The 44,603-nt window shown below is 73.5% G+C and carries 31 protein-coding genes, 1 pseudogene and 1 riboswitch; of the genes and pseudogenes, 6 read left to right on the top strand and 26 right to left on the bottom strand.

The features are described from left to right. On the top strand, window positions 1-587 hold a 587-nt coding region (locus DEF28_RS16030; protein WP_114446168.1), incomplete at its 5' end, for a DUF3152 domain-containing protein. Window positions 588-770: 183 nt separating this feature from the next. Here the strand turns inward: DEF28_RS16030 and cimA are convergent. Continuing rightward, complete coding sequence (gene cimA, locus DEF28_RS16025; protein ID WP_114398623.1) at window positions 771-2,513, bottom strand: citramalate synthase; 1,743 nt, start codon at window positions 2,511-2,513, stop codon at window positions 771-773. A 156-nt stretch (window positions 2,514-2,669) separates the two neighbouring features. Here cimA and DEF28_RS16020 point away from each other — a divergent pair, with 156 nt between their 5' ends. Further along, window positions 2,670-2,852, top strand: coding sequence for a hypothetical protein (locus DEF28_RS16020; protein WP_114398624.1), 183 nt, complete (start codon window positions 2,670-2,672; stop codon window positions 2,850-2,852). Between the two features lie 142 nt (window positions 2,853-2,994). On the opposite strand, the gene DEF28_RS16015 is transcribed toward DEF28_RS16020, so the two are convergent. Next, the gene (locus DEF28_RS16015) at window positions 2,995-3,735 is read right to left on the bottom strand and encodes a TetR/AcrR family transcriptional regulator (RefSeq protein WP_114398625.1); all 741 of its coding nucleotides are present in this window, start codon (window positions 3,733-3,735) and stop codon (window positions 2,995-2,997) included. A 109-nt stretch (window positions 3,736-3,844) separates the two neighbouring features. Here DEF28_RS16015 and DEF28_RS16010 point away from each other — a divergent pair, with 109 nt between their 5' ends. Beyond that, window positions 3,845-4,798 carry an NAD-dependent epimerase/dehydratase family protein gene (locus DEF28_RS16010; protein WP_114398626.1) on the top strand — a complete coding sequence of 318 codons (954 nt, stop codon included), beginning with the start codon at window positions 3,845-3,847 and terminating at the stop codon, window positions 4,796-4,798. A 59-nt stretch (window positions 4,799-4,857) separates the two neighbouring features. On the opposite strand, the gene DEF28_RS16005 is transcribed toward DEF28_RS16010, so the two are convergent. From DEF28_RS16005 to gatB, 8 genes are all read right to left on the bottom strand, one after another. After that, window positions 4,858-5,973: a branched-chain amino acid aminotransferase gene (locus tag DEF28_RS16005; protein ID WP_114398627.1), complete on the bottom strand. Its 1,116-nt coding sequence runs from the start codon at window positions 5,971-5,973 to the stop codon at window positions 4,858-4,860. 207 nt (window positions 5,974-6,180) lie between these two features. Continuing rightward, complete coding sequence (locus DEF28_RS16000) at window positions 6,181-7,245, bottom strand: 3-isopropylmalate dehydrogenase (protein ID WP_114398628.1); 1,065 nt, start codon at window positions 7,243-7,245, stop codon at window positions 6,181-6,183. Between the two features lie 514 nt (window positions 7,246-7,759). After that, entirely contained in the window at window positions 7,760-9,346 is a 1,587-nt protein-coding gene (serA, locus tag DEF28_RS15995) for a phosphoglycerate dehydrogenase (RefSeq protein ID WP_114398629.1), read from the bottom strand. Window positions 9,347-9,584: 238 nt separating this feature from the next. Beyond that, the gene (gene ilvC / locus DEF28_RS15990) at window positions 9,585-10,580 is read right to left on the bottom strand and encodes a ketol-acid reductoisomerase (protein WP_181874344.1); all 996 of its coding nucleotides are present in this window, start codon (window positions 10,578-10,580) and stop codon (window positions 9,585-9,587) included. Window positions 10,581-10,693: 113 nt separating this feature from the next. Next, window positions 10,694-11,218 carry an acetolactate synthase small subunit gene (ilvN, locus tag DEF28_RS15985; RefSeq protein ID WP_114398631.1) on the bottom strand — a complete coding sequence of 175 codons (525 nt, stop codon included), beginning with the start codon at window positions 11,216-11,218 and terminating at the stop codon, window positions 10,694-10,696. Then, a complete protein-coding gene (locus DEF28_RS15980) occupies window positions 11,215-13,071 on the bottom strand; it encodes an acetolactate synthase large subunit (protein WP_258862225.1) in 1,857 nt (618 codons plus the stop codon). The genes ilvN and DEF28_RS15980 overlap by 4 nt, the downstream gene beginning before the upstream one ends. 305 nt (window positions 13,072-13,376) lie before the next feature. Further along, window positions 13,377-16,085 (bottom strand): putative bifunctional diguanylate cyclase/phosphodiesterase, encoded by a 2,709-nt coding sequence (locus DEF28_RS15975; RefSeq protein ID WP_114398633.1) that lies wholly within the window; start codon window positions 16,083-16,085, stop codon window positions 13,377-13,379. A 651-nt stretch (window positions 16,086-16,736) separates the two neighbouring features. After that, window positions 16,737-18,287 carry an Asp-tRNA(Asn)/Glu-tRNA(Gln) amidotransferase subunit GatB gene (gene gatB, locus DEF28_RS15970; protein WP_181874345.1) on the bottom strand — a complete coding sequence of 517 codons (1,551 nt, stop codon included), beginning with the start codon at window positions 18,285-18,287 and terminating at the stop codon, window positions 16,737-16,739. 416 nt (window positions 18,288-18,703) lie between these two features. Between gatB and DEF28_RS15965 the strand changes: the two genes are divergently transcribed. Both DEF28_RS15965 and DEF28_RS15960 read left to right on the top strand, forming a co-directional pair. Continuing rightward, complete coding sequence (locus tag DEF28_RS15965; RefSeq protein WP_147280152.1) at window positions 18,704-19,939, top strand: thioester domain-containing protein; 1,236 nt, start codon at window positions 18,704-18,706, stop codon at window positions 19,937-19,939. A 515-nt stretch (window positions 19,940-20,454) separates the two neighbouring features. After that, window positions 20,455-21,576, top strand: coding sequence for a thioester domain-containing protein (locus DEF28_RS15960; protein WP_114446167.1), 1,122 nt, complete (start codon window positions 20,455-20,457; stop codon window positions 21,574-21,576). A gap of 198 nt (window positions 21,577-21,774) precedes the next feature. On the opposite strand, the gene gatA is transcribed toward DEF28_RS15960, so the two are convergent. The 7 genes and pseudogenes from gatA to mnmA form a co-directional block, all read right to left on the bottom strand. Beyond that, the gene (gatA, locus tag DEF28_RS15955; protein WP_114398562.1) at window positions 21,775-23,274 is read right to left on the bottom strand and encodes an Asp-tRNA(Asn)/Glu-tRNA(Gln) amidotransferase subunit GatA; all 1,500 of its coding nucleotides are present in this window, start codon (window positions 23,272-23,274) and stop codon (window positions 21,775-21,777) included. Between the two features lie 31 nt (window positions 23,275-23,305). Further along, window positions 23,306-23,605, bottom strand: coding sequence for an Asp-tRNA(Asn)/Glu-tRNA(Gln) amidotransferase subunit GatC (gene gatC, locus DEF28_RS15950; protein ID WP_114398561.1), 300 nt, complete (start codon window positions 23,603-23,605; stop codon window positions 23,306-23,308). A gap of 304 nt (window positions 23,606-23,909) precedes the next feature. Then, window positions 23,910-25,674: pseudogene (locus DEF28_RS15945) on the bottom strand (putative bifunctional diguanylate cyclase/phosphodiesterase). A gap of 351 nt (window positions 25,675-26,025) precedes the next feature. Further along, window positions 26,026-28,218, bottom strand: coding sequence for an NAD-dependent DNA ligase LigA (ligA, locus tag DEF28_RS15940; RefSeq protein WP_114398559.1), 2,193 nt, complete (start codon window positions 28,216-28,218; stop codon window positions 26,026-26,028). Window positions 28,219-28,238: 20 nt separating this feature from the next. Then, window positions 28,239-29,261: a methionine synthase gene (locus DEF28_RS15935; RefSeq protein ID WP_114398568.1), complete on the bottom strand. Its 1,023-nt coding sequence runs from the start codon at window positions 29,259-29,261 to the stop codon at window positions 28,239-28,241. 69 nt (window positions 29,262-29,330) lie between these two features. Continuing rightward, window positions 29,331-29,852, bottom strand: coding sequence for a DedA family protein (locus tag DEF28_RS15930; RefSeq protein WP_114398558.1), 522 nt, complete (start codon window positions 29,850-29,852; stop codon window positions 29,331-29,333). A 143-nt stretch (window positions 29,853-29,995) separates the two neighbouring features. Continuing rightward, entirely contained in the window at window positions 29,996-31,081 is a 1,086-nt protein-coding gene (mnmA, locus tag DEF28_RS15925) for a tRNA 2-thiouridine(34) synthase MnmA (RefSeq protein WP_114398557.1), read from the bottom strand. 96 nt (window positions 31,082-31,177) lie between these two features. Here mnmA and DEF28_RS15920 point away from each other — a divergent pair, with 96 nt between their 5' ends. Beyond that, entirely contained in the window at window positions 31,178-32,350 is a 1,173-nt protein-coding gene (locus DEF28_RS15920; RefSeq protein WP_114398556.1) for a DUF695 domain-containing protein, read from the top strand. Window positions 32,351-32,382: 32 nt separating this feature from the next. Here the strand turns inward: DEF28_RS15920 and DEF28_RS15915 are convergent, their stop codons facing one another. The 9 genes from DEF28_RS15915 to DEF28_RS15875 form a co-directional block, all read right to left on the bottom strand. Next, on the bottom strand, window positions 32,383-33,552 hold the full coding sequence (locus DEF28_RS15915) for a cysteine desulfurase family protein (protein WP_114398555.1): 1,170 nt from the start codon (window positions 33,550-33,552) through the stop codon (window positions 32,383-32,385). Between the two features lie 136 nt (window positions 33,553-33,688). Then, window positions 33,689-34,639, bottom strand: coding sequence for an electron transfer flavoprotein subunit alpha/FixB family protein (locus DEF28_RS15910; RefSeq protein WP_114398554.1), 951 nt, complete (start codon window positions 34,637-34,639; stop codon window positions 33,689-33,691). Window positions 34,640-34,673: 34 nt separating this feature from the next. Beyond that, window positions 34,674-35,453, bottom strand: coding sequence for an electron transfer flavoprotein subunit beta/FixA family protein (locus DEF28_RS15905; protein ID WP_181874335.1), 780 nt, complete (start codon window positions 35,451-35,453; stop codon window positions 34,674-34,676). A gap of 252 nt (window positions 35,454-35,705) precedes the next feature. Then, window positions 35,706-37,769, bottom strand: a complete 2,064-nt coding sequence (locus DEF28_RS15900; protein WP_309485820.1) for a serine/threonine-protein kinase — start codon at window positions 37,767-37,769, stop codon at window positions 35,706-35,708. Window positions 37,770-38,396: 627 nt separating this feature from the next. Next, on the bottom strand, window positions 38,397-38,939 hold the full coding sequence (locus DEF28_RS15895) for a YbaK/EbsC family protein (RefSeq protein ID WP_114398551.1): 543 nt from the start codon (window positions 38,937-38,939) through the stop codon (window positions 38,397-38,399). Window positions 38,940-39,067: 128 nt separating this feature from the next. Next, window positions 39,068-39,856, bottom strand: a complete 789-nt coding sequence (locus tag DEF28_RS15890) for an enoyl-CoA hydratase/isomerase family protein (protein WP_114398550.1) — start codon at window positions 39,854-39,856, stop codon at window positions 39,068-39,070. A gap of 133 nt (window positions 39,857-39,989) precedes the next feature. After that, window positions 39,990-40,763, bottom strand: coding sequence for an energy-coupling factor transporter transmembrane component T family protein (locus tag DEF28_RS15885; RefSeq protein ID WP_114398549.1), 774 nt, complete (start codon window positions 40,761-40,763; stop codon window positions 39,990-39,992). Continuing rightward, window positions 40,760-42,310, bottom strand: coding sequence for an ABC transporter ATP-binding protein (locus tag DEF28_RS15880; RefSeq protein WP_181874334.1), 1,551 nt, complete (start codon window positions 42,308-42,310; stop codon window positions 40,760-40,762). The genes DEF28_RS15885 and DEF28_RS15880 overlap by 4 nt, the downstream gene beginning before the upstream one ends. Window positions 42,311-42,314: 4 nt before the next feature. Beyond that, window positions 42,315-42,920 carry an ECF transporter S component gene (locus DEF28_RS15875; RefSeq protein WP_114433297.1) on the bottom strand — a complete coding sequence of 202 codons (606 nt, stop codon included), beginning with the start codon at window positions 42,918-42,920 and terminating at the stop codon, window positions 42,315-42,317. A 73-nt stretch (window positions 42,921-42,993) separates the two neighbouring features. Further along, window positions 42,994-43,099, bottom strand: a riboswitch (TPP riboswitch). Window positions 43,100-44,603: the final 1,504 nt, after the last annotated feature.

Raw genomic sequence — 44,603 nt, 5'->3', positions numbered from 1 at the left:
CCTCACGGCCGCCCTCGCCCTCCCCGTCGGCGGAGCCGCCCGTACTGCTCCGCTCGGTGGTGGAGGAGGTGGCCACCGCCGACGGTGAGCTGGCGGTGGTCGAGGGCGAGAGCCCCGTACGGGGCTCCGGCCCGCTGCGCCGCTACCTCGTGGAGGTCGAGGAGGGGCTGCCCGGCGACGCCGGCGACTTCGCGGCGGCGGTCGACGAGGTGCTCGGCGACCCGCGCGGCTGGGTCGGCGAGGGGATGTCGGTGCAGCGGGTGGACTCCGGCCCGGTCGACTTCCGGGTGGCGCTGGCCGCCCCGGAGACGGTGGACACCATGTGCTACCCGCTGCGGACCGACGGCGAGGTCTCGTGCACCCAGGGCGAGCGCGCCATCATCAACCAGAACCGCTGGGTGAGCGGGGTCAGGCACTTCGACGGCGACCTGGAGACCTACCGCGTGTACGTGGTCAACCACGAGGTCGGCCACGCACTCGGCCACGGCCATGTGGACTGCCCCGGCGACGGCAAGCCCGCCCCCGTCATGCAGCAGCAGACCCTCAGCCTCCAGGGCTGCCAGCCCAACGGCTGGCCGCACCCCTGACAGCGCACCGCTGTCCTCCCCGTCCGAAGAGAGCGCCGGCGGCGGGCAGCGGAAGGCAGCCGGCCCCGGCCTCGTCGAGAATCGGTGGGCCTGGGGGCCGGGCGCCCGTCCCCCGGCCCCCAGGCCCCCGGTGCGGCGGCCGTTCTCACCGGGGAGCGGGGCCCCGGACGGGCCGGACTCGGCTCAGACGCGGCTCGGGTACCCCTGACGCAGCAGGCCGTACGTCACAGCCTGCTCCAGGGCGGTCCAGGAGGCGTCGATGACGTTCTCCCCCACCCCCACCGTGGTCCACTCCCCGCGGCCGTCGCTGAACGTGAGCAGGATCCGCGTGACGGCGTCGGTACCGGAGGTGCCCTCCAGGATGCGCACCTTGTAGTCGGTCAGTTCGAGGCTGGCCAGCGCGGTGTACACACCCTCCATGGCGGTGCGCAGTGCGCGGTCCAGTGCGTTGACCGGGCCGTTGCCCTCGGCGGTGGCGATCACCCGCTCGCCCTTGACGTGCAGTTTCACGGTGGCCTCACTGAGCGCGGCGGCCGGAGCACCGAGGAACGGGGAGACGTCCGCGCTCCCGCGAGGGGACTCGGATCCGGCTCGCCGCACACCGCCACCAGCCGCACTCCCCACCGCACTCCCCTCCACCGCCGACACCAATCGGCCTCCGGCAACCGGTGCCGACGCTTCCGGACGTGCGGCGGCTCGTCGCTCCGCGATCACGCGCCAGGATTCCGCTTCGAAGTACCGCACCGGGCGGCCCAGTTCCTCCCGGAGCAGCAGCTCCAGTGAGGCGTCGGCCGCCTCGAAGCTGTATCCCCGCAGCTCCAGTGCCTTGACGCGGTCGACCACCCGGCCGAGCAGCGCCCGGTCGCCGGAGAGGTCGATGCCGAGCTCCTTCGCCTTGAGTTCGATCGAGGCACGGCCCGCCATGTCCGAGACCAGCATGCGCATGTCGTTGCCGACCAGCGCCGGATCGGTGTGCTGGTACAGGTCCGGGTCCACCTTGATGGCGGAGGCGTGCAGTCCCGCCTTGTGGGCGAAGGCCGACACCCCCACGTAGGGCTGGTGGGTCGCCGGGGCGATGTTGACGATCTCCGCGACCGCCTGCGAGACGCGGGTCATCTCCCGCAGGCCGCCCTCGGGGAGCACCCGGCGGTCGTACTTGAGCTCCAGCGCGCCGACCACCGAGAACAGGTTGGCGTTGCCGACGCGCTCGCCGTAGCCGTTGGCGGTGCACTGCACGTGCGTCACGCCGGCGTCCACCGCGGCCAGCGTGTTGGCGACCGCGCACCCGGTGTCGTCCTGCGCGTGGATGCCCAGCCGGGCGCCGGTGCGCTCCCGGACCGCGGCGACCACCGCGGTCACGTCGGCCGGGAGCATCCCGCCGTTGGTGTCGCACAGCACGACGACGTCGGCGCCCGCCTCCGCAGCGGCCCGCACCACGCTCAGCGCGTACTCGGGGTCGTACCGGTAGCCGTCGAAGAAGTGCTCGCAGTCCACGAAGATCCGCTGACCGTGCTCCCGCAGGTACGCCACGGTGTCGGCGACCATGGCCAGGTTCTCCGCGAGCGTGGTGCGCAGCGCCCGTTCCACGTGCCGGGCGTCGCTCTTGGCCACCAGGGTGACGACCGGAGCCCCCGACTCGCGCAGCGCCGCCACCTGCGGGTCGTCCGCGGCCCGGGTGCCGGCGCGCCGGGTGGAGCCGAACGCGGTGAGCCGGGCATTGCGCAGTGGGAGTTCGGTCCGGGCCCGCCGGAAGAACTCGGTGTCCTTGGGGTTGGCGCCGGGCCACCCGCCCTCGATGAAGCCCACACCGAACTCGTCCAGCAGCCGCGCGATCGCCAGCTTGTCGGCGACGGTCAGGTTGACCCCCTCCCGCTGGGCGCCGTCGCGCAGGGTCGTGTCGAAGACGTGGAAACTGTCGTCCAACATGGGTGGAACTCCCCGAAACAGGTGGTGGTCGCCCCGCCGGCCCAATAAAAAAGACCCCTCGTGGACACGAGAGGTCAGCGCGCTGGCGAGGTCCGTGGTCAGCCAGCGCGCCGCTCGATAATGATCAGCCGCGACGGCACGGGACCAGTCTGCCACATGGGATCGTCGCAGGTGGCGGGAGTGTGCGGAATCCGCCGGGGGCGGCTCACCCACACCGGCTTCCGCGTGTACCTCCGGTCCAACTTCCGCGACACCAAGGACAAGGACACCAAGCTGGACGTGGCGTTCGCCCAGGCGCACAACTGGTTCATCAACTGGCAGGGCGTCCAGCAGTGGTGACCAGCGTTGCCACCGAGATGTGAGGACATGGGGAAGCCGTCAGTCCCTCGCCTGACATTTCGCAAGCCCCGCACTACGTCCTCGGTGCGGGGCATCTCGCATACCGGGACGGCGCGCGGCGTCCGGCGAGGTGGAGCGTGGGTCAGTCGAGCCGGAAGGCGTCGGCGAGGGTGTCGATCTCGGCCGCCAGCAACCCCGCCGGGTCGTGCCCCATGCCGGCGAAGTGCCCCGCGACCTCCAGGCTGACGACGCCGTGCGTGCGCGTCCAGGACATGAGCGCGCCGGCTAGGCAGATTCCGGTCGCGGCGGAGGCGCCGGTGTCCGCGCGTGGTGCTTCCCCTGATGTCCCCGCCACGGCCGCGGCGACCCACTCGGCGACCGCCGGCTCCTGCTCTGCCCACGCGGTCAGCCGCCGCGCCACGGGGAGAACCGCGGGGACCGGTTCCGCTCCGGCGAAGAGCGGGAGGAAGTGGCCGAGTGCGGACCGCGCGCGGTCGACGGTATCGGCGGGGGCGGTGTACCCGGGCTGCGGCGAACCGGCGATCAGCAGGTAACGGTGCGGATGGGTCGCCGCCCACGTCCGGTACGCGGCGGACAGGCGGTGCAGCCGTTCCCGCGCCGGTTCTCCCGCCGCTCGGGGCTCGGCGTCGGCGATGGCCGCGGCCGCGTCGTCGTAGGCGTCCCGGATCAGCGCGGTCAGCAGGTCGTCGCGGTTGGCGAAGTAGCGGTAGAGCGCCGGGCCGGACAGCCCGAGTTCCTTGGCGATGCGGGTGAGCGCGACGGCCGCGATTCCCCCCTCCGCCAGTTGCCGCAACGCGATCGCCTTGATCTCGGCGCGCGTCTGCTCCCGGTAGCGGGACCGCGGCCCTCCGGTCGGTGCCACACCCGTCTCCTCTCGACCCGACACGTGAGAGAGCCTAGCGCACGTTACATTCCATAACGTATGTTAGACAGCGTAACCACACGGTCGCGCAGCCCCCTAGGGAGTCCCCATGCCCAGCACCGCCCCTGCCGCCCAGCACGTCGTCCTGGGCTCCGGCCCGGCCGGAACCGCCCTCGCCGCCGAACTCGCCCGCCGCGGCCACCGGGTCCGCCTGGTCAACCGCCGCGGCGACGGCCCGCCCGTCCCGGGTGCCGCGCGGTACGCGGCCGACGCCGCCGACCCCGCCCAGGTCCGCGCCGCTGTGGCGGGCGCCGCCGCCGTCTACCACTGCGTCAACGTCGCCTACCACCGCCAGGTGGACCTGCTGCCGGGGATCCAGGAGGCGGTCCTGGCCGCCGCCGAGGTCGAGGGCGTCCGGCTCGTCGTGCTGGACACGCTCTACCCCTACGGCAGCACCGGCGGGGCCGCCATGGCCGAGGACACCCCGTGGCGGGCGACCGGCCGCAAGGGGCGCATGCGGGCCCGGTTGGACGAGGTCTACCTCGCCGCGCACGAGTCCGGACGGGTACGGGTCGCACTGGGCCGGGCCGCCGACTTCGTCGGCCCCGGGGTCGTCAACTCCACCCTGGGCGGCGCCGTCTTCCCCGGCGCCCTGACCGGTGGCGAGGTTCTGGCACTCGGCGACATCGACCTGCCGCACAGCTACGGCTACATCGGCGACGTCGCCTCCGGGCTGGCCACGCTGGGCGAGCGCCCCGAGGGCGACGGCCGGGTATGGCACCTGCCCACCGCCCCGGCCGTGTCCACCCGCGAGGTGCACGCGATGATCGAGGAGCGGGTCGGCCGGCCGCTCAAGGTCGTGGTGCTCGACGAGCCGCGCGCGTTCGGCCCATTCGATGAGCGCTTCATGCGGGAGTACGCCGAGCTCTTCTACCAGCACACTGAGCCGCAGATCGTGGACTCGACCGCCTTCGAACGGGCCTTCGCCGTACGCCCGACCCCGCTCGGCGCGGCGCTGGACGCCACCCTCGCCTGGTACCGCGAGGCACTCGCCGCCCGTTGACGCCGTCGCGGCCCCGCACGGTGCGTGCGGGGCCGCGACGGCGTGTGTGTCCCGGCGGGCTAGCCGACCCGGCGGACCCAGCCGTGGCTGTCGGGACGCTCGCCGTACTGGATGCCGACCAGCTCCTCGCGCAGCCGCATCGTCACCGGTCCGGGCGTTCCGTCGCCGATCCGGAAGTCGCCCTGGGTGCTGCGGACGTGCCCGACCGGCGTGATGACGGCGGCCGTCCCGCAGGCGAACACCTCGGTCAGCTCACCGCTCAGCGCCGCCGCCCGCCACTCGTCGGTGGAGAGCCGGCCCTCCTCGGCGGGGATGCCGAGCTCCGGGCCGAGCTTGAGCAGCGAGTCGCGGGTGATCCCCGGGAGGAGGGTCCCGGTGAGGGCCGGGGTGAGCAGCCGGGCGTTCTCCCCGGATCCGAACACGAAGAACAGGTTCATGCCCCCCATCTCCTCGACCCACCGGTGCTCCACCGCGTCGAGCCAGACGACCTGGTCGCACCCCTGCTCGACCGCCTGGGCCTGGGCGAGGAAGCTCGCGGCGTAGTTGCCGGCGAACTTCGCGGCGCCCGTGCCGCCCGGCGCGGCGCGGGTGTAGTCCTCACTCAGCCAGACGGTGACCGGCTTGATCCCGCCCGAGAAGTACGAGGCCGCCGGGGAGGCGATCACGAGGAACAGGTAGCTGCGGGACGGGTTGTTGACCCCCAGGCCGACGTCGGTGGCGAACATGAACGGACGCAGGTACAGGCTGTGCCCCTCCTGCGTGGGGACCCACTCGCGGTCGTGCTCCAGCAGCGTCTCGATGGCGCGGAGGAACAGGTCCTCGGGCAGTTCCGGCATGGCGAGGCGGCGGGCACTGGCGTTCAGCCGCGCCGCGTTGACCTCGGGGCGGAACGCGGCGATCGAGCCGTCGGGGTGCCGGTAGGCCTTGAGACCCTCGAAGATCTCCTGCGCGTAGTGCAGGGCGGCGGTCGCCGGGTCGAGCGGCAGCGGGCCGTAGGGCTCCAGGCGGGCGTCGTGCCAGCCCCGGCCCTCCGTGTAGCGGATGGTGACCATGTGGTCGGTGAACACGTTGCCGAACCCCGGGCTCTCCAGCAGCGCGGCTCGTTCCTGCGGGGTCCTCCGCTGGGACGACGGCCGGATCTCGAACGTCAGACCGCTTGTGGTGGTGGTGTTCATAGCGCGTAGGTTCCTCTCGGGTACTGCGGGTCGGCGGCGCTGCCGACCCGGCTTCCAGTCTGCCGAATCGCCGCGTCCCGGGCCATATCCCCCACCGAACTGGGCGAACATGGCGAACGGGCGCGCCGTGGGCGCGCCCGTAGCACCATGGAGGTGTCCAGATGCCTCAGCCGCGCCGGGTGCCGGCAGGGCTGAGACGGGTTCGACTCAGCCCTGCTCGGCTACTCGCCGGACGATGTCGTCGCCGATCTGGGCGGTGGAGCGGACCAGGCCCTCCTTCGCACGGGCCTGGAGGTCGTCGCCGACCGCGCGCTCGATGCGGCGCGCGGCGTCGGCGTAACCGAGGTGGTCGAGCATGATGGCGGCGGACAGGATGGTCGCGGTCGGGTCGGCCTTGCCCTGGCCCGCGATGTCCGGCGCGGAGCCGTGCACCGGCTCGAACATGCTCGGGAAGTCCCCCTCGGGGTTGATGTTGCCGCTCGCGGCCAGTCCGATGCCGCCGGCGACCGCCGCGCCGAGGTCGGTGATGATGTCGCCGAACAGGTTGTCGGTGACCACGACGTCGAAGCGGGCCGGCTGGGTGACGAAGAACATGGTGGCCGCGTCGACGTGCAGGTAGTCGACGGAGACCTGCGGGTACTCGGCGCCGACCTCGCGCACCACGCGCTGCCACAGCTCGCCGGCGAAGGTCAGGACGTTGTCCTTGTGCACGAGGGTGAGCCTGCGGCGCGGGCGCGCCGCCGCCTTCTCGAAGGCGTAGCGCACGACGCGCTCCACCCCGAAGCGGGTGTTGACGCTGTCCTGCGTGGCGATCTCGCCGGGCGTGCCCTTGCGCAGCACGCCGCCCATGCCGGCGTAGGGGCCTTCGGTGCCCTCGCGCACGACGAGCATGTCGACGTCCTCGGGCCCGACGTCGGCGAGCGGCGTGTGCACGCCGGGGTACAGCCGGACCGGCCGCAGGTTGACGTAGTGCGAGAAGCTGAACCGCAGCCGCAGGAGCAGCCCGCGCTCCAGGACGCCGCTGGGCACCGTCGGGTCGCCGACCGCGCCGAGGAAGATCGCCTGGTGCTCGCGGAGCTCCTGCTCCACCGAGTCGGGCAGGGTCTCGCCCGTGGCGTGCCACCGCTTGGCCCCGAGCTCGTACTCGGTGGTGTCGAGCGCCAAATCGTGCGCGGGGGCCACGGTGGCGAGCACCTTCAGCCCCTCGGCGACGACCTCGGGGCCGATGCCGTCACCGGGGATGACGGCCAACTTCACGGTGCGAGCAGCCATGCGATTGCCTCAACTTCGTAGAACTCGTCGGGACGGGGCACTGGTCCGGGGCGGCGCGTGCGGCGCCGACCCGCCTCCCGCTCGCCGCCGCGTCAGGCGGCTTCTCACATGCTGAGACCAGCGGAAACGGGAATGAGACAAGCCTAGCGACCCGCGGGCCCGCCGTTGTCCCGGCGGTCCAGAGCGGTCTGGACGGCCCGGGTGGCCTCGTCGGCGTCGGCGGTGGACGTGGTGTCGTACATGGCGATCCTCTCCCCACGGGGCTCGGTGGAACAGTCGGCCGCGCCGCGGTGGAACCGCGGCGCCGGAGGGGCGCGTGAGCCGGTGGGATCGCCAGACCGGAAGCCGTCGCCGCCGGATGGATGCGGCGGGCGGCGTCGCGCGGGAACTACGAGGACGTCAGACTATCGGACGTCCGAACAACCGGGCCGGGCGGCCCCCGTCTACCGGACGGGGATGCCCGCCGCCCGGGGCGGGTCCGCCGTGCCGCCCGGGCGGCACGGCGGACCGCACGTCAGACCAGGTCGACCTGGCGGGTGCTCTCGGCGCGGATCTCGGTGGAGATCGCCTCCAGCGTCTCCGCCGGGATCGCGGAGTCCACGGTGAGCGTGATGAGCGCCTTGCCGCCCTCGGCGTCCCGGCTCACCTGCATGCCGGCGATGTTCACGCCCGCGTCGCCGAGCAGCGCGCCGACGATCCCGACGATGCCCGGCCGGTCCTCGTAGGACAGGAACGCCATGTGCTCGCTCAGCGCGATCTCCATGCCGTAGCCGTTCAGCTCGACCAGCTTCTCGCTCTGCCGCGGACCGGTGAGCGTACCGGAGACCGAGACCCGCTGACCGTCGGCCAGGATGCCGCGCACCGCGATGACGTTGCGCCAGTCGGAGCTGTCGTCGCTGGTCACCAGGTTCACCTCGACACCGCGCTCCTTGGCGAGCAGCGGCGCGTTGACGTAGGTGACGGCCTCCTCGACCACACCGCCGAAGACCCCCTTGAGCGCGGCGAGCTCCACCACCTTGACGTCGTGTGCGGCGATCTCGCCGCGCACCTCGACGTCGATCCGGCTGGCGATCCCGCCGGCGACCGCGGTGAAGATCCGGCCGAGCTTCTCGGCCAGCGGCAGCCCCGGCTTGACGTCCTCGGCCACCGCGCCGCCCTGCACGTTCACCGCGTCGGGGACGAACTCGCCCGAGAGCGCGAGCTTCACGGACCGGGCGACCTGGGTGCCCGCCTTCTCCTGCGCCTCGTGGGTGCTGGCGCCCAGGTGCGGGGCCACGACCACGTTCTCGAACTCGAACAGCGGACTGTCGGTGCACGGCTCCTTGGCGAACACGTCGATTCCCGCGCCGGCGACCCGGCCCTCCTTGAGGGCCCGGTACAGCGCGGCCTCGTCCACGATCCCGCCGCGGGCGGCGTTGATGACGCGGACGGTGGGCTTGACCCGCCGCAGCGCCTCCTCGCCGATCAGGCCGAGGGTGTCCTTGTTCTTCGGGAGGTGCACGGTGATGAAGTCGCTGCGCTCCAGGAGCTCGTCCAGTCCGACCACCTCGACACCCATCTGCGCGGCACGGGCCGGCTGCACGAACGGGTCGTAGGCGATCAGCCGGGCGCCGAACGCCGACAGCCGCTGGGCCACGAGCACGCCGATGCGCCCCAGGCCCACGATGCCGACCGTCTTGTCGTACAGCTCGACACCGGTGTACTTCGAGCGCTTCCACTCGCCGTTCACCAGCGCCTGGTGCGCGGGGGCGGTGTTGCGCGCGCTGGCCAGCAGGAGGTTGATGGCCTGCTCGGCGGCGCTGATGATGTTGGAGGTCGGCGCGTTCACGACGAGCACGCCGGCCTTGGTGGCGGCCTCCACGTCGACGTTGTCCAACCCCACGCCGGCGCGCGCCACCACCTTGAGCTTCGGCGCCGCGGCCAGCGCCTCGGCGTCGACCCGGGTCGCGCTGCGCACGATCAGGGCGTCGACGTCGGCGAGGGCCGGAAGCAGCCGCGATCGGTCGGCGCCGTCGGTGGAGCGGACCTCGAAGTCCTCCTCCAGCAGCGCGATACCAGCGGGCGAGAGTTCTTCCGCGACAAGAACGGCGGGCTTGGGCACAGCTAGATCCTTATGTGGGTTGCGGCGGCGGCGCGCGGGGCTGCGTCCGGGGTCTCGGCGCGCTCCACGCCTCCGGCAGTTCCGGCAGGCGGAATGGCCAGCAGAAGTCTAGTGCGCAGGTCGGGATCACACACGGCACGGGGCCCGGGACGCGCGCGGCGGCCCGATCCGGCCGGTGCGGGCGCGGCCGGACCCCGTCCGAGGAGACGGAGCCCGGCCGCACCGGCGGAGGGGCGGCTCAGCCCTTCAGCCAGCTCATGAGCGGGCGCAGCTCCGCGCCCACCTTCTCGATCTGCTCGCTCTGCTCGGCCTCGCGGCGCTTGAGGAAGTTCGGCCGTCCGGCGTCGAACTCCGCCACGAGCTCGCGGGCGTAGGTGCCGTCGCGCACCTCGGCGAGGATCCGGCGCATCTCCTCACGGGTCTGCTCGGTGATGACGCGCGGGCCGCGGGTGTAGCCGCCGAACTCCGCGTTGTCCGAGACGGACCAGTACATCTTGGAGATGCCGCCCTCGTACATGAGGTCGACGATCAGCTTCATCTCGTGCAGGCACTCGAAGTAGGCGACCTCGGGCTGGTAGCCGGCCTCGACGAGGGTGGAGAACCCGGCCTTGATCAGCTCGGAGACGCCGCCGCACAGCACGGCCTGCTCGCCGAACAGGTCGGTCTCGGTCTCCTCGGTGAAGGTGGTCTTCAGCGCGCCGGCGCGGGTGCCGCCGATGCCCTTGGCGTAGGACAGCGCCAGCTCCCAGGCGGAGCCGGAGGCGTCCTTCTCCACCGCGACCAGCACCGGGACGCCGCGCCCCTCCTCGAACTGGCGGCGGACCAGGTGGCCCGGCCCCTTGGGGGCGACCATGGCGACGTCCACGCCGGCCGGCGGCTCGATCAGACCGTAGCGGATGCTGAAACCGTGGCCGAAGAACAGCGCGTCGCCCTCCTGGAGGTGCGGGGCGATCTCGTCGGCGTACAGGTCCCGGTGGATGTGGTCGGGGACCAGGATCATGATGAGGTCGGCCTCCTGAGCCGCCTGCGCGGGCGTGACGACCCGCAGCCCCTCCTCCTCGGCCTTCGCGCGGCTCTTGGAGCCCTCGGCGAGGCCCACCCGGACGTCGACGCCGGAATCCCGCAGCGACAGCGCGTGCGCGTGCCCCTGGCTGCCGTAACCGATGACGGCGACCTTGCGCCCCTGGATGACGCTCAGGTCGGCGGCGTCGTCGTAGTACATCTCTGCTGCCACTTCGGCTTACTCCTTGTTGGTTGCGGACGCGGGCCCGGGGCCGCCGGCCGGGGGCGCGGCGGCCGGGTACGGGCCGGCGGGTACGGTGCGCCGGCCGCGCTGGCGCGCGGCGGTCACGCGCTGCGTTCGACGGCGCGCAGGGAGCGGTCGGTGATGGACCGCGGTCCGCGGCCGAGGGCGACCAGCCCTGACTTCACCAGCTCCTTGATCCCGAACGGCTCCAGGTTGCGGATCAGCGCTTCGAGCTTCTCGGGCTTGCCGGTCGCCTCGATGACGACCACGTCCGGGCTGACGTCGACGACGTTGGCCCGGAACAGCTCGGCCGTCTCCAGCACGTGGGAGCGGCTGGCGGCGTCGGCCTTGACCTTGATCAGCAGCAGCTCCCGGCGCACGGAGGCGTCGGTGTCCATCTCGACGATCTTGATGACGTTCACCAGCTTGTTGAGCTGCTTGGTCACCTGCTCCAGGGGGTGGCGGTCGCAGTTGACCACGATCGTCATGCGGGACAGCCCCTCGTACTCGGTGGGGCCCACCGTGAGGGAGTGGATGTTGAATCCACGGCGGGAGAACAGGCCGGACGCGCGGGCCAGCACGCCCGGTGTGTCCTCCACGAGGACGGAAAGCGTGTGCAGACTCATCGGAAGGTGGCCCTCTCCTCGTCCTCGTCGTCCCAGTCCGGCGCCATGTCGCGCGCGTACTGGATGTTGTCGTTGCTGACGCCCGGTCCGACCATCGGCCACACCATCGCGTCGTGGTTGACGGTGAAGTCCACGACGACCGGCGCGTCGTCGATGGCCATGGCCTTCTCGATGGTGGCGTCGACGTCCTCGGCGCGCTCGCATCGCAGCCCGACACAACCGTACGCCTCGGCGAGCCGCACGAAGTCCGGGATCCGGACCTTGCCGCCGCCGGCCGGCGGCGCGGTCTGCAGGTTGGTGTTGGAGTAGCGGCCCTCGTAGAAGAGGGTCTGCCACTGCCGGACCATGCCGAGGTTGCCGTTGTTGACCACCGCGACCTTGATCGGGATGCCTTCGACCGCGCAGGTGGCGAGCTCCTGGTTGGTCATCTGGAAGCAGCCGTCGCCGTCGATCGACCACACCGCCTGGTCCGGCCGCCCGACCTTGGCGCCGAGCGCGGCCGGGACCGAGAAGCCCATCGTCCCGGCACCGCCGGAGTTGATGAAGCTGCCGGGCTTCTCGTAGTCGATGAACTGGGCGGCCCACATCTGGTGCTGGCCGACGCCGGGCACGTAGGCGGCGTCCGGCCCGACGATCTCACCGAGCCGCTTGATGACGTGCTGCGGGGCCAGGGAGCCGTCGGCGGGCTGCTCGTAGCCGAGCGGGTAGTCGGTGCGCAGCCGGTCCAGCTGCGCCCACCACGCCTCGTAGTCGCCCTGCCGGCCGGCCGCCTGGTCGGCGCGGACCGCCACGACCAGGTCGGCGAGGACCTCGCGGCAGTCGCCGACGATCGGGACGTCGGCGTGCCGGTTCTTGGAGATCTCGGCGGGGTCGATGTCGGCGTGCACGATCTTGGCGTCGGGCGCGAAGCTGTCCAGCTTGCCGGTGACCCGGTCGTCGAAGCGCGCGCCGAGCGCGACGATGAGGTCGGCGCGCTGCAGGGCGCCCACGGCGGCGACCGTACCGTGCATACCCGGCATGCCGAGGTGCTGGCGGTGGCTGTCGGGGAACGCGCCGCGGGCCATCAGGGTGGTGACGACCGGGAGTCCGGTCAGCTCGGCGAGCACCCGCAGCTCCTGCGCGGCACCGGCCTTGAGCACCCCGCCGCCGACGTAGAGCACCGGGCGGCGCGCTTCGGCGATCAGACGGGCGGCCTCGCGGACCTGCTTGCCGTGCGGCTTGGTGACCGGGCGGTATCCGGGGAGGTCGAGGCGCTGCGGCCACTGGAACTCGGTGCCGGCCTGCAGCGCGGTCTTGGCGATGTCGACGAGCACGGGGCCGGGCCGGCCGGTCGAGGCGATGTGGAACGCCTCGGCGACGATGCGGGGGATGTCGGCCGCCTCGCGCACCAGGAAGTTGTGCTTGGTGATCGGCATGCTGATGCCGCAGATGTCCGCCTCCTGGAAGGCGTCCGTGCCGATCAGGGGAGCGGCGACCTGGCCGGTGATCGCGACCATCGGCACGGAGTCCATGTAGGCGTCGGCGAGCGGGGTGACGAGGTTGGTGGCCCCCGGCCCGCTGGTGGCCATGCACACGCCCGGGCGGCCGGTGGCGTAGGCGTAGCCCTCCGCGGCGTGACCGGCGCCCTGCTCGTGCCGCATGAGGATGTGGCGCACCTTGGCCGAGTCGTAGAGCGGGTCGTAGGCGGGCAGGATGGCGCCACCGGGAATCCCGAACACGACGTCGACGCCGACATGCTCCAGCGACCTGATGAGCGATTGGGCTCCGGTCATCTGCTCGGTCATCACTAGATCCTTCGGAGAGGGCTCTGAGGTTTGGCGTGCTCTGGCAACAAAAAACCCCTCACCGGCCACAGGCGGTTGAGGGGAGCGCGCAGCGTCAGCTCGGTCAGCTCGCGGCGCGCCGACCAAGTACGAGAATCAGGGAGTTGCTCTGCACGCTCCCAACGATGGCCGAGCCGACGCTTCCGCGTCAACTGGAACGCGATTTTGTCTCGACATGCGAGATACTAGGATCACCATGCGGTTGCTCCGCAGGTCGTGACATCACAGACAAAATGGGCCGCGGTCCGGCGCCTGCCCGCCGAGGGGCGGCGGTAGGCGGACCCGGTCGGCCGGATCCGCACCGCCCCGGTCCCCGCCGCGGCCGCCGCGACGGCTCACCCGGCCGGCGTCCGGACATCGTCGCCCACCAGCGCCTCGACGCCGGCGGCGGCCATCGGCTTGGCCACCAGGAAGCCCTGACCGTAGCCGCACCCCATGGCGCGCAGGCGCTCCAGCTGCTCGGGCCGCTCGATCCCCTCGGCGACGACCTGCACGCCGAGGTCCTGGCCGAGCCGGATGATGGTGTGGGTGAGCAGGGTCACCGTCCCGTCCGTGCCGAGGTCGCGGATGAAGGACGGGTCGATCTTGATCTCGTCCACCCGCAGCTGCCGCAGGTGCGCCAGCGACGCGTAGCCCATGCCGAAGTCGTCGATCGCCAGCCGGACGCCGAGTCCACGCAGCTCCGAGAGCCGCGCCACGGCCTCGCCCGGGTTCTCCAGCAGCACCTCCTCGTCGACCTCCATGGTCAGCACGTGGGCGGGCAGCCCGCTCTCGGCGAGGACGGTGGCCACGGTCTCGACGAACCGCGGGGACAGCACCTGCCGCACCGAGAGGTTCACGGCCAGGCCGATGTCCCACTCGGCGGCGCGCCACTGCGCGACCCGCCCGCAGGCCTCCCGCAGGATCCACTCGCCCAGCGGCACGATGAGCCCGGACTCCTCCGCGGCGCCGATGAAGTCCTCGGGCGGGATCACCGTGTCGCCGCTGCGCCGGCGTACCAGGGCCTCGACGGCGGTCACCTGGGAGCTCTCCAGGTCCACGACCGGCTGGTACTCCAGCACGAAGTCGCCGTCGGCGAGCGCCTGGCGCAGCTCCGTCTGCAGCTCCAGGCGGCGCACCACCGCGGCGTGCATGTGCGCGGCGTACACCTCCAGCCGGCCGCCGCCGCCCTCCTCCTTGGCGCGGGCCATGGCCATGTCGGCGTTGCGCAGCAGCTCGCCGCTCTCGATGCCGCGCTCGGCGAAGGCCACCCCGACGCTCGCGGTCAGCACGACCTCGCGCTCGGCGACCTGGAACGGCTCGCTGCCGATCACCCGTGACAGCCGCTCGGCGAGGTCGACCACCTGCTGCGCCTGGACGTTCTCCTCGATCAGCACCGCGAACTCGTCGCCGCCCCAGCGGGCGAGCGTGTGCCCGGGGTCGGTGGTGGCGCGCAGCCGGCGGGCCGCCTGCGCCAGCAGGTAGTCGCCGAAGGTGTGGCCGGCGGAGTCGTTCACCGCGGTGAAGCCGTCGAGGTCCAGGAAGATCGCCGCGACGTCCGTCCACGGCCCCTCGCCCGCGCCGTGCCGGGACAGCACCTCGCGGGTGCGCTCCTCCAGGTAGGCCCGGTTCGGCAGCCCGGTGATGCCGTCGTGGAAGGTCAGGTGGTCGACCTGCTGCTCCAGCGCCACCTGGGCGCTGATGTCGCGGGTGGTCACCAGCAGCCGGTCCGGCTCCCCGGGGCGCTCGTAGCGGGAGACCGTGGACTCGGTGTGCCGCCAGGTGCCGTCGCCGGAGCGCACCCGCAGCCGCAGGCTGAAGCTCGGGGAGGCGTCGCGCCGGAACGCCGACATCGCGGCGGCCACCCGGGGCAGGTCCTCGGGGTGCACGATGGCGGTGACCGGCTCGGCGAGCAGGTCGTCCAGCCGGTACCCGAACGCCTCGGCGGCGCCCGGGCTGACGTAGAAGATGGCGCCGTCCTCGTCGAGGATCAGGATGACGTCGCCGCTGTTGCGCGCCAGCTCGTGGAAGTGCCGCTCCCGGGTGAGGACCATGCGCGCCAGGGTGGCGTTCTCCTCCAGCAGCCCCACCAGCCGCACCAGGAGCACGAGGACCGCCGAGCCGGCGACCAGCGGGAGCACCGGCGCCACGCCGTCCATGCGCAGTGCGGCCACCGTCAGCACGACGCTCGCGACCGCGAGCGCCACAGCCGCCGCGATCTCCGGCGCGAACCGGTACAGCCCACGGCCGGTGATCCGGCGCGGCGCCGCGGCGGCGGTGTCCCGGATCAGCCAGGGCAGCCCGGCCAGCAGCGCGAACCCGAGCAGCCGTACCGGGTGCTCGATACCGCCGGCCAGCGGCTCGCCGGTGAGCCGCGTGATCGTGCTGATGAGGTCGGCGCCGCAGATGATGACGAACGCCCCCATGGCGAGTAGCACGGCCCGCCGGGTGCTGTGCGGCGACGTGAGCACCAGGGGTGCCAGCAGGCAGAGCACCACGATGTCGGCGACCGGGTAGACCAGGGCGAAGCCCACGAAATCGGCGTTGACCCCCATTTCGCTGTACAGCGGCGCGAACAGCACCAGCCACACCACGGTGAACACCGCGGCGGCGCACACGTAGCTGTCGGTGAAGTGGCGGACCGCGGGGCGCACCCCCCGGGGCAGCGGCGCGAACCGGGTGAACCCGACGGCGAACAGCGGCAGCGCGACCAGCGAGAGCAGGTCGCCGAACGTGAGGGAGAGTGCGGCACTGGTGCTGAACAGGCCGGTCACCCCGTAGGTGACCGCTCCGGCGCACCACGCCAGCGCGGCGAGGCCCAGGTAGCGCAGCGCGGCGGCGCCGTCGGCCCCGTCGGCGTTCGCCTCGGTGTCGGCGCCGCTGGCCGCCCGGCGCCGCGCCGAGTACAGCAGGGAAACCGCGGCCACGCCGGCCGCCGCCGCCATGGGCCAGGTACCCATACGGGCGGTGAGGGACAGGCCACCGGAGTCCACCAGGGTGCCCAGCGTGTAGGCGAGGGTGAGCGCCAGGATGCCACCCAGCCAGAGCCGGGAGTCGCTCCTCATCGACGCGTCCGGGGTGGGACGGGGGCGGCGGGTTCCGCCGCATCGGCCGTGAACATGGGCACCCTTCCAATCAATGGCGCTCCGGCGCTACGGGCTCCTCGGGTCGGCCGGGGAATCGTCTCGGTCGAGCGCTCTCGGTGGGCTCCGGGGTTCGCGCATCGCCTCCTGCGGCCCGGGCCGGACACCCGCCGGCGCGGACCGCGGTCGGGGCCGGTGCCGGGCTTCCTCGCCCGGCCGGGCGTCCCTCCTCGCCGCCGCGGCCGGCCGCACCGACCGGGATCACTCTCGGTACCGTCCGGCCCGCTGCCGTGGCCGGCCGCCACGCGGATCCGGCGGACGGCCGCTCCCCCGTCCAGTCGCCACGGGAGCTTGTTCTCCGGTCACGCACCACGGCAGGCACCAGTGCTCTCTCTGGCGGACCAGGCTATTTCTTCAAGGTCACGGCGAGATTGAGGAGAAGCGGAGACCCGGCGACAACATGGTCACGCATCGTGACACCCCCTCTGGGGAGCCTGAACGGGGGGGGAGCCTCCCGTGGCGAATGAACGGAGAACAGGCCTCCCATCGCGAATGAACGGCGAACGCACCTCCCGTGGCGGATGACCGGCCACGGCCCCCCGGTTGCCGGTCCGGGCGGCCGCCGGCGGCGGCTCAGCCTCCGGCGCCGAGGCGCTCCAGGATCAGCTGCCGGGCGCGGCCGGCGTCGGCCTGCCCCCGGGTGGCCTTCATCACGGCGCCGACGAGCGCGCCGGCCGCGGCCACCTTGCCGCCCCGGATCTTCTCGGCGACGTCGGGGTTGGCGGCGATGGCCTCGTCCACGGCGGTGCCGAGCGCGGAGTCGTCGCTGACCACCGCGAGGCCGCGGGCCTCGACCACCTGGTCGGGGTCGCCCTCGCCGGCGAGGACCCCCTCGACCACCTGGCGGGCCAGCTTGTTGGTGAGCGCCCCCTCGGCCACCAGCGCGATGACCCTGGCCACCTGCGCCGGCGTGATCGGCAGTGCGGCGAGCTCGACCTCGTTCTCGGTCGCGCGGCGGGACAGCTCGTTCAGCCACCACTTGCGGGCGTCGCCGGACGGCGCACCCGCCTCGACGGTCGCGGCGACCAGGTCGATGGCATCGGCGTTGACGAGGTCGCGCAGCTCCTCGTCCGAGAGCCCCCACTCGGCCTTCACCCGGCGGCGCTTGGCCGCGGGCAGCTCAGGCAGCGCGGCGCGCAGCTCCTCGACCCACTCGGCGCTCGGGGCGACCGGCACGAGGTCGGGGTCGGGGAAGTAGCGGTAGTCCTGCGCCTCCTCCTTGCTGCGGCCGGAGACGGTGCTGCCGCTGTGCTCCTGGAAGTGCCGGGTCTCCTGGACCACCCGGCCGCCGGCGTCCAGGACACCGGCGTGCCGCTGGATCTCGTACCGCACGGCGCGCTCCACGGAGCGCAGCGAGTTGACGTTCTTGGTCTCGCTGCGGATGCCCCACTCGGTGCCGCCGCGCGGCATCAGCGAGACGTTGACGTCGCAGCGCAGGGAGCCCTCCTCCATGCGCACGTCGGAGATGCCCAGGGCGCGCACGAGGTCGCGCAGCTCACTGACGTAGGCGCGCGCCACCAGCGGCGCGAGGTCGCCGGTGTGCTCGATGGGCTTGGTGACGATCTCCAGCAGCGGGATGCCGGCGCGGTTGTAGTCCACGATGGAGTACTCGGCGCCGTGGATCCGGCCGGTGGCCCCGCCCACGTGCGAGGTCTTGCCGGTGTCCTCCTCCATGTGGACCCGCTCGATCTCGATCCGGAACTCGCGCGGGCCCTCGGGCGTGTCGACGGTCACGTCGAGGTGGCCGTTGGTGCACAGCGGCTCGTCGTACTGCGAGATCTGGTAGTTCTTCGGCATGTCCGGATAGAAGTAGTTCTTCCGGGCGAACCGGCACCACGACGCGATGGAGCAGTTCAGCGCGAGCCCGAGCCGGACGGCGCTCTCGACCGCGGTGCCGTTGACCACGGGCAGCGAGCCCGGCAGTGCGAGGCACACCGGGCAGACCTGGGTGTTGGGCTCGGCGCCGAACGCGGTGGCGCAGGAGCAGAACATCTTGGACCGGGTCCCCAGCTCGACGTGCGTCTCCAGGCCCAGCACGGGCTCGTACCTCGCCAAGGCGTCGTCGTAATCCACCAGCACCGAACCGCCGCCCGTGGCGGGGCCACTCGTCACCGCGCTACCCATCGCCGCACTACCCGTTTCCGTCTCCACGGCGTCCCCGCCCGCGCTGCCCGGCCGGAGGGGACGACCTCCCAGTTTCCGCGCCGCCCACCGTTCGGCAGCCAGACTGAGGCGGGCCCGCAGACCTGAGCCTACCGATGATGCGAGGGGATCGAGGACGACTCCGCGCCAGGTGAGCGCGGTGCGCCGGCGGCGCTCCGCCGCGCGCCGGTCCCGCCGGCCGGGTCCGCGGCGGTCCGCGGCGAGTCGGGGGCGCGACCGCCAGGTCACAGGACGCACACGATTGCGCGCCCGGCGTCCGCGTTCGCCTGGCCCGCCCCGGGGCCGCGGATACGCTGTGCTCGCGTTCACCTCCGTCCCGTGCACGACCGCCCGCGACCTTCCGGGCGCCGCCCTCGCTCACCTCCCTGGGGGCCGCTTTGAGCAGCATCTCCGCCCGCGTGCGGCGCGGTCGCGCCCTGCTCGCGGCCGTCCTCCTCCTCGGGTGGTGCGGCCTCGGCTGGTACGGCGCCGCCCCGGCGCGGGCCGAAGCCGACACCATCGCCCGCGTCGACCGCAACGGCGTGGCCGGCGAGACGGTGCACTTCGCTGGCGAGGGCGCGCCGGCGGCCGCCACGGCGCTGTTCAACCTCCGGGTGGGTGACGCGGCGGGGCTGCCCGCCTACTGCGTGGACCTCGGCACCGACGTGGACCAGCGGGCGCCCTACGTCGAGGCGGACTGGGCGGACCTCCCCGCCGGGCGCGCCGTCGCCGCGCGCCCGGACCCCGTGCTGTGGATCGTGACGCACTCCTACCCCCACGTGGGGCTCGCGGACCTGCGCGCGGCGGCCGGCATCGGGTCGCTGGACGAGGCGCAGGCCATCGCCGGAACCCAGGCCGCCATCTGGCACTTCAGCAACGGGGTGGACCTGCGGACGGAGGGCCTGACCCACCGCAACTCCGCCGAGGTCGAGGCGCTGTACCGGTACCTGGTCGCCAACGCGGCGGCCGCCGGGCCGGTCCCGGAGCCGCCGCCCTCGCTCGCGCTGGAGCCCGGTGTGGTGCGCGGGGACTCCGCCGAGCCCCTGGGCCCCTTCACCGTCCGCACCACCTCCGAGGGGCCGGTGCGGCTCACCGTGAACGGGGTGCGCGCGGCGTCGCTGGTGGACGGTGCGGGCGACCCGGTGACCAGCGCGGTGGACGGCGCGCAGGTGCTGCTCCGGCTGGAGCCGGGCACACCGGAGGGCAGCGCGAAGGTCTACGCGGATTCGGATGCCGTCGTGGTCTCGGCCGGCCGGCTGTTCGTGGGGCGCGACGGGGTCAAGACCCAGCCGCTGGTGGCCGCCGACTCCGCCACCGTCTCGGCCACGGTGTCGGCGACGGCGAACTGGACCGCCGATCCGCCCTCCGCCGCCCCGGCGGGCCCCGAGCCCTCACCGCCGACCGCTCCGGGCGCGTCGGCCGGAGCACCGCCGCCGGCCGCCACGGCACCGCGGCCGACTCCGGCACCCCGGCCCGAGCCCGATCCGAGCCCGCTCGTCATCGCGGAGGACAAGCGGCCGGACGCGGACCTGCCCTTCACCGGGACCTGGCTCGGCACGGTCCTGCTCGCCGGGTCGGCGTCGCTCGTCGCCGGCGCGGTGGTGATGGTGCTCGGGTACCGGCGGCGGCGCTAGCACGCCGCAGTGGCCGGTTTCGGCCGCCCGACACCTGGTGACGCTGCGTCCGGAGCGCCTCTGGCCCGGTCCCGCCGGGCGGACGCGGGCTCCGCGGCCGTTGTGGACGAGAAAAACGACGTCGCGCCGGTAATCCGCGGCGTGGGTTCGGGCGTCTAACTTTCGGCGGTCTGTCGACCGAATCATCGCCGTCACCGACGGTGCCCAATTACGGGCGTCACACCACGGATTCGTGCGATTTTCGCGAATCATGTTGGAAGCCCGGAATCCGGTCGCTAGTATCTGGCGGTGCGGTGGTCGGCACCTCGCCGGCGCGGAGAGACGCGCCTCGTATGACCGGCTTCTGAGCTCACCTGAGCCTCGCTCGATCCCCATGGTCGACCACCGCGTCATGATTCCGGCAGTCGGCCAGGTCATTCAACGTTCGGCCCTATCCCGCTCGTCGGTCGTTCGTGACCGCTCCGGTGGACGATGAATCCACCGGGTTCCCCTAACTCTTACCGGGACACAACTTGATCCACGAAACTCTCCCCCAATCCCCCCGTCGCGGTCGCCGGACCGTCACCGGCCTGGCGGCGGTCGCCACCGCCACCTTCCTGGCATTCGGCGCGTCCGCCGGCCCGGCCTTCGCCGACACCCCGCTGAACGGCGGTGCCAAGGGCACCTACATCGGCAACGGCCAGGGCGGCGCGCAGATCACCACGAGCGAGGGCCGCTTCCGCACCAACCTGTTCAGGCTGGAGCTGGAGGACGGCACCGTCCTGCTCACCTACTGCATCGACGTCAAGACCGGCATCCGGAGCGGCGCGGACTACGTCGAGGACTCCTGGGAGACCTACCCGGGCCAGGGCGCCTTCGCCGAGCCGGCCAAGGTGCACTGGATCCTGCAGAACTCCTACCCGACGGTCGAGGTGGCCGCGCTGGCCGAGGCCGCCGGCATCGAGGGGCTCACCGAGGAGCAGGCCGTCGCCGGCACCCAGGCCGCCATCTGGCACTTCAGCAACGGCATCGACCTGTCCGGCCGCAACGACGGCAACGTCCAGGCGCTCTACGACTACCTGGTCGAGAACGCCCAGGACCTCCCGCAGACCGCGGAGCCCGACGCCTCGCTGAGCATCACGCCGGCGACCGCCGAGGGCCGGGCCGGCGAGACCATCGGCGAGTTCACGGTCAGCACCAGCGCCGCGTCGCTGCCGCTGACCCTGGAGGGCCCCGAGGGCGTGCAGCTCGTCGACCTGGAGAGCGGCGAGCCGGTCGAGACGGTCGGCAACGGCGACACCTTCGGCGTCAGCGTCCCGGCCGACGCCGCGCCCGGCGAGGCCAGCGTGTCCGGCTCGGTGACCGCCGAGGTGCACACCGGTCGGCTGTTCCGGGGTGCCCCCGGCGAGGACCCGACCCAGACGCTGATCACCGCTGAGGGCGGCGAGGCCGAGATCAGCGCCGGCGTCCAGGTCACCTGGACCGAGGGCGTTCCGGAGGAGAGCCCCAGCCCGAGCCCGGGCGGCGGTCTCCCCGTGACCGGTGCCGCGCTCGGCGGTCTGGTCGCGGTGGCCGCGGTCGCCATCGGCGGCGGCGGTGCGGCGATGTACCTCGCCCGCAAGCGCAAGAGCGGCCAGCCGGACGACAGCGCGCAGTAGCATCCGCGCCTGACCTGACGCAGGTCCGGTGAGCGCCCGCCGCCGTGGCACCCACGGCGGCGGGCGCTCCGCCATGTACGGGCCGGACTCGGGCCAGCGCCGCGGACGGACATGGGAACGGCGCGGGCCGGACGGGAGGTCTCCCGTCCGGCCCGCGCCGTTCCGCTGTCCCGCGTCACCGGATCCGGCGACGCCGCCTCACACCGCGTAGGGGCTGCGGGCCAGCAGGTCGCCGCCCCACCGGTCGCGCAGCGCGGTCTCCAGGGCCGCGCCGACCCGGTAGGTGCGGTCGTCGGCGAGCACCGGGGCCATGATCTGCAGGCCCACCGGCAGGCCGTCCTCGGGCGCCAGCCCGCACGGCACCGACAGGGCGGCGTTGCCCGCCAGGTTGGCCGGGATGGTGCACAGGTCGGCCAGGTACATCGCCATGGGGTCGTCCACGCGCTCGCCGAGCGGGAACGCGGTGGTCGGCGTGGTCGGGGAGACCAGCACGTCGACGTGCTCGAACGCGGCGTCGAAGTCGCGCTTGATCAGGGTGCGTACCTGCTGGGCCGAACCGTAGTAGGCGTCGTAGTACCCGCTGGACAGCGCGTAGGTGCCGAGGATGATCCGCCGCTTGACCTCGGGACCGAAGCCCTCGGCCCGGGTCAGCGCCATGACCTCCTCGGCGCTGCGGGTGCCGTCGTCGCCGGAGCGCAGCCCGTAGCGCATGGCGTCGAACCGCGCCAGGTTGGACGAGCACTCGCTCGGCGCGATCAGGTAGTAGGCCGCCAGCGCGCTGCGGAAGCTCGGGCAGGAGACCTCGACCACCTTGGCGCCCAGCGACTCCAGCACCTCCACCGCCTCGGTGAACCGCTGGAGCACGCCGGTCTGGTAGCCCTCGCCGGCGAACTCCCGGACGATGCCCACCCGCAGGCCGTCGACGTCGCCGCGCCGGGCCGCCTCGACCACCGGCGGCACCGGAGCGTCGATGGAGGTGGAGTCGCGCGGGTCGTGGCCGGAGAACGCCTCGTGCAGCAGCGCGGCGTCCAGGACGTTGCGCGCGAACGGGCCCGGGGTGTCCAGGGAGGAGGCGAACGCGATGAGACCGTAGCGCGAGGAGCCGCCGTACGTCGGTTTGGCGCCCACCAGTCCGCACACGGCCGCGGGCTGGCGGATCGAACCGCCGGTGTCGGTGCCGGTGGCCAGTGGCGCCTCGAACGCGGCGACCGCGGCGGACGAGCCGCCCGAGGAGCCGCCGGGGATGCGCGAGACGTCCCACGGGTTGGCCGTCGGGCCGAAGGCGGAGTTCTCCGTGGAGGAGCCCATGGCGAACTCGTCCATGTTGGTCTTGCCGAGGATGACCAGCCCCGCGGCGCGCAGCCGCTCGGTGACGGTGGCGTCGTAGGGCGGCCGCCAGCCCTCCAGGATCCGCGACGCCGCCGTGGTGGGCATGTCGCGGGTGGTGAACACGTCCTTGTGGGCGATCGGCACGCCCGCCAGCGGGCCGAGCTCGGCGCCCTCGGCGCGCCGGGCGTCGACCGCGCGGGCCTGTTCGAGGGCGGCGTCGGCGTCCACGTGCAGGAACGCGTGGATGTCGCCGTCGACCGCGGCGACGCGGTCCAGGTAGCTCTGGGTGGCCTCGACCGCGGACGTCTCGCCGTCGCGGATGGCGGCACCGAGTTCGGCCGCGGTCAGCCGGATGAGATCGCCGCTCAACACCGGCTCCCCTCTGCTCGCACGCGTGAGCTCACTCTTCCTCCCCCAGGATCTGCGGGACGCGGAACCGGCCGTCCTCCACCGCCGGCGCGCCGGCCAGCGCCTGGTCCGGGGCGAGCCCTGGTCGGGCCTCGTCGGAGCGGTACACGTTCGTCAGCGGCAGGGCGTGCGAGGTCGGCGGGATGTCACCCTTGGCGACCTCCTGCACCTCGGCCACAGCGGAGATGATGACATCCAGCTGGGCGGCGAGCCGGTCGAGCTCGTCCTCGTGCAGCGCCAGCCGCGACAGCCGGGCGAGGTGTGCGACCTCATCGCGGGTGATGGCGGACATGAATGGAAACCGTTTCTTCGGCGGATTCGGACAGGTCAATCCTATGGCCGCCGCGGACAGCGCTCACCGGTGATCGGGTGTACCAAGGGTGAGCCGCCGAGCGCCTGGAGCCGTCGGCGTCTCCCGCCGAAGGCCCCACCACGCCGACGGCGCAAGGAAGCGAGACGGCGAACCCGACCAACAGCACCAAGGGTGAGCCGCCGAGCACCTGGAGCCGCCGTTCGTCACCCCCCGAAGACCCCACCACGCCGACGGCGGAAGCGGCCGGGGGCCGATGCGGCGCACCGGCCCCTGGCGCGCGGCGCTAACCGTGCGATCCGGTGCGCTCCTGCGACGGCAGCGCGAGCTTGCCGTGCTCCAGCAGCCAGTTCGTGGCCGCTGCCGCCTCCAGCGGCGGGGCGAAGTGGCGCCCCTGCGCCGCGTAGCAGCCCAGGGCGTGCATGGTGGTGGCGACGTGCTCCGACTCCACCCCCTCGGCGACCGCACGCATGCCGAGCGTGCCGACCAGGTCGATGGCGGAGCCGACGATGAGTCGGCCGTCGGGGGTGTCGGCGACCTGGCGGACGAAGGACTCGTCGATCTTGATCTCCTCGACCGGCAGCCCGTTCAGCCGGGCGAGCGTGTAGTAGCCGGTGCCGAAGTCGTCCAGGGTCAGCGGCACGCCGAGGTCGGCCAGCGCGAGGATGGTCGGCGTGATGGCCTCGGCCTCGGCCACCATGACCCGCTCGCTGATCTCCAGCCGCAGGGCCTCGGGCCGGACGCCGTGCCGGCGCAGGCCGGCGGCGACGATGTCCGGAAGGGTCGGGTCCAGCAGCTCGCGCGCGGAGAGGTTGACGGCCACCGGCAGCCGGATCCCCTCGGCCCACCAGCGGGCGATCTGCGGCAGGGTCTGCTCGATGACCTCGTGGGTGAAGCTGCGCATCAGGTAGGACTGCTCCACCATCGGCACGAACTCCTCGGGGGGCAGCACACCGCGCTGCGGATGCCGCCAGCGCACCAGCGCCTCCAGGCCCACCGCGCTGCGGTCGGCGAGGTTGACCTTGGGCTGGTAGAACATCTCCAGCTCGTTCTCCACCAGGGCGCGGCGCAGCTCGCTGAACAGGCTGAGCCGGGCGGTGGAGTTGCGGTCCTTGTGCGGGGCGTAGAGCTCCACGCCGGTGCGGTGCTCCTTGGCCACGTACATGGCGACGTCGGCACGCTGCAGCAGGAGCTCGAAGTCGGGCGCGTGGTTGGGGAACAGCGCGATGCCGACGCTGGCCTCCAGGTCGAAGTCCATGCCGTCCAGCCGCATGGGCTCGGCGAGCGCCACCCGCAGCCGCGCCGCCACCTCGCGCGCGGACGCGGCGTCGCGGATCTGCGGCAGCAGCACCGCGAACTCGTCGCCGCCGAGCCGGGCCACCAGGTCGCCCGGGCGCACGCTGTGGGTCAGCCGGTGCGCGACGGTCTGCAGCAGCCGGTCGCCGGTGGGGTGGCCGAGGGTGTCGTTGACCTCCTTGAAGCGGTCGAGGTCGAGCAGCAGCCCGACGCGCTGCTTGCGCTGCTGCGCCTCGCTCAGCGCCTCCTGGGTGCGCAGGATGAGCAGCTTGCGGTTGGCCAGGCCGGTGAGTTCGTCGTGGTTGGCCTGGTACTCGCGCTTCATCGACAGCGTGGCGCTGCTGTACAGGGCGGCCAGCGGGAAGAAGAAGAGCCTGCGCGACGTTGAAGGCGGTGCGGTGCGGTGCGTGGCCGCGCGCGACCCCCGCGATGATCGTGGCGAGGGCCTGCGTGACGCCGGCGAGCGGCAGGCCGTAGGCGATCACCAGGGCGAACGAGAAGGGCAGCGACGTCGGTGTGCCGTCGTCGCCGGGGCTGTTGCGGGTCCCGATGGGACGCAGCTCGCCGATGATCACCATGCACAGGACCACCCACACCAGCGGCTGCGCGGCCATGTGGTGCAGGCCGGGCAGGTCGACCCAGAACAGCGACACGCCGAGGAGAACGCAGCCGGCCACGGTGGTACTGGCGAGGTACAGCCACAGTGGCGTCCCGACCCGGGGGCCGACGTCCCGGGTGTTGTTGGGATCTTTCATAACGTCCTCGGGGTCTTCCATGGAGCGTCGGCGGCGAGCCGGGAGAACTGTGCGGCTGTCGGCGCTCCTCACGAAATCTGTCTCAACCGTCGCGGTCACCCCCATGACCGGCTCGGGCCTCGTATGGGATTCGGATACAGCCGTTCAGGCACAGCTTACGTCGCTTCGTCACCAGCTGTCGCCAAATGGAGACTTTAGGTAAACCATGGTTCCCCTGCCACAATCGCCCGATTCGCTCCAGAATACTGCGGGAGGTAGCCTGATGACTGCGTATCGTAGATCCCACCGTGTCACCGGCTACTCAATGAGTACCCGAACCCACCGGGCACTCACGCCAGGCCCACGATTCGATCACTCTTCGTGATGTCCCGCCTCGACCGCCACCGGCTTGGCCGCATCCGGACCCTGGTCGAGCAGCACGCGGAAGCCCTCCTCGTCGAGGACCGGCACGCCGAGCTGGACCGCCTTGTCGTACTTGGAGCCCGGGCTGTCGCCGACGACCACGAAGTCGGTCTTCTTCGACACCGACCCGGTGACCTTGCCGCCCCGTTCGGCGACCGCCTCCTTGGCGCCGTCCCGGCTGAACTCCACGAGCGAGCCGGTGACCACCACCGTGACGCCCTCCAGCAGCCGCGGGCCGGTGTCGGCGCCCTCCTCCTCCATGCGGACGCCGGCCGCCCGCCACTTCTCGACGATCTCGCGGTGCCAGTCGACCGAGAACCACTCCACGATGGAGCCGGCGATGGTGGGGCCGATCCCCTCCACCGAGGCCAGCTCCTCCTCGTCGGCGGCGGCGATGGCGTCGATCGAGCGGAAGTGCCGCGCGAGGTCCTCGGCCGCCCGCGGGCCGACGTGCCGGATCGACAGCGCCACCAGCACCCGCGCCAGCGGCCGCCGCTTGGCCTGCTCCAGCTGCTCGAACAGCTTCTCGACGGTCTTCTTCGGCTCGCCCTTCTGGTTGGCGAAGAAGGTGACCACCTTGGGCTCGCCGGTCTTCGGATCGGGCTTGGGCTCGGTGGTGTCCGGGTCGAGGACGAGTGTCTTGATGGGCAGCAGGCGCTCCACGGTGAGGTCGAACAGGTCGCCCTCGTCGCGCAGCGGGGGCTCCGCCGGCTCCAGCGGCTGGGTCAGCGCGGTCGCCGCGACGTAGCCGAGCACCTCGATGTCCAGGGCCTTGCGGCCCGCGATGTAGAACAGCCGCTCCCGCAGCTGCCCGGGGCAGTTCCGGGTGTTCGGGCAGCGCAGGTCGACGTCGCCCTCCTTCTGCTGGCCGAGCACGGTGCCGCACTCCGGGCAGGTCCGCGGCATGACGAACGGGCGCTCCGAGCCGTCGCGGCGGTCCAGCACCGGCCCGACGATCTCGGGGATCACGTCCCCGGCCTTGCGCAGCACCACGACGTCGCCGATGAGGACGCCCTTGCGCTCCACCTCGCGGGCGTTGTGCAGGGTGGCGAACTCCACCTCGGACCCGGCGACCCGCACCGGCTCCATGACCCCGTAGGGCGTGACCCGGCCGGTCCGGCCCACGTTCACCCGGATGTCCACCAACCGGGTGGTGACCTCCTCCGGCGGGTACTTGTAGGCGATGGCCCAGCGCGGCGCGCGGCTAGTGGAGCCGAGCCGGCGCTGCGTCGCCACGTCGTCGACCTTGATCACCACGCCGTCGATCTCGTAGGCGGGGTCGTGCCGGTGCTCGGCGTAGTAGCCGATGTAGCCGCGCACCTCCTCCAGGGAGCCGACGACCCGGTAGCGGTCGCTGATCGGCAGCCCCCAGTCGCGCAGCATCTCGTAGGACTCCGACTGCCGGGCGAACCGCACGCCGTCGAGCGCGCCCACCCCGTGGCAGAGCATGCTCAGGGGGCGGGTCGCCGTCACCCTGGGATCCTTCTGGCGCAGCGAGCCGGCCGCCGCGTTGCGGGGGTTGGCGAACGGCGGCTTGCCGTCGTCGGCCAGCCGCGCGTTGAGCGCCTCGAACGCCGCGCCGGGGAGGAACACCTCGCCGCGCACCTCCAGCAGCGCGGGCGCGGGCCGGACGCTCTCGTCCAGGCGGACCGGGACGGCGTCGATGGTGCGGATGTTGAGCGTGATGTCGTCCCCGACCCGGCCGTCGCCGCGGGTGGCGGCCCGCACGAGGTGGCCGTTCTCGTACACGAGGTCCACGGCGAGGCCGTCGATCTTCAGCTCGCAGAGGTAGGCGTCCACCGCGATCTCGTTCTCGACGCGGTGCGCCCAGGCCGCCAGCTCCTCGTCGGCGAAGGCGTTGTCGAGGCTCTGCATCCGCTCCAGGTGCTCGACCGGCGCGAACTCGTTGCTGATGGGCGCCCCGACCTTCTGCGTCGGGGAGTCGGGCGTGCGCAGCTCGGGGTAGGAGTCCTCGATCCCGCGCAGCTCCGCCATCAGCGCGTCGTACTCGGCGTCGGAGATGACCGGGCTGCCCAGGTAGTACCGGTAGCTGTAGTCGTCGAGGTCCTGACACAGCTCGGCGTGCCGCTCGCGCACCTTGGCGGGGACTCCCTCGACGGCGGTCGTCTCTTCCGCACTCACCTGGGCACGTCCTTTCGTCGTCATCGTCGTGGCTCGTCGCGCAGCACGCGGGCCGCCGTCCGGCAGGCGGTCAGGGCGGCCCGCGCGTGCCCCGGCGAGGCGCCGGCCAGGCCGCAGGACGGGGTGGTGACCACCGTCCGGGCCAGCAGCTCCGGCGCGAAACCGATCCGATTCCACAGTTCACGTACAGGATCGACGGTAGCGGCGGCGTCCGACAGAACCTGGTCGGTACTCGCCACGACTCCCAGAAAGAGTCCTACCCCGTCCTCCACCGCCGTTCCGAGCGCCTCGTCGGAAGCGCGGGTCAGCCAGGCCGTGTCCAGACCGATCCCGCGCGCCCCGGAGCGGCGCAGCAGGTCGATCGGCACCGAACGGGCGCAGCAGTGCGCGACCGGGACGGCGCCGGCGCCCGCCACGGCGTCGAAGACGGCCCGCAGCCGCTCCTCCGCGGTGACGCGCTCCACCGCCGGCAGCCGGCCGTACCCGCTGGCGGTGGGCACGGTGCCGAGCAGGGCCGCGGGCAGCGCGGGCTCGTCGACCTGCACCACGAGCTCGGCGCCGGGCACGCGTCTGCGCACCTCGCGGGCGTGCGCGCCGACCGCCTCGACCAGCGCCTCGGTGAGGTCGCGGACCGCTCCCGGGTCCTTGAGCAGCTTCTCGCCGCCGCGCAGCTCGATCGCCGCGGCGAGCGTCCACGGGCCGGCCAGCTGCACCTTGAGCGGGCCGCTGTAGGCGTGCGCACGCTCCTCCAGGGCGTCGAGGTCGTAGGAGAGGAAGTCCCGCGCCCGCGCGGTGTCGCGGCCGGGGCGCTGGACGACCCGCCATCCGGAGGGCTGCACCTCGACGGGGAACTCCGGCAGCATCGCCGCCGTCCGGCCCACCATGTCGGCGCCGGCGCCGCGCGCCGGGAGTTCGGGGAGGTGCGGAAGCTCGGGAAGTTCGCCCACGATGGTCCGCACGGCCTCGCCCGGATCGGTGCCGGGCCAGGATCCCACTCCGGTCGCGCTCGCCTCGGGCCAGGGATAACGCTGCTGCTCGCTCACGATGCCCAAGGTTAGAGCAGCACGGCGGTGTCCCCGCACCGCCGGGAGCGCCGGCGCCGGCCGCGGCCGTCAGGCGGCCGTCTCCTCCCGCCGGGCGTCCTCGCGGCCCGGTTCCGCGCCGGCCCGCCGGCGGCGCCGCCGGCGCCACAGCACGGCGGCGGCCACGGCCGTGACCGCGAGCGCCGCGGCGGCGACCGCGAGCAGCGGCGAGTGCAGGAAGAGGTTCCACCACGCCGCGAGCACCGCCATGCCGCCGAGGCTGTACACGGCCGCCCAGGCGAGGCAGCCGGCGAACATCGCGACCAGGTAGCGGGGGAAGCTCATGCGCATGGCGCCGGCGGCGAGGTTCACGGCGGTCTGGATGCCGACGGTCAGGAAGGAGAGGGTGACCGCCGGCGGGCCGAACCGGTCGATCAGCCGCTCGGCCCGGGTGAGCCGCTCCCCCAGGCGGCGGGCGAGTCCGGAGCGGTGCACGCCGGCGCCGATGCCGCGACCGATCCAGTAGGTGGCCTGCGCGCGGCAGAACACGATGGCGAGGAGGGCGGAGTACACCACCCAGAAGGGCCGCCCCTCCAGGAACTCGTACGGCATCCGCCCTCCCCGCCCGTCGCCGGACCCACTGCCGGACCTACTGTGCTGTGCCTAACCTAACTTCCGCTCTCCGGAGCCGGACAGGGGCCGCCGGCGGGCGATATGTCACGATCTCGGCACTGCGGGCCCGGCGGTGCACCGGCTCACCCCGCCGCCGCTGCCTCGGCGCGCCGGCTCGTCTCGGCGATGGTGGCCGACCCGAGGACGACGTCGCCGTCGTACAGGACCGCGGCCTGGCCCCGGGCGACGCCGGTGGCCGGCTCGTCCAGCCGCACGACCAGCCGGCCCTCGCGCTGCCAGGCCCGGCACGGGTGCACCTCACCGTGCGCCCGCAACTGGACCGTGCAGGCGAGCGGCTCAGCCGGGGGCTCGCAGCCGCTCCAGACCGGGCGCTCCGCCACGATCTCGTCGACCGCCAGCGCCTCGCGGGGGCCGACGGTGACCGTGTTGTTCACCGGCTCGATGGACAGCACGTAGCGGCGGTCCACGGCTCCGCCCAGGTGGAGCCCCCTGCGCTGGCCGACCGTGAACGCGTGCGCGCCGTTGTGCGTGCCCAGGACCTCACCGGACTGGTCCACGATCGGGCCGGGCTCGCTGCCCAGCCGCCCGTTGAGGAAGCCGGCGGTGTCGCCGTCGGCGATGAAGCAGATGTCGTGGCTGTCCGGCTTGTCGGCCACCGCGAGCCCGCGCCGGTCGGCCTCGGCCCGGACCTCGGCCTTGGTGCAGTCGCCCAGCGGGAACATCGCGTGCGCGATCTGCTCCCGGGTGAGCACCGCCAGCACATAGGACTGGTCCTTGGCGTCGTCGACGCTGCGCCGCAGCCGGCCGCCGGCCTTGCGCACATGGTGGCCGGTGCACACCGCGTCGAAGCCGAGCGCGACCGCGCGGTCCAGCACCGCCGCGAACTTGATCTTCTCGTTGCAACGCAGGCACGGGTTGGGGGTGCGGCCGGCCGCGTACTCCGACACGAAGTCCTGCACGACGTCGCGGTCGAATTCCTCGGCCATGTCCCACACGTAGAAGGGGATGCCGATCACGTCCGCGGCGCGGCGCGCGTCGCGGGAGTCCTCGACGGTGCAGCAGCCCCGCGCGCCCGTGCGGTAGGACTGGGGGTTCTTGGCGAGGGCCAGGTGCACGCCCGTGACGTCGTGCCCGGCCTCGGCGGCGCGGGCGGCGGCCACGGCGGAGTCGACGCCGCCGGACATGGCGGCCAGTACACGCAGAGTCATAGCACCTCCAGCGTAAGCGCTGGCGCGGATCACTCCCTACCGGGTTCGCGTCGAACCGGTGCCGATCCGGTCGCCGCGCTCTGCGAAAATCGGTACATGGCTCTGTTCCGTCGCCGCCGATCCGCCGACTCCGACTCCGCCGCCGCCGTGGAGGAGTTCTGGGCCCACTGGGCCGACGTCCGCACCGACCTGGCGGCGTCGGTCGACGCCGGGACGCCGGTTCCCGAGGACGCCGCCCGCCAGCTGACCGAGCGCGTGCGCCAGATCCACCCGGCGCTGACGTGGGAGGTGTCCCGGGCACCGCGGAGCGCGCTGCGGGGGTTGGAGGACCTGCGGCTCGACGACGACGCCCGGGAGCTCCTCGCCCGGATGGACGACCTGGAGGGGACCGTGCCGGCCTCCCCGGCCGACGACCCCGAGTACGCGCTGGTCCTGAGCGCGGGCGCCGACGACGCCGCACGGGTGCTCGCCGAGCGCTGGTCGCGCTCCGCGCCGGCGGAGGCCGCGTGGCGGTTCCTGCCCGCGCGCCCGGCCGACCATGACCGGCTGTCCAAGCCGGTGAACTGGGACGGCAACGAACTCGACCTCGGGCACGCCACGGTGGCGCTGCGGGTGAACCAGAAGCTCGGCAAGATCGAGGTGAGCGTCTACCACCCCGACTTCATGTTCGTTCCCGAGGACGTCCGCTCCGGCGTGGCCGACCTCGTGGTGATGCTGGCGCTCGGCGAGGACGACGTGGTGCGGTGGATCGGGTCGGTCACCCCGCTGGTGGAGAAGCCGCTCGACCCGCTGCCGCCGACCTCCATGCCGTCGGTCGTGCAGCAGCTGTCGGGCACGCTGGGCAGCGGCGGCTGGGTGACGCTGCAGGGCCGGATCCCGCTGCGCGGCACCATCCAGATCGCGGTCCGCCACCCGCTGCACCGCCGCGACTTCCCCGCGTTCACGCTGTACGTGCAGGTCACGGTGCACTACGCCGAGACCGACTCCGACCGGCTGCCCACCGGCTCGTCGGCGGCGGCGCTGGAGAGCTTCACGCTGGGCCTGCGCGACCTGCTGGGCGAGGACGGCGCGCTGCTGGCCCAGCAGACGGTCGGCGGCCAGCGGCAGTTCCACTTCTACCTCGACCCCGATTCCGGCGTGTACGCCACGCTGGAGAAGGCCGTGCGGGAGTGGCCGGAGGGCCGCACCCAGATCAACAGCCTGCTGGACCCGGAGTGGGACACGATCGACCAGATCAGCCGGCCGGTGCGGCGCCAGCTCGGGCAGTAGGGCGGCCGCGCGCCCGCCCTGCCCGGGAGAGCTCAGCGGCGCCGGGCGCGGGCGGCGCGGGCCCGCTCGACCGCCGGCCCCACGGCCTCGGCGAGCGCCTTGACGTCGGCCTGGCCCGAGCCGCGCCCGAGCGAGAACCGCAGGGAGCCGTTCGCCGTCTCCGGATCGGCTCCCATGGCGAGCAGCACGTGGCTGGGCTGCGCGACGCCGGCCGAGCAGGCCGATCCCGTGGAGCACGCGATCCCGCGGGCGTCGAGCAGCATGAGCAGCGCGTCGCCCTCGCAGCCCGGGAACGAGAGGTGCGCGATGCCGGGCAGCCGGTCGGTGGGGTGGCCGTTCAGCCGGACGTCGGGCACCGCGCGGCGCACGGCGGCCACCAGTTCGTCCCGCAGCCCCGCGAGTTCGGCCGCGTGCGCGGTGCGCTCGGCGGCGGCCAGCCGTACGGCGGTGCCGAACCCGCGCAGCAGCGGTGTCATGAGGGTGCCGGAGCGGACCTCGCGCTCCTGGCCGCCGCCGTGCAGCACGGGCACCGGGTCCACGCCCCGCGCGAGCAGCAGCGCGCCGGCCCCGACCGGTCCGCCGATCTTGTGGCCGGTGACCGTCATGGCCGACACCCCGCTGGCGGCGAAGTCGAGGTCGAGCACCCCCACGGCCTGCACCGCGTCGGTGTGGAACGGGATCGCGTACTCGCGGGCGACCGCGGCCAGTTCCGGAACGGGCTGGACGGTACCGACCTCGTTGTTGGCCCACATGACCGAGACGAGGGCGACATCGGCCGGGTCCCGTTCGATGGCGGCGCGCAGCGCCGCCGGGTCCACCCGCCCGCCGGCGTCCACCGGGAGCTCCTCGTAGACGGCCCCCTGGTGGTCGGCCATCCACCGCGCCGGATCCAGGACGGCGTGGTGCTCGACCGCGCTGACCAGGATGCGCCGCCGCGCCGGGTCGGCCCCGTGCCGGGCCCAGTACAGCCCCTTGACCGCCAGGTTGTCGGCTTCGGTGCCGCCGCCGGTGAACACGACCTCGTTGGGGGTGGCGCCCAGCGAGGCGGCGACCGCCTCGCGTGCCTCCTCCACGACCCTGCGGGCCCGGCGCCCCGCTCCGTGCAGCGATGAGGCGTTGCCGAGTTCGCCGAACTCCGCCGTCATGTCGGCGACGACCTCCGGCCGCACGGGAGTGGTCGCGGCGTGATCCAGATACACCATGGCGGTTCCAAGAATACGGTGCGCGGTCGGCCGGGAGCATGCCGGGACCGCCCGCTGGCGCAGGCGCCGGAGGCGCCCTACGGCACGGTGGCCCGGGGAGGGTCCTCCCCGGGCCACCGCTCTCGGACGCGCGCGGCTACTTGCGCCGGTTGATCTCCTCGGTGAGCTGCGGAGCCACCTTGTGCAGGTCGCCGATCACCCCGAAGTCGCTGAGCTCGAAGATCGGCGCCTCCGGGTCCTTGTTGACCGCGACGATGCTCTTGGAGGTCTGCATCCCGGCCCGGTGCTGGATCGCGCCGGAGATGCCCAGCGCGATGTAGAGCTGCGGAGCGACGGTCTTGCCGGTCTGCCCGACCTGGAACTGGTTGGGGTACCAGCCGGAGTCCACGGCGGCCCGGGAGGCGCCCACGGCGGCGCCCAGGCTGTCGGCGAGGTTCTCCACGACCGAGAAGTCGTCGGAGCCCACGCCGCGCCCGCCGGACACCACGATGGCGGCCTCGGTCAGCTCCGGGCGCGCGCCCTGCTCCTGCTTGACGCGCTCGACCACCCGGGCGGCCCGGGCGGTGTCGGACAGCTCGACCGCCACCGACTCGCGGATGGCCTCGCCCGGGGTCTCGGCCGGCGCGGCCGGGATCGAGTTGGGGCGGACCGCGATGACCGGCGCTCCGGTGCGGACCCGCGCGTGCGTGACCACGGCACCGCCGAAGACGGAGTGCTCGGCGACGGCGTCGGCGTCCACGTCGACGACGTCGGTCAGCACGCCGGAGTCCAGCTTGACCGCGAGCCGGCCGGCGATCTCCTTGTTCTGGGCGGTGGCCGACACCAGGACGGCGGCGGCCTCCGCGTCGCGGGCCAGCTTCGCCAGCAGTTCGGCCGTGGGCGCCGTGACGTAGTCGTTCAGCTCGCCCGAGGCGACGTACACCTTGGCGGCCCCGAACTCGGCGAGCCGCGCGACGCCCTCCTCGGCGCCGTCGCCGACCCACACCGCCGACGGCTCGCCGAGGCGGCGGGCCGCGGTGAGCAGCTCGGTGGTGACCTTCTTGACCTCTCCGTCGACGTGGTCGACGAGGACGAGGACCTCAGCCATGTTCCCTATCCCTCCTTCGTCTCCGCCGGACCCGCTAGATGAACTTCTTCGCGGCGAGGAACTCGGCGGCCTTCAGACCGCCGTCGCCCTCGTCCTTGATGACGGTTCCGGTGGCGCGCGGCGGAGCGGCGGCGGCGTCCACGACCTCGGTGGCCGCGGAGTTCAGGCCCACCTTCGCGACGTCGATCCCGGCCTCGGCGGCCGTCAGCTTCTGCACCGGCTTCTTCTTTGCCTGCATGATGAGCTTGAACGAGGGGTAGCGCGGCTCGTTGATCTTCTCGACCACCGAGACGACCGCCGGCAGCTCCGCCTCCACGACGTCGTGGCCGTAGTCCGTCTGGCGCTGGATGCGGATGGAGCGGCCCTCGATGTCGACCTTGCCGGCCAGCGTGAGCTGCGGCAGGCCCAGGTACTCGGCGAGCGCGGCGCCCACGACGCCGGTGCGCGCGTCGGTCGACTCCGAACCGAGGACCACGACGTCGAACTCAAGGGTGCCGAGTGCCTTGGAGAGCGCGTAGGCGGTCTGGAGGGCGTCGGAGCCGTGCAGCGCGTCGTCGTTGAGGTGGACGGCCTTGTCGGCGCCCATGGACAGCGCCTTGCGGATGGAGTCGGTGGCCTGGTCGGGCCCCATGGACAGCACGGTCACCTCGCCGCCGTGCTTCTCCTTGAGCAGCAGCGCCTCCTCGATCGCGTACTCGTCGAGCTCGTTGATGACGCCGTCCGAGGCCGCACGGTCCAGCGTGTTGTCCTCGGGCCTCAGTTTCCGCTCGGTCGCCGTGTCCGGGACCTGCTTGACCAAAACGACAATATTCATGGCCGGTGGCCGACCTCCCTGCACTCCCATGCGCCGTCCGCTCGGACGCCGCGGACGCCCGCGCGCCGTGGATCACTGGTCACCAGGGTGCCAAATCCGCGCGGGACGCCCGGTCGCGGGTGTGACGTTCCTGTCCCGCCCCCCGCGTCGATCGTATCGCTTGCCCATCCCGATGTTACTCATCAGTAGCGAGCGGGCAAACACCTCCCCTCACCACCGCGGTGAGGGAAGGCGTCCTTACGGGCACCGGGGTCAGCCGAACCACTGCGAGGGACCCAGGATGGGGTTCCACGCGGGCAGCACCTGGAAGCCGAAGACCAGGAGGAAGAGGGCCAGCAGGCACACCGCCGCGATGAGGCCCCAGTACACGTAGGGGTTGCGGATGCCCACGTTCTCCGTGAGCCAGACCGCCTGCCGCCGAGTGCCCCTGCCGTTGGGGCCGAGGAAGGTGAGCAGCACGGTGATGGCCAGCGCGTACGTGCCGACGTGGTTCGCGTCGGACTCCCCGATCGTGAACCCGATGATGAGCCCGACCACGATGCCGCCGAGCAGGTAGCCGAGCCCGTAGAGCAGGGTCTGCCCCAGGGCGCGGAGCAGCGCCCACGGCATGCTCAGGGCGACCACCATGCTGTCCGAGCTGCGCGGGCCGCGGGTCTGCAGCCGGCGGGCGTGCTCCACCTTCACGGTGTCGAGCGCGCTGACGACCGAGGCCGCGAGCACCCCGGTGATCAGCCCGATGGTGGGCACCATCAGCGTCAGCCCGACCAGCGCCAGCAGCAGCGGGACGAGGATGAGGGAGGGCAGCCGCCGGGGTTCGCCCTCGTCCGCCTCGTCGTCGTCGGGGAAGTAGTCGCTCAGCCGGTCGCTGCGCCCGTACTCGGAGCGGCGCCGGCCGAACAGGCCGCGGCGCGGCTCCTCCTCGTCCTCCTCGCGGAACTCGTCGGCCTGGAAGGTCGCGGTGCGGTCCGGGGCCGCGCGGCCGCCGTCGTAGTCGACGGGGGTGAGGATGTCGCGGAACTCCTCCGGCCGGAGCGTGGAGTTGAAGAACTGGGTCTGCGGCGCGGCCTGATGCTCGTCGGGGCCCTCGGCCGGGAGCAGGCCGGTGCGCTGCTGGTCGTCGGCGCCCGCGACCATCGTGCGGTCGGCGCCCTCACCCCAGTCCGCGCCGCCGGAACCCGCCACCATCGTCTGGTCGGGCCGCTGCACCTGGGTGGCGTCCGGAGCCTGGACCTGCGTGGCGTCCGGAGCCTGGACCTGCGTGGCGTCCGGAGCCTGCACCTGGGTGGCGTCGGAGCGCGGGCCGCGGTCGTCCCCCCAGCCGCCGGCGGCGGCGCCGGCAGCGGCTCCCGCGGCCGCGCCGGCCAGTCCGCCAGCCGCCGCGGCTCCGAAGCCGCCGCCGTCGTCGTCCGAGCGGCGCTCGGGGCGGGACGCCTGCACGGTGTGGTGCCCGGTCAGCCCGGACGCCTGGTAGCCGGCGTCCTCCGTCCAGGGCAGGTCGAGGTTGAGGCGGGCGGTCTCGGCGAGCAGCTGCTGCGCGGTCGGACGGTCCTGGAGGTCGCGGGAGGTGGCCGCCACGACGAGCGGCTTCAGCGCCTCGGGCATGCCGTCGAGGTTGATCTCACCGTTGAGGATCCGGAAGAAGATCACCTCGAAGGCGCCGGCGCCGTACGGCGGGTTGCCGGTGGCGGCGAACGCGACGGTGGCGCCCCAGGCGTGGATGTCGGTGGCGGGGCCGAGGTCGGTGCCCTCGATGACCTCGGGCGACAGGTAGCTGGGGGTACCCACGAAGGTGCCGGTCTGGGTGAGCTTGGCTCCGTCGACGGCGTGCGCGATGCCGAAGTCGATGACGATCGGCTCGCCGTTGGAGATGATGACGTTGCCGGGCTTGAGGTCGCGGTGGATGACGTCGGTGGCGTGGATGTCGTTGATGGCCCGCGCCAGTCCGCTGACGAACCGGGTGAGCGCGCGGCCGCGCAGCGGACCGTGGTTGGTGACGGTGGAGTCCAGGGTCGGGCCCGGGATGTACTCCGTGACGACCCAGGGCAGCGGCGCGTTGGTGTCGGCGTCGATCACCCCTGCGACGTTGCGGCTGTTCACCCGCCGCATGGTCTCGACCTCGCGGGCGAGCCGCGCGCGGGCGATGTCGTCGCCGGCCACCTCCGACCGCAGCACCTTGATCGCGACCAGCCGGTCCTGGGAGTCCACGGCCTGGTACACGACGCCCATACCGCCCTGCCCGATCTTCCGGCGGATCTGGTACGGGCCAATGCGTTCCGGCAGCCCCTCGTCCTCGGGGAAACCTGCCGTCATTGCCATCGCGAACTCATCCCCTCAAACCCCGCGAAACACCTCGCCCAGCCTATCGGCCGGGGTGCGCGGGCCGCGGCGTAGCCGACCCGCAACTGCTCATGGATCACGGCGATCCACCGACGGCTCCGCGCCGTCGGCCTCATGTCGAGCGCGGTGGCTCCGCTGCGCCGTCGTCCGCCGGTGCGACCGGACGCCGCACGGTACCGCGCTCGCCGGACAACTCCATGAGTATGACGGAAAATCCGAGGGGTCGGTTCCGCCCCCGCCACGGACCGGGGGAATACCAGGGGCGCCCCGGAGGCACCATCCGGGTCATCCCCTGGCCGTGCCCGCCGCCTCGCCGTCTTGGACCGCCGACGAGCACTACGCCAAGGGGCGTTGACGGCTCCGGACGCTCGGCGGCCCACCACCACACCCCCAGTCGCGCTCACCACCTCACTCCCCTCCACCGCCAACACAGAGAGGGCTACGCCAAGGGGCGTTGACGGCTCCGGACGCTCGGAAGCTCGCCGCTCCACCCCCAGTCGCGCTCACCACCTCACTCCCCTCCACCGCCAACACAGGAAGGGCTACGCCAAAGGGCGTTGACGGCTCCGGACGCTCGGCGGCTCGCTGCTCCCCGCGGTGCGGCTTTTAGGTAGCGGGCCGGGCCAGGCCCTCCACCACCTCGGCACCGGGCAGTGCGGCCAGGCTGCGGCCCGGCACCACGAGCTTGGACCGGCGCAGGCCGCTGCCGATCACCACGTGCGGCTGCTCCAGCACGGCGGCGTCGACCAGAATCGGCCAGTCCTCCGGCAGCCCCACCGGGGTGATGCCGCCGTACTCCATCGCGGTCGCGCTGACCACCTCGTCCTGCGGCGCGAACGACGCCTTGCGTGCGTCCATCCTGCGGCGCACCACGCCGTTGACGTCGGCACGGGTGGTCGCGAGCACCACGCAGGCGGCCAGCCGGGTGACGGCGCCGCGCCGCGCCGCGATCACCACGCAGTTCGCCGACGCCTCCAACGGGATCCCGTAGGCATCCGCACAACTCGCGGTGTCAGCGAGGTCCGGATCGATCTCCGCGGCCAGCGGCTCCGCCGCCGGGCCGTCCTTCCACCGGGCGAGCGCCGCGGCGACCGGCTCGGCCAGCAGGTCGGGCCGCTCCAGCGCGGGGTGGGTATCGAGTTTCCACATGGTTTCCTGTTCTACCTCTCTTGCCTATCCCCCGCACAGGTTCGCCGTTTCCCCGGCGACCGCCGGTGCGCCGGAGCCCGGCGACTCGGGAGGGGGCGCCCCGGCCCGGGCCGGGCGGGAACGCGTCTTCAGCGCCCCTCGAAGACGGCCTTGCCCGGCCCCTTCTCCACGAAGCTCCGCATACCGGTCTTCTGGTCCTCCGTGGCGAACAGCGCGGCGAACTGCAGGCGCTCGATCTCCAGGCCGGTGGCGAGGTCGGCCTCCAGCCCGCGGTCCACCGCCTGCTTCGCGGCCCGCAGCGCCACGGCGGGCCCGTCGGCGTAACGGGCGGCCATGGCGACCGCCGTCGGGTAGACCTCCTCCGCCGGTACGACCGCGTCCACCAGGCCGATCCGCAGTGCCTCCTCCGCGGCCACGTGCCGCCCGGTGAAGATGAGGTCCTTGGCGCGGGCGGGCCCGATCAGCCGCGGCAGCCGCTGCGTGCCGCCGGCGCCGGGGATGACGCCCAGCTGGATCTCGGGCTGGCCGAGTTTGGCGTCTTCGGCGGCCACCCGGAAGTCGGCGCACAGCGCCAACTCGCAGCCACCGCCCAGCGCGTACCCGGTGACGGCCGCGATGACCGGTTTGGGGATCTCGGCCACCGCGGTGAAGGCCGCCTGGAGGCGGCCGGAGTGCGCGGCCATCCGGGCGTAGTCCATGTCCGCCATCTCCTTGATGTCGGCACCCGCCGCGAAGACCCGCTCCCCGCCGTACAGGACCACGGCGCGGACCGCGTCGTCGGCCGCCACCTGGGCCGCCGCCGCGCCGATCTCCGCCTGGACCTGCGCGTTGAGAGCGTTCATCTTGGGCCGGTCCAGCCGGATCACGGCCACGGCCGGGGTCTTCGGATCGGTCTCCACCCGGACGAACTCCGCCACGGTCAGCCCCTTTCAGCTGTGTGCGGTCTGTCTCACCGCTGGCTCTCCCGTACCTATCACGGAGCGCGGCACCGCGCGTGGGCCGGACCCCCGGGGTGTCACCGCGCGGGTCCGGCCAGCGCGACGCGGCCGGTCACCGGAACAGCGGCCGCCAGGTGCCCAGCGCCACCGAGAGGGCGTGTGCGGCGCACAGCAGGAGGACGGTGCCGGCGACCAGCCAGGTGTCGGACGCCCGCCACCGGCTGGTGCGCGCGTGGGTCCGCGGACCGGTGCCGAAGGCGCGGGCGTCCATCGCCATGGCGAGCAGGGTGCCGGTCCGGATGGCGCGCACCAGCAGCGCGAACGTCATGCCCGCGAAGACACCGAGCGCGGCCGCCGGGTTGCGTCCGGCCTCCAGCCCGCGAGCGCGGCGGGCGAGTGCCAGGGCACGCCACTGCCCGGCCAGCAGCGGGACCAGCCGCAGCCCGGCCAGCACCCCGAGGGCCGGGCGCTCCGGCACCCGCAGCCGCTGCACGAGCGCGTCGGCGAGGTCGGTGGGGTCCGTGCTGAGCGCGACCAGCACCCCCGGGAGCGCGATCGCCAGCAGGCGCACCACCACGCCCAGCGCACCCACCGGCCCGGCCTCACCGAAGAGCAGGTTGACCAGCCCGACGGAGGCCCCCATGAGCAGCAGCGAGCCGGCGGCGACGAGCAGCCGGCGCCGCTCGACTCCGGCGAACGGCGCCAGCGCGAGCGTGGCGAGCAGCGGCACGCCGCTGGTCACCGGGTCCACCACCGGGACCAGGCCCGCGGCGACGAGCAGCGCGGCGACCAGCTTGGCGGCCGGGTTGGCGCGCGACAGCCAGGGCCGGGCCGCGGCCTCCGGGGCCGCGGCCGCGCCGCCGGCGCCGCTGGCGGAGACGGTCATTCGGCCCCTCCCCCGGACGTGCGCCCGGCGGCCGCCACCCGGCCCCGCCCGACCCGCAGCCGCGTGTCGGCGAAGCGGTCGAGCAGGAGGTCGTCGTGGGTGGCCATGACCACGGCGCGCCCCTCGGCCCGCAGCGCGCCGAGCAGTTCGACCACCTCCACCCAGGTGCGGGTGTCCTGCCCAAACGTCGGCTCGTCCAGCAGCAGCACGTCGGGCGCGTGCGCGGGTCCGGAGCTCAGCGCGGTCGCCACCGAGAGCCGGCGCTTCTCCCCGCCGGACAGCGTGTAGGGGTGGACGTCGGCCAGCGGACGCAGCCGCAGCCGCTCCAGCAGCTCCTCCACCCAGGACTCGGTCTCGCGGCGCCCCAGGCCGGCGCGCGCGGGGGCGAAGCGCAGCTCGTCGCGGACCGTGCGCGTCACGAACTGGTCCTCCGCGTGCTGGAAGACCGTGCCCACATGGCGGGCCAGCCGGCGGGCCGGCCACCGGGAGAGCGGCCGCGGGCTCACCTCGGCGAGGGGGCCGCGGGGGAGCACCGCCCCGGCGTGCGGGCGGGCGAGGCCGGCCAGCAGCATGAGCAGGGTGGACTTCCCGGCGCCGTTGCGGCCGGTGAGCGCGGTGGCGGTCCCCGCCGGCACCGCGGCGCTGACGCCGTCCAGGACGGTCGCGGGCACCGCGCCCGGCGCGGCGACGTCCAGGGGCGCCCGGGCGACGCAGTCGACCGCCTCGATCACCACGTCCCCGCCCGGCGCCGGGGCGGTCCGCGGCCGCGGCTCTCGGCCGGGCACCCACACGCCCCGCGCGGCGAGCCGCTCGCCTTGGGCGGCGAACACCGCCGGCGGCGGGCCGTCGGCGACCACGCCGCCGCCCGGCTCCAGCACCACGACGCGGTCCACCAGGTCCACGACGTCGGCCACCCGGTGCTCGACCAGCACGAGGGTCGCCTCGGTGGCGGCCACCACGCGGGCGACGACCTCGCGGACCAGCCGGGCGCCGTCCGGATCGAGGTTGGCGGTGGGCTCGTCGAGCAGCAGCAGCCGCGGGCGCATCGCGAGCGTCCCGGCGATCACCAGCCGCTGCTTCTCCCCACCGGACAGCGCGGCCGTGCCGCGCGCCGGCCCGTAGGGGAAGCCGACCTCGCCGAGCGCGGCGGTCACCCGCGGCCAGATCCCAGTGGGCGGCACCGCCAGGTTCTCCAGGCCGAACGCGACGTCGTCGCCGGCCCGGGCCATCACGAGCTGGGTCTCGGGGTCCTGGCCGACCAGGCCGACACCGCCGCGCCGCCGGACCGCGGGCGCACCGTCGAGGCGGAGTTCGCCCTCCTCCTCGCCGATGATGGCGCCGTCGTCGCCGGTCAGCCCGGCCAGCGCGTGCAGCAGGGTGCTCTTGCCCGCGCCGGACGCGCCGAGCAGCAGTACCCGTTCGCCCGGCTCGATCCGCAGGTCCACCCCGCGCAGCGCCCATTCGGTGCGCCCGGAGTGCCGCCAGCCCCACCCGGTGAGCTCGACCAGCGTCCCCGGGCGCGCGGTGGTCCCCCCGTCCGTACGCACCTGCTCAGCCGCGCGCCGAGGGGAACGGCGTGAGCGCGCCCGCGCGGGCCAGCGCGCTGGTCAGCAGCCGCCCGCCGACCCCGGCGACGGCGGCGGCGCTGAGCACCACGATGACCGCGTAGGCCGCCTGGTACTCCAGCGGCCATGTCGGGTAGTACAGCGTGAGGTCCATGGCCACGGGGGCGAGACCCGCGACGGCACCGGCGGTCACCGCGGCGCCCATTCCCCAGCGCCGGTAGCGGCCCAGCGCGAAGACGGTCTCGGGGAGCAGCCCCTGCAGCAGCCCGGACACCAGCACCATCAGCCCCCACCCGGTGCCGAGCAGCGCCGACACGGTGGCGGCGGCGATGGAGGTGAGCACACCGGCGCCCGGCCGGCGGATGATCAGCGGCCCGAGGACCCCGGGCAGCAGCCACACGCCGTACAGCACCGCCTGCGCCGGGGGGAAGGCGAGGAACAGCACATCCGTGGCCTGCCAGAGCATGCCCCAGAACCAGAAGACGACGCCGAGCGCGACGCCCAGCACGGCCGCGACCACGATGTCGACGGTCCGCCAGCGCAGCAGCCGCCCGGCCCGGACGCCCCCGGTGGCGGAGGAGGAGGTTTCCACAGGTGTCCCTTCACGTCATGACGAGAGGGCCCAGCCCGAGAGCACCCGCCCGGAGCGGATCGGCTCCGCCGGACGAACGGTTCCCACGACTTCCTTCGCTGGCATGATCCAGATCAGGTGGCTAAGGGTCTGCGGCCGCGCCGCACTCTCAGCGCCGAAGCGCTCCCCTGTCGGTTCCCCCCATTATGCGGGCAATGCGCACGAACCGGTCAACCCACCGGTTCCGAGAGCACGTCGCTCCGCCCCCGAACGGCGCCGGGCCCCCGGCCTCCCCGCCGGACTCCGGTTCGCGACGCGGGCGGCCGCCCCACGCGGCCCCGGCCCGCGCGGCACGGCCTCCGGGGCCGCTCCCCGCGCCCGGGCGGCCGCCCCGGCACGCGCCGCCCGGGACCCGTCTGGCACCCGCGTCAGGCCGGCCGTGTGCGGCCGGCCGCTGTCGGAACGGCCGCGGGCGGATCGCGGAGGCGCCACCGGCTCTGCCGGAGAAGCCGGGGCCGGCGTTCCCGGACGCGGGCGGTGGTGGAGGGCGCCGTCTACCGGTATCCGGTCCGGGATCGTGCGGCGGGATGCGCCCGCCCCCTCCGCTGACCGGGCCGCCTCATCCCCCCGTCGGCCGCCCCGCGGCGGGCTGGCGCCCCGGCGGCGCCTCCCCCGGCGACCACGGCCGCGACGTCGCCGAACGCCGTCTCCACCGCCTCCCGGCAGTCGCGCGGCACCGCCACCGGATCCGGCACCACCGCCGCCGGGGCGGTCGCCCATCCGGACAGGAGCAGGGCCCGCCGGGCCCCGCGTGAGCGCCTGGCCGCGCAGCACCGGGGCAGTCGGGCCCCGGGCTCGGTCCGCGCCGCCGCTCCGTGCGTGAGCAGGAGGGCAGGGACGGAAACGGGTCCTGTGGCAGGTGCCCGTCCGGGTGAGGGTCCGGCCCCGAGGATCCGGACGCGCGCCGCTCCGCTCCGGCCGCGCCACCCGCCGTCGCGCCGCTGGTGGCCGGCCGGGCAGGCCCCGGTCCCATCAGGACTCGCGAGGCCCCGAACGAGTCGCCGCCAGCCCCCTGTCCGGGGGCGGAGGACATCCCGTGGCACGTCCGCGCGCCACCTCGCACCGCTCCCGGCCTTCGGCCGCGCGACCGACCGGCGCGGCACCGCCGGCAGGCGCATCACCGGGGCCCCCTGGCGAGACCCGCCCGAACGGTACGGCACCGGGGAAACAGCGGCAGGCCGCCACCGCCACTGGCCCCTCGACGGCACCCGCAACCGCATCACCGAGCGGCTGCGCACCGACACCGCCACCAGCGAACACCTCGACGTCTGGGCGGACTCCACCACGGTCCGCGCCCACCACCACACCGCCAGGGCCGCGAAAAGAGGGGACGCGGCCCGGCACGAAAGGGACGCATCCGAAGCCCTCGGGGCGCTCCCGGGGCGGGCTGACCACCAAGACCCACCTGCTCGCCGCCCCCCACCCCTGGCCATCACCACCAGCCCCGCACAGCGGGGCGACACGCTCACGTTCGAGCCGCTAACGGCCCAACTGCGGCCGCCCCGCACCAGGGGCCCCTCCCCGGGCCCGGCCCGACCGGCTGCTCGGCGACAGGGCCTCTCCTCGGCCGCGATCCGCGCCCACCCGCGCGCCCGCCGCGACATCACGGCGACCATCCCCCAGCCCACCGACCAGCGCGAGAAC

Source organism: Marinitenerispora sediminis, assembly GCF_003336425.1.
In the GTDB taxonomy this organism is placed as follows: Bacteria; Actinomycetota; Actinomycetes; order Streptosporangiales; family Streptosporangiaceae; genus Marinitenerispora; species Marinitenerispora sediminis.
Note: the sequence above shows the minus strand (reverse complement) of the source record. Positions and strands in the feature narration are given on the sequence as shown.

Bases quoted from the DNA above. Each gene is read 5' to 3' on its own strand.
- cimA (WP_114398623.1), bottom strand. From the start codon at position 2,513: ATGTTGGACGACAGTTTCCACGTCTTCGACACGACCCTGCGCGACGGC.
- DEF28_RS16020 (WP_114398624.1), top strand. From the start codon at position 2,670: ATGGGATCGTCGCAGGTGGCGGGAGTGTGCGGAATCCGCCGGGGGCGG.
- DEF28_RS16010 (WP_114398626.1), top strand. From the start codon at position 3,845: ATGCCCAGCACCGCCCCTGCCGCCCAGCACGTCGTCCTGGGCTCCGGC.
- DEF28_RS16005 (WP_114398627.1), bottom strand. From the start codon at position 5,973: ATGAACACCACCACCACAAGCGGTCTGACGTTCGAGATCCGGCCGTCG.
- DEF28_RS16000 (WP_114398628.1), bottom strand. From the start codon at position 7,245: ATGGCTGCTCGCACCGTGAAGTTGGCCGTCATCCCCGGTGACGGCATC.
- ilvN (WP_114398631.1), bottom strand. From the start codon at position 11,218: ATGAGTCTGCACACGCTTTCCGTCCTCGTGGAGGACACACCGGGCGTG.
- DEF28_RS15975 (WP_114398633.1), bottom strand. From the start codon at position 16,085: ATGAGGAGCGACTCCCGGCTCTGGCTGGGTGGCATCCTGGCGCTCACC.
- gatB (WP_181874345.1), bottom strand. From the start codon at position 18,287: ATGGGTAGCGCGGTGACGAGTGGCCCCGCCACGGGCGGCGGTTCGGTG.
- gatC (WP_114398561.1), bottom strand. From the start codon at position 23,605: ATGTCCGCCATCACCCGCGATGAGGTCGCACACCTCGCCCGGCTGTCG.
- DEF28_RS15930 (WP_114398558.1), bottom strand. From the start codon at position 29,852: ATGCCGTACGAGTTCCTGGAGGGGCGGCCCTTCTGGGTGGTGTACTCC.
- mnmA (WP_114398557.1), bottom strand. From the start codon at position 31,081: ATGACTCTGCGTGTACTGGCCGCCATGTCCGGCGGCGTCGACTCCGCC.
- DEF28_RS15920 (WP_114398556.1), top strand. From the start codon at position 31,178: ATGGCTCTGTTCCGTCGCCGCCGATCCGCCGACTCCGACTCCGCCGCC.
- DEF28_RS15915 (WP_114398555.1), bottom strand. From the start codon at position 33,552: ATGGTGTATCTGGATCACGCCGCGACCACTCCCGTGCGGCCGGAGGTC.
- DEF28_RS15910 (WP_114398554.1), bottom strand. From the start codon at position 34,639: ATGGCTGAGGTCCTCGTCCTCGTCGACCACGTCGACGGAGAGGTCAAG.
- DEF28_RS15905 (WP_181874335.1), bottom strand. From the start codon at position 35,453: ATGAATATTGTCGTTTTGGTCAAGCAGGTCCCGGACACGGCGACCGAG.
- DEF28_RS15900 (WP_309485820.1), bottom strand. From the start codon at position 37,769: ATGGCAATGACGGCAGGTTTCCCCGAGGACGAGGGGCTGCCGGAACGC.
- DEF28_RS15895 (WP_114398551.1), bottom strand. From the start codon at position 38,939: ATGTGGAAACTCGATACCCACCCCGCGCTGGAGCGGCCCGACCTGCTG.
- DEF28_RS15885 (WP_114398549.1), bottom strand. From the start codon at position 40,763: ATGACCGTCTCCGCCAGCGGCGCCGGCGGCGCGGCCGCGGCCCCGGAG.